55 protein-coding genes, 1 tRNA gene and 1 pseudogene (2 of these 57 cut by a window edge) are annotated in these 57,671 nt (G+C 40.0%); 44 read left to right on the forward strand and 13 right to left on the reverse strand.

Features of this window, described 5'->3' with window-relative positions; genetic code table 11:
• The 3 genes in view from motA to G6Q06_RS03195 are tightly spaced (at most 21 nt apart) and all read right to left on the reverse strand, a layout consistent with a single transcriptional unit that may run on beyond the window.
• On the reverse strand, window positions 1-202 hold the beginning of the coding sequence (gene motA / locus G6Q06_RS03185; protein ID WP_163498815.1) for a flagellar motor stator protein MotA. 569 nt of this gene lie to the left of the window's left edge; the window shows 202 of its 771 coding nt (coding positions 1-202); the start codon lies at window positions 200-202; its stop codon lies beyond the left edge, outside the window.
• Window positions 203-223: 21 nt separating this feature from the next.
• On the reverse strand, window positions 224-994 hold the full coding sequence (locus G6Q06_RS03190) for a HesA/MoeB/ThiF family protein (RefSeq protein WP_163565697.1): 771 nt from the start codon (window positions 992-994) through the stop codon (window positions 224-226).
• 8 nt (window positions 995-1,002) lie between these two features.
• Window positions 1,003-1,623 (reverse strand): MBL fold metallo-hydrolase, encoded by a 621-nt coding sequence (locus tag G6Q06_RS03195; RefSeq protein WP_205435820.1) that lies wholly within the window; start codon window positions 1,621-1,623, stop codon window positions 1,003-1,005.
• A 504-nt stretch (window positions 1,624-2,127) separates the two neighbouring features.
• On the opposite strand from G6Q06_RS03195, the gene G6Q06_RS08535 reads away from it, so the two are divergent.
• The 13 genes from G6Q06_RS08535 (at window position 2,128) to G6Q06_RS03260 (ending at window position 16,645) form a co-directional block, all read left to right on the forward strand.
• On the forward strand, window positions 2,128-3,702 hold the full coding sequence (locus tag G6Q06_RS08535; protein ID WP_275896945.1) for an FIST signal transduction protein: 1,575 nt from the start codon (window positions 2,128-2,130) through the stop codon (window positions 3,700-3,702).
• Window positions 3,618-4,100, forward strand: a complete 483-nt coding sequence (locus tag G6Q06_RS08730) for a methyl-accepting chemotaxis protein (RefSeq protein ID WP_275896946.1) — start codon at window positions 3,618-3,620, stop codon at window positions 4,098-4,100. The genes G6Q06_RS08535 and G6Q06_RS08730 overlap by 85 nt, the downstream gene beginning before the upstream one ends.
• Window positions 4,101-4,188: 88 nt before the next feature.
• The gene (locus tag G6Q06_RS03210) at window positions 4,189-5,493 is read left to right on the forward strand and encodes a tetratricopeptide repeat protein (RefSeq protein ID WP_163565698.1); all 1,305 of its coding nucleotides are present in this window, start codon (window positions 4,189-4,191) and stop codon (window positions 5,491-5,493) included.
• A 137-nt stretch (window positions 5,494-5,630) separates the two neighbouring features.
• Window positions 5,631-6,047: a 30S ribosomal protein S12 gene (gene rpsL / locus G6Q06_RS03215; RefSeq protein WP_163533764.1), complete on the forward strand. Its 417-nt coding sequence runs from the start codon at window positions 5,631-5,633 to the stop codon at window positions 6,045-6,047.
• Window positions 6,044-6,511: a 30S ribosomal protein S7 gene (rpsG, locus tag G6Q06_RS03220; protein WP_034376793.1), complete on the forward strand. Its 468-nt coding sequence runs from the start codon at window positions 6,044-6,046 to the stop codon at window positions 6,509-6,511. Before rpsL ends, rpsG begins: the two co-directional genes overlap by 4 nt.
• An 8-nt stretch (window positions 6,512-6,519) precedes the next feature.
• Window positions 6,520-8,598 carry an elongation factor G gene (gene fusA, locus G6Q06_RS03225; protein WP_163565699.1) on the forward strand — a complete coding sequence of 693 codons (2,079 nt, stop codon included), beginning with the start codon at window positions 6,520-6,522 and terminating at the stop codon, window positions 8,596-8,598.
• Window positions 8,599-8,619: 21 nt separating this feature from the next.
• Window positions 8,620-9,111, forward strand: coding sequence for an isochorismatase family protein (locus G6Q06_RS03230; protein ID WP_240328745.1), 492 nt, complete (start codon window positions 8,620-8,622; stop codon window positions 9,109-9,111).
• 189 nt (window positions 9,112-9,300) lie between these two features.
• Window positions 9,301-10,341: an alcohol dehydrogenase AdhP gene (gene adhP / locus G6Q06_RS03235; RefSeq protein ID WP_163565700.1), complete on the forward strand. Its 1,041-nt coding sequence runs from the start codon at window positions 9,301-9,303 to the stop codon at window positions 10,339-10,341.
• A gap of 8 nt (window positions 10,342-10,349) precedes the next feature.
• A complete protein-coding gene (locus G6Q06_RS03240) occupies window positions 10,350-11,855 on the forward strand; it encodes an aldehyde dehydrogenase family protein (RefSeq protein ID WP_163565701.1) in 1,506 nt (501 codons plus the stop codon).
• Entirely contained in the window at window positions 11,855-12,217 is a 363-nt protein-coding gene (locus G6Q06_RS03245) for a DUF779 domain-containing protein (protein ID WP_240329184.1), read from the forward strand. The genes G6Q06_RS03240 and G6Q06_RS03245 overlap by 1 nt, the downstream gene beginning before the upstream one ends.
• A 1,059-nt stretch (window positions 12,218-13,276) precedes the next feature.
• Window positions 13,277-14,740, forward strand: a complete 1,464-nt coding sequence (locus G6Q06_RS03250; RefSeq protein ID WP_163565702.1) for an outer membrane family protein — start codon at window positions 13,277-13,279, stop codon at window positions 14,738-14,740.
• Window positions 14,741-15,113: 373 nt separating this feature from the next.
• Complete coding sequence (locus tag G6Q06_RS03255) at window positions 15,114-15,866, forward strand: TSUP family transporter (protein WP_163565703.1); 753 nt, start codon at window positions 15,114-15,116, stop codon at window positions 15,864-15,866.
• A gap of 20 nt (window positions 15,867-15,886) precedes the next feature.
• The gene (locus tag G6Q06_RS03260; protein WP_163565704.1) at window positions 15,887-16,645 is read left to right on the forward strand and encodes a TSUP family transporter; all 759 of its coding nucleotides are present in this window, start codon (window positions 15,887-15,889) and stop codon (window positions 16,643-16,645) included.
• 468 nt (window positions 16,646-17,113) lie between these two features.
• Here G6Q06_RS03260 and G6Q06_RS03265 read toward each other — a convergent pair.
• Both G6Q06_RS03265 and G6Q06_RS03270 read right to left on the reverse strand, forming a co-directional pair.
• Window positions 17,114-18,001, reverse strand: a pseudogene (locus tag G6Q06_RS03265) (type I restriction-modification system subunit M); the annotation flags it as partial.
• A 135-nt stretch (window positions 18,002-18,136) separates the two neighbouring features.
• Complete coding sequence (locus tag G6Q06_RS03270; RefSeq protein WP_163565705.1) at window positions 18,137-19,123, reverse strand: outer membrane protein; 987 nt, start codon at window positions 19,121-19,123, stop codon at window positions 18,137-18,139.
• A 205-nt stretch (window positions 19,124-19,328) separates the two neighbouring features.
• Here G6Q06_RS03270 and G6Q06_RS03275 point away from each other — a divergent pair, with 205 nt between their 5' ends.
• The gene (locus G6Q06_RS03275; protein ID WP_205435846.1) at window positions 19,329-21,890 is read left to right on the forward strand and encodes a TonB-dependent receptor domain-containing protein; all 2,562 of its coding nucleotides are present in this window, start codon (window positions 19,329-19,331) and stop codon (window positions 21,888-21,890) included.
• Between the two features lie 39 nt (window positions 21,891-21,929).
• On the opposite strand, the gene G6Q06_RS03280 is transcribed toward G6Q06_RS03275, so the two are convergent.
• The gene (locus tag G6Q06_RS03280; protein ID WP_205435821.1) at window positions 21,930-22,922 is read right to left on the reverse strand and encodes a glycosyltransferase family 4 protein; all 993 of its coding nucleotides are present in this window, start codon (window positions 22,920-22,922) and stop codon (window positions 21,930-21,932) included.
• 494 nt (window positions 22,923-23,416) lie between these two features.
• Between G6Q06_RS03280 and wecB the strand changes: the two genes are divergently transcribed.
• The 7 genes from wecB to trpA are packed head-to-tail and all read left to right on the forward strand — an operon-like array spanning window position 23,417 to window position 29,520.
• Window positions 23,417-24,571, forward strand: coding sequence for a non-hydrolyzing UDP-N-acetylglucosamine 2-epimerase (wecB, locus tag G6Q06_RS03285; RefSeq protein WP_240329185.1), 1,155 nt, complete (start codon window positions 23,417-23,419; stop codon window positions 24,569-24,571).
• Window positions 24,535-25,476, forward strand: coding sequence for a Gfo/Idh/MocA family protein (locus G6Q06_RS03290; protein ID WP_163564354.1), 942 nt, complete (start codon window positions 24,535-24,537; stop codon window positions 25,474-25,476). The genes wecB and G6Q06_RS03290 overlap by 37 nt, the downstream gene beginning before the upstream one ends.
• Window positions 25,473-26,051 carry an acyltransferase gene (locus tag G6Q06_RS03295; RefSeq protein WP_346009249.1) on the forward strand — a complete coding sequence of 193 codons (579 nt, stop codon included), beginning with the start codon at window positions 25,473-25,475 and terminating at the stop codon, window positions 26,049-26,051. Before G6Q06_RS03290 ends, G6Q06_RS03295 begins: the two co-directional genes overlap by 4 nt.
• A complete protein-coding gene (locus tag G6Q06_RS03300; RefSeq protein ID WP_163565707.1) occupies window positions 26,051-27,151 on the forward strand; it encodes a DegT/DnrJ/EryC1/StrS family aminotransferase in 1,101 nt (366 codons plus the stop codon). The genes G6Q06_RS03295 and G6Q06_RS03300 overlap by 1 nt, the downstream gene beginning before the upstream one ends.
• Entirely contained in the window at window positions 27,126-28,409 is a 1,284-nt protein-coding gene (locus G6Q06_RS03305) for a nucleotide sugar dehydrogenase (RefSeq protein WP_240329186.1), read from the forward strand. The genes G6Q06_RS03300 and G6Q06_RS03305 overlap by 26 nt, the downstream gene beginning before the upstream one ends.
• Before the next feature lie 32 nt (window positions 28,410-28,441).
• On the forward strand, window positions 28,442-28,726 hold the full coding sequence (gene gatC / locus G6Q06_RS03310; protein ID WP_163565708.1) for an Asp-tRNA(Asn)/Glu-tRNA(Gln) amidotransferase subunit GatC: 285 nt from the start codon (window positions 28,442-28,444) through the stop codon (window positions 28,724-28,726).
• A gap of 11 nt (window positions 28,727-28,737) precedes the next feature.
• Window positions 28,738-29,520: a tryptophan synthase subunit alpha gene (trpA, locus tag G6Q06_RS03315; protein ID WP_163535160.1), complete on the forward strand. Its 783-nt coding sequence runs from the start codon at window positions 28,738-28,740 to the stop codon at window positions 29,518-29,520.
• Here trpA and G6Q06_RS03320 read toward each other — a convergent pair.
• The 4 genes from G6Q06_RS03320 to prfB form a co-directional block, all read right to left on the reverse strand.
• Window positions 29,504-30,571, reverse strand: a complete 1,068-nt coding sequence (locus G6Q06_RS03320; RefSeq protein ID WP_006564862.1) for an LptF/LptG family permease — start codon at window positions 30,569-30,571, stop codon at window positions 29,504-29,506. The two genes, trpA and G6Q06_RS03320, sit on opposite strands and share 17 nt — an antisense overlap.
• Window positions 30,568-31,122, reverse strand: coding sequence for an aminoacyl-tRNA hydrolase (gene pth / locus G6Q06_RS03325; RefSeq protein WP_163533778.1), 555 nt, complete (start codon window positions 31,120-31,122; stop codon window positions 30,568-30,570). The genes G6Q06_RS03320 and pth overlap by 4 nt, the downstream gene beginning before the upstream one ends.
• Entirely contained in the window at window positions 31,122-31,658 is a 537-nt protein-coding gene (locus tag G6Q06_RS03330) for a 50S ribosomal protein L25/general stress protein Ctc (RefSeq protein ID WP_205426732.1), read from the reverse strand. Before G6Q06_RS03330 ends, pth begins: the two co-directional genes overlap by 1 nt.
• Before the next feature lie 81 nt (window positions 31,659-31,739).
• The gene (prfB, locus tag G6Q06_RS03335; protein ID WP_163533780.1) at window positions 31,740-32,852 is read right to left on the reverse strand and encodes a peptide chain release factor 2; all 1,113 of its coding nucleotides are present in this window, start codon (window positions 32,850-32,852) and stop codon (window positions 31,740-31,742) included.
• An 81-nt stretch (window positions 32,853-32,933) separates the two neighbouring features.
• Here prfB and gdhA point away from each other — a divergent pair, with 81 nt between their 5' ends.
• Window positions 32,934-34,280 carry an NADP-specific glutamate dehydrogenase gene (gene gdhA, locus G6Q06_RS03340; protein ID WP_163565709.1) on the forward strand — a complete coding sequence of 449 codons (1,347 nt, stop codon included), beginning with the start codon at window positions 32,934-32,936 and terminating at the stop codon, window positions 34,278-34,280.
• Window positions 34,281-34,284: 4 nt separating this feature from the next.
• Here the strand turns inward: gdhA and G6Q06_RS03345 are convergent.
• A tRNA-Arg gene (locus tag G6Q06_RS03345) sits at window positions 34,285-34,361 on the reverse strand.
• Window positions 34,362-34,463: 102 nt separating this feature from the next.
• On the opposite strand from G6Q06_RS03345, the gene rpsU reads away from it, so the two are divergent.
• From rpsU to G6Q06_RS03375, 6 genes are all read left to right on the forward strand, one after another.
• Window positions 34,464-34,676, forward strand: a complete 213-nt coding sequence (gene rpsU / locus G6Q06_RS03350) for a 30S ribosomal protein S21 (protein WP_006564867.1) — start codon at window positions 34,464-34,466, stop codon at window positions 34,674-34,676.
• A 9-nt stretch (window positions 34,677-34,685) separates the two neighbouring features.
• Window positions 34,686-35,444: a 3-oxoacyl-ACP reductase FabG gene (fabG, locus tag G6Q06_RS03355; RefSeq protein WP_163565746.1), complete on the forward strand. Its 759-nt coding sequence runs from the start codon at window positions 34,686-34,688 to the stop codon at window positions 35,442-35,444.
• A 202-nt stretch (window positions 35,445-35,646) separates the two neighbouring features.
• Complete coding sequence (gene acpP / locus G6Q06_RS03360; RefSeq protein ID WP_006564869.1) at window positions 35,647-35,883, forward strand: acyl carrier protein; 237 nt, start codon at window positions 35,647-35,649, stop codon at window positions 35,881-35,883.
• Between the two features lie 45 nt (window positions 35,884-35,928).
• Complete coding sequence (locus G6Q06_RS03365) at window positions 35,929-37,173, forward strand: beta-ketoacyl-ACP synthase II (RefSeq protein WP_163533782.1); 1,245 nt, start codon at window positions 35,929-35,931, stop codon at window positions 37,171-37,173.
• A gap of 16 nt (window positions 37,174-37,189) precedes the next feature.
• The gene (gene accA / locus G6Q06_RS03370) at window positions 37,190-38,113 is read left to right on the forward strand and encodes an acetyl-CoA carboxylase carboxyl transferase subunit alpha (protein ID WP_163565710.1); all 924 of its coding nucleotides are present in this window, start codon (window positions 37,190-37,192) and stop codon (window positions 38,111-38,113) included.
• Between the two features lie 42 nt (window positions 38,114-38,155).
• Window positions 38,156-38,575 (forward strand): TOBE domain-containing protein, encoded by a 420-nt coding sequence (locus tag G6Q06_RS03375; RefSeq protein WP_205435824.1) that lies wholly within the window; start codon window positions 38,156-38,158, stop codon window positions 38,573-38,575.
• A gap of 396 nt (window positions 38,576-38,971) precedes the next feature.
• Here the strand turns inward: G6Q06_RS03375 and G6Q06_RS03380 are convergent, their stop codons facing one another.
• Entirely contained in the window at window positions 38,972-40,393 is a 1,422-nt protein-coding gene (locus tag G6Q06_RS03380; RefSeq protein WP_163565711.1) for a hypothetical protein, read from the reverse strand.
• 404 nt (window positions 40,394-40,797) lie between these two features.
• Here G6Q06_RS03380 and G6Q06_RS03385 point away from each other — a divergent pair, with 404 nt between their 5' ends.
• The 6 genes from G6Q06_RS03385 to G6Q06_RS03410 all read left to right on the forward strand — a co-directional run bounded on the left by G6Q06_RS03385 (window position 40,798) and on the right by G6Q06_RS03410 (window position 46,827).
• Window positions 40,798-41,634 (forward strand): outer membrane protein, encoded by an 837-nt coding sequence (locus G6Q06_RS03385; RefSeq protein ID WP_163565712.1) that lies wholly within the window; start codon window positions 40,798-40,800, stop codon window positions 41,632-41,634.
• Between the two features lie 118 nt (window positions 41,635-41,752).
• The gene (eno, locus tag G6Q06_RS03390; RefSeq protein WP_163565713.1) at window positions 41,753-43,015 is read left to right on the forward strand and encodes a phosphopyruvate hydratase; all 1,263 of its coding nucleotides are present in this window, start codon (window positions 41,753-41,755) and stop codon (window positions 43,013-43,015) included.
• Complete coding sequence (locus G6Q06_RS03395) at window positions 42,993-43,487, forward strand: shikimate kinase (RefSeq protein ID WP_163564374.1); 495 nt, start codon at window positions 42,993-42,995, stop codon at window positions 43,485-43,487. Before eno ends, G6Q06_RS03395 begins: the two co-directional genes overlap by 23 nt.
• A 52-nt stretch (window positions 43,488-43,539) precedes the next feature.
• A complete protein-coding gene (pta, locus tag G6Q06_RS03400) occupies window positions 43,540-45,036 on the forward strand; it encodes a phosphate acetyltransferase (protein ID WP_163565714.1) in 1,497 nt (498 codons plus the stop codon).
• A complete protein-coding gene (locus tag G6Q06_RS03405; protein WP_163565715.1) occupies window positions 45,036-46,241 on the forward strand; it encodes an acetate kinase in 1,206 nt (401 codons plus the stop codon). The genes pta and G6Q06_RS03405 overlap by 1 nt, the downstream gene beginning before the upstream one ends.
• Window positions 46,242-46,461: 220 nt before the next feature.
• Window positions 46,462-46,827, forward strand: coding sequence for a hypothetical protein (locus G6Q06_RS03410; protein ID WP_163533790.1), 366 nt, complete (start codon window positions 46,462-46,464; stop codon window positions 46,825-46,827).
• Window positions 46,828-47,068: 241 nt separating this feature from the next.
• Here the strand turns inward: G6Q06_RS03410 and G6Q06_RS03415 are convergent, their stop codons facing one another.
• Window positions 47,069-48,235: a class I SAM-dependent methyltransferase gene (locus G6Q06_RS03415; RefSeq protein ID WP_163565716.1), complete on the reverse strand. Its 1,167-nt coding sequence runs from the start codon at window positions 48,233-48,235 to the stop codon at window positions 47,069-47,071.
• A gap of 62 nt (window positions 48,236-48,297) precedes the next feature.
• Here G6Q06_RS03415 and metG point away from each other — a divergent pair, with 62 nt between their 5' ends.
• From metG to G6Q06_RS03465, 10 genes are all read left to right on the forward strand, one after another.
• On the forward strand, window positions 48,298-50,148 hold the full coding sequence (gene metG / locus G6Q06_RS03420) for a methionine--tRNA ligase (RefSeq protein WP_205435829.1): 1,851 nt from the start codon (window positions 48,298-48,300) through the stop codon (window positions 50,146-50,148).
• Entirely contained in the window at window positions 50,145-51,077 is a 933-nt protein-coding gene (locus G6Q06_RS03425; RefSeq protein ID WP_163565717.1) for a ligase, read from the forward strand. Before metG ends, G6Q06_RS03425 begins: the two co-directional genes overlap by 4 nt.
• Window positions 51,067-51,864 (forward strand): tRNA 5-methoxyuridine(34)/uridine 5-oxyacetic acid(34) synthase CmoB, encoded by a 798-nt coding sequence (cmoB, locus tag G6Q06_RS03430; protein WP_163565718.1) that lies wholly within the window; start codon window positions 51,067-51,069, stop codon window positions 51,862-51,864. Before G6Q06_RS03425 ends, cmoB begins: the two co-directional genes overlap by 11 nt.
• 8 nt (window positions 51,865-51,872) lie before the next feature.
• Window positions 51,873-52,298 carry a PaaI family thioesterase gene (locus G6Q06_RS03435; protein ID WP_176485278.1) on the forward strand — a complete coding sequence of 142 codons (426 nt, stop codon included), beginning with the start codon at window positions 51,873-51,875 and terminating at the stop codon, window positions 52,296-52,298.
• Entirely contained in the window at window positions 52,295-53,434 is a 1,140-nt protein-coding gene (locus G6Q06_RS03440; protein ID WP_163565719.1) for a glycosyltransferase, read from the forward strand. The genes G6Q06_RS03435 and G6Q06_RS03440 overlap by 4 nt, the downstream gene beginning before the upstream one ends.
• 144 nt (window positions 53,435-53,578) lie before the next feature.
• On the forward strand, window positions 53,579-55,114 hold the full coding sequence (locus G6Q06_RS03445; RefSeq protein WP_163565720.1) for an ABC transporter substrate-binding protein: 1,536 nt from the start codon (window positions 53,579-53,581) through the stop codon (window positions 55,112-55,114).
• On the forward strand, window positions 55,114-56,070 hold the full coding sequence (locus G6Q06_RS03450) for an ABC transporter permease (RefSeq protein ID WP_240329187.1): 957 nt from the start codon (window positions 55,114-55,116) through the stop codon (window positions 56,068-56,070). Before G6Q06_RS03445 ends, G6Q06_RS03450 begins: the two co-directional genes overlap by 1 nt.
• Complete coding sequence (locus tag G6Q06_RS03455; protein WP_163565721.1) at window positions 56,058-56,849, forward strand: ABC transporter permease; 792 nt, start codon at window positions 56,058-56,060, stop codon at window positions 56,847-56,849. The genes G6Q06_RS03450 and G6Q06_RS03455 overlap by 13 nt, the downstream gene beginning before the upstream one ends.
• Window positions 56,842-57,462, forward strand: a complete 621-nt coding sequence (locus G6Q06_RS03460; RefSeq protein WP_163564398.1) for an ATP-binding cassette domain-containing protein — start codon at window positions 56,842-56,844, stop codon at window positions 57,460-57,462. The genes G6Q06_RS03455 and G6Q06_RS03460 overlap by 8 nt, the downstream gene beginning before the upstream one ends.
• Window positions 57,453-57,671 carry the start of an ABC transporter ATP-binding protein gene (locus tag G6Q06_RS03465; RefSeq protein ID WP_163565722.1) on the forward strand. The gene runs 426 nt beyond the window's last position, so the window shows 219 of its 645 coding nt (coding positions 1-219); its start codon is at window positions 57,453-57,455; its stop codon lies beyond the right edge, outside the window. Before G6Q06_RS03460 ends, G6Q06_RS03465 begins: the two co-directional genes overlap by 10 nt.

Genomic DNA, 57,671 nt, shown 5'->3' on the forward strand with positions numbered 1-57,671 from the left:
AAAACACAATTTTAATTTCTTTAAAAGCAGCCTTAACATAGCGGGCATGGGTACTGACCATAGCCGCACATAGCGTAGTGGGTACAATGATGATAATAGAGCTTAAATGCACCACATGGATAGGGTTACCCCCCTCTAACAAATCCCCCACAGAAATAGCCGTAAGGGCTAAAATCACACCCAAGAGTGATGATAAATCCATAAAACTACTGCCCTTTCTTAATTATTGCGGGTAATCGCTCAGGGTTTTAATGCCATTTTCCCCGCACACACGGCATTTTACATTTCTTTGTACGCTAATTTTTCTAAATTCCATGTTTTTGGTATCCACATGCAAAACTTGGTTAGTCAAAAGCGGAAAACCTAAGAAATATTTAATCGCCTCTGAAGCTTGGATACAGCCTACAATACCGGGTACCACCCCAAAGAGTCCGGCTTTAAACATGCCCTGTGCTTTTAATTCAGGAGGCTCTTCAAAGACACAGGCAAAACAAGCCGTTCTTTTAGGTAAAACCGTTATCGTCTGTCCGCGGTGTTTGAAAATCCCGGCGTGGCTAAAGGGTTTGTTAGCTAGTACGCAAGCATCGTTGATTAAAAATTTACCCGCAAAATTATCTGTTGCGTCAATGACAAAATCGTAGTTTTGGATAATTTTAAGAGCGTTAGAGGCGTTGAGTTTATCAAAGTAAGTTTCCACTTGAGTCTCTGGATTAAGAGCAAGCATTTTACGCTCGGCTGATTGTACTTTTGAACTATTAATTTCGGCTGTGGTGTGGATAATTTGGCGCTGTAAGTTGCTTAATTCAATAATATCAAAATCTAATACCCCAATGCGCCCAATCCCGGCTGCGGTTAAATACATCGTATTAGGCGAGCCTAGCCCTCCTGCTCCAATGACAAGTACGCTAGCCTTTAATAATTTTTCTTGCCCCTCCTCCCCTACATCTTCAAGCATCAAATGCCGTTTATAACGCTCTTTTTGTTCCTCTGTCATTACAGTCCTTAAGGGTTGATATGTGCAATCCAAGCCCGCATGTGTGGTTGTTCGGCTTTTAAACTAGTGGGCTGTCCATGCCCGGGATAAAGGGGTTTGTCCTCGCTTTGTAAATCCTGAAAGCGTAGCAGAGAGGCGCGCATTTCCTTAGGATCAGAAAAGGGAAAGTCATAGCGACCAATGCTTCTATAAAAAATAAAATCCCCGCTGAAAAAAGCCCCACCCACTTCTATCATGCAACAGCCCGGGGTATGCCCCGGAAAATGCCAGTAAGTAATGGGGATAGTTGCTATTTCAAAGCTATAAGAACTTTTAGTGCACTCTATGCCTATTATATCCTCTTCTTTACACGGGGTAAGGCCTAAATTAAAACAATCAGAGGTGAGCATGAAAACATCAGCCTGAGGGGCATAAAGAGGTACAAGGGGCCAAGCTTTTTTAAGTGCATGGGCATCCCAGATATGATCATAATGCCCGTGTGTGATGAGAATGGCCAAAGGGTTTTTGCTTTTTTCAAGCACCCAAGAAGTAGCCCCCAGCCCCGGATCAATAACTAAATCTCCTTGCTCAAGGCGCAAAATATAACAATTTGTTTGCGTATCCCCAAAGGCTTGGACTTGAATTTGCATTAAAAATCCTTTGCTCCATTCTAACAAATTTTTAGCCAAAGTGCAATAGCCATTTTTACTCAATAAAGGGGCTATAGATACCATAAAATGCTTGGATATGTTTAACTTAATTTCTTTTTATAAACTAAAATAGACCTGTAAAATTGTAAATACCTAGAACTAGTGTTTATTTTTAAAACCTGTATTGCGTAAATGTTTTTTAATGTTGGCTAGCGCTCTAAGATCACTTGGTGAAACGGGGATAAAAATGCGTTGGAGTTTGTTAGGTGAAACTAGCATGGAATGCTTCGATCTCTTTTTAAATAGCCAACCATTTTTCACTAGATTTCGGATTAAATCATTGACATCTTTATTAGAGCTGTAATGTACGGACACTTTATTTGCCTGCTATAGTGTTTGTGGCTATTTTAACCAAAAAAGTAAATGCAAAAACTTGTGTTTAAAAACGATCTAAGTTAATGGATATAATAACAGCAGACTTTTATTAAAGTTTGGGGAGATTCTATGTTCTTTAAAAAATCTAATCCTAGAAATCATCCTGATTCTGCACCGCTTAGCACGCACTTAGCTATTTCCTACAATAATCTTAAAAATGCTCCAAAACCGGAAGGTTCTTTACTCATCGCTTTTATTCCGGCAACTCTTCTTTTTAAAGAGGTGGTCAATACACTTGAGAGTCAATTTAACCATATCCCCACCCGTCTTGTTTTGCAAACAGCCGGGCAAATTGGAGGCTCTAAGCAGGATTTTTACCACCTCAATTCTGAACCCATTCTGATTACTATTTTTGATTCAAGATTGTTTAAACAGGTAGAGTCGTTCATGGTAGATACTCTTTGTGAGGATATCCAAAAAGCACAAGTGCACATGGATTTAGAAACGCGCAAGAACAAGATCAAAACCATTATTGAGCAAAAAGTCCGCCCACGAATGTATGTTGGCTTGCTAGATACTTTTATTTTAACCTACTTCCCCGGACTTACCGCCTCTGAGAATTTCTTTTTAGAAGCACTCATAAAATCTAATATACCCTTGAGTAATTTAGTAGGCGGGAGTGCGGGAGGAAAGTTAGATTTTAAAGAATCTTATCTAGCATTAAATGGGCGTATTAGCGCACAAGAGGCGGTTTTAATCTACTGCAAGCTAAATCAAGGGTATCACTATGAGGTCTTCACTACCCATAATTTTGAAAAGACGCCCACCTCTTTTTTAATTGGGGAATATGTACCAGAACTCAGGCAGGTCAAGTCTTTTTTAATAGGTAATGAGTTGGTGAGCGCTGTAGATGCCCTTTGTGCCCATTTTGAATGTACTCCAGAAAATTTAGCCAATGCTTTAGTGGGTTATACTTTTGCGGTAGAGATTTTAGGGCAAATTTTTATCCGATCAATTGGGACTTTTAATGCTGATAAAAGCATCACTTTCTTTTGTGATTTATATTTTGGTGAAAGCCTAATTTTAGTGAAGGCTACTAATTTTATACAAAGCACTTTAAAGGCGTATCAAGAATTTGCTAAGGGTAGAGAGGCTGTGGCCATTTTAGCTAATGACTGTGCTTTGCGCCGGATTAATAACCAAAAGGATTTGCCCGGATTTTCTGTTTTTGATAATTGCCCCATTAGTGGATTTTCCTCCTTTGGGGAAATATCTAATAACTTGCACCAAAACCAAACCCTAGTCGCTCTTTGTATTTTTCAAGGCGAACCAAGCAAGGAAGGCAATAAAGAGTTTTTGATCCATTATAGAAACACGCTATCTTATTATGAGCAAATTAGGCATAACTATTTAGAAAGGGTTATTACTATTAAAAATACCTTGTTGGAACAATACGAGGGGTATAATCAAGTTGCCGGGATCAATCACGCCTATTTAAAAGAAATTGCAACAAAGGCTACGGCTAACCAGACTTATGTTAACGCGGTTAGAGAAGAGATGCTTAAATTACAAAACTCTATGTCTAGCTTAGAAAATTTATCCATACACTCTCTTCAACCGTGGGAACGATTAATGGTAACATTGCAGAGGTTTCTAATGCTTTACGAAAAATTGATCGCGTGTCTTATCAAACTAATTTATTAGCCCTTAATGCAGCTATTGAGGCAGCTAGAGCAGGTGAGCATGGAAGAGGCTTTGTAGTGGTGGCTGATGAGGTGGGTAATTTAGCTAGTAGTGTGCAACAACGATTAGAGGAAATCGGGGTTACTTTTTCCTCTATGAATGAGGCGGTTAAAAATATTGAGGGTTCATCTAAGGCAGTGCTAGATTCGGCTAATCAGAATAATGTAAGTTTAGATGAGCTTAGTCAAGCCGTACTATCCTTACAAACCCAATCAGAGCAGATGGAGCAAATCGCCCAAAAAAGTCTGCAAGATATTTCACGAATCCAAGAACAAGTTGAAGGGATTAGAGAGAGTATCCGCAAGAATAAAGAACTCATTAGTAGACTCTTGCCTGTTAGAGAAACTAAGACCTCTTAAAGATTTGTTATACTTAGCAAATGCCTACACGCGGGTTATGCCCGTGTTTATACCGCTACGCCTAAAAAACCTAATTTAAGGATTAAAAATGGGCATGTCGCAATTTTTAAGTATCTTTCTTTTTATAAGCTTATTGTATTCTCAAGATCAAGTGATTTTAAAAGAGGCAGAGATAGCCTACAAGTCTAAGGATTATCCAAAGGCCTTTAAACTTTATAAACAGATGGCTAAAATAGGGGATGCGCAGGCTTTTTATCATTTAGGGTTGATGTATGATTTGGGGCAGTATGTGGATTTAGACCGCGATAAGGCCATTGAATACTTTAAAAAAGCAGGAAAAATGGGCGTGGTGGATGCTTATCTTAAATTAACAGACAGGGCCATAGACTTTAGGGGAGTTTCTTGCAAAGAGGCCTTTATCTATTATCAAAAAGCTTTAGATTTAAATCAAAAAAGGGCAGATGTTTATAAGAGTTTAGGGAATTTTTACTTATCTGCAACATCAATGGCAGATTGCCCCGCAGATTATAATGCATATCCAGACAAAGACGACCGGTACTACCAAAAAGGCATGTTTTATCTTGAAAAGGCTGGGGAAATGGGTAACTTTACAGCCTACATACGTTTAGGAAACGGATATCGTCGTGGCGATCCTGGATTTGTGCGGAGTTATAAAAAAGCTAAGCAATATTTTCTAAAGGCCGCAGAAGTGTTAGAAAAGGCAGGAGAAAAAGGCGATTCTCAGGCCTATAACGAATTAGGTTTGCTTTATAAAGATTATGATGATGATCCGCAAGATATCCTAAGCGATGGGCATAAATCGGTTGCTTATTTCCAAAAGGCAATTGCTTTAGGAAATACTGAAGCCTATGTACACATGGGAGAGTATTATGAGTATGGGAGTTCAACGGTGTATAGAGATGATGATAAGGCCAAATGGTATTATCAAAAAGCAGGGGAACTTGGGAATGCACAGGGGTATGCAAAATTGGTATCAATGTATCAAGGAGGAGTGTATCAAGGAGGAGGAGTGGGGTTACTCAGAAAAGGCATGGAGTACTTAGAAAAAGCGGGGGCTTTAGGGGATGGGTATAGCTATGAAAAATTAGGGAATATCTATTATTATGGCCGTCCAACTATGTGGGCAGATGATCCTTATGCTCCCCATATCCCTAAAAACTACAAAAAAGCCGCGCAGTACTTTCAAAAATGTATCAATATGGGCGTTGCTCATTGTTATTATGATCTTGCCGGCATGTATAAAAAAGGCTTAGGTGTACCCAAAAATTTAAAAAAGGCTGAAGCCTTAGCAGAACATGCACGAGATATTTTTTGCGATAAAGGAATGGATGATCTTTGTGAGGGAGATACAGAGGGAGATACAGAAGAATAGTTGGTTTTTAGGTGTGATTGAAAGATCATTTTTTAAACAAGCCCACAAACAAGGGCGCTAACTTTTCCTAAGATCACTTAAAGATTTTTAGGCTATAATAGCCCTTTTTTTAGCGTAAATTTTTATAAAGGGAAAAAGTGCCAACTATCAACCAGTTGATCCGCAAAGAGCGAAAAAAAATCCTAAAAAAAACTAAATCTCCGGCTTTGGTAGAGTGCCCACAAAGGCGCGGGGTTTGTACCCGTGTTTATACCACCACACCTAAAAAACCTAACTCAGCCTTGCGCAAAGTTGCAAAGGTGCGTTTGACTAGTAAATTTGAAGTCATTAGCTATATTCCGGGTGAGGGGCATAATTTACAAGAACACTCCATTGTATTAGTGCGCGGAGGAAGGGTTAAAGATTTACCCGGGGTGAAATACCACATTGTGCGCGGGGCACTGGATACAGCTGGGGTGAATAAACGATCGGTTTCTCGTAGTAAGTACGGGGCTAAAAAAGCCAAAGCAGGGGCTGAGAAAACAGCTAAAGGAACAAGTAAAGGAAAAAAATGAGACGGAAAAGAGCACCGGTTCGAGAGGTTTTAGGGGATCCTGTTTACAACAATAAGGTTGTTACAAAATTTATCAACAAAATGATGTATGCGGGTAAAAGAAGCATTGCAGAAAAAATTATCTACGCTGCTTTAAATAAGATTGAGGAAAAGAGCGGGGAAAAGGGCATTGAAGTTTTTGAAAAGGCTTTAGAAAATGTCAAACCTCTAGTAGAAGTGCGATCTAGGCGCGTGGGTGGGGCGACTTATCAAGTGCCGGTAGAAGTGCGGCCTGTGCGCCAACAATCCCTCTCTATCCGCTGGATTTTAGAAGCCACTCGCAAACGAAACGAACGCGCGATGATAGACAAGCTAGCTAATGAATTAATGGATGCAGCTAGCGATAAAGGCGCAGCTTTTAGGAAAAAAGAGGAAGTGCATAAAATGGCTGAGGCCAATAAAGCCTTTGCCCACTACCGCTGGTAAGGATAAACATGCCACGCAGAACCCCTTTAGAAAAAATCAGAAATATCGGGATTGCCGCCCACATTGATGCGGGAAAAACCACCACCTCCGAGCGGATTTTGTTTTATACGGGCGTGAGCCATAAAATTGGTGAGGTGCATGACGGCGCGGCTACTATGGACTGGATGGAGCAAGAAAAAGAGCGCGGGATTACAATTACCTCAGCGGCTACAACTTGCTTTTGGAAAGAACATCAAATTAATTTGATAGATACCCCCGGGCATGTGGATTTTACCATTGAAGTGGAACGATCCATGCGTGTTTTAGATGGCGCTGTGGGTGTGTTTTGCTCAGTAGGTGGCGTACAACCCCAGAGTGAGACTGTATGGCGTCAGGCAAATAAATACGGCGTACCCCGCATTGTATTTGTCAATAAAATGGATCGCATCGGGGCTAATTTTTACAATGTAGAAAGCCAAATTAAAGAACGACTCAAGGCTAACCCTGTGCCTATTAATCTTCCAATTGGAGCAGAAGATACCTTTGAGGGTGTGATTGATTTAGTGGCAATGAAGGCCATTATCTGGAATGATGAAACTATGGGCGCTAAATATGAGATTCAAGAAATCCCCTCTGATTTGCAGGCTAAAGCAGAGGAGTACCGCGAAAAACTCTTGGAGGCAGTAGCCGAACAAGATGAGGCTTTAATGGAGAAGTATTTAGCGGGTGAGGCACTCAGTGTTGCAGAAATTAAACAAGGCATTAAAAAGGGCTGTTTGGGCATGAGTCTTATTCCTATGCTTTGTGGTTCTTCTTTTAAAAATAAGGGGGTGCAAACTCTCTTAGATGCTGTGATTGATTATTTGCCCGCACCCACAGAAGTAGCCGACATTAAAGGAGTCGATCCTAAAAACGAGGAAGAGGTGCATGTGCAAAGTAGCGATACAGGCGAATTTGCCGGGCTAGCCTTTAAAATCATGACCGATCCATTCGTGGGGCAATTAACCTTTGTGCGGGTGTATAGAGGTAATTTAGAATCAGGCAGTTATATTTACAACTCTACAAAGGATAAAAAAGAGCGTGTGGGGCGGCTTTTAAAAATGCACTCTAACAAGCGCGAGGATATTAAAGAGGTGTATGCGGGTGAAATCTGTGCCTTTGTAGGGCTTAAAGAGACTTTAACCGGTGATACACTTTGTAGCGAAAAAGATCCGGTAATTTTAGAGCGCATGGAATTTCCAGAGCCAGTAATTCATATCGCCGTAGAGCCTAAGACCAAAGCCGATCAAGAAAAAATGGGTGTGGCTTTGGGCAAATTAGCAGAGGAAGATCCTAGCTTTAGAGTGATGACACAGGAGGAGACCGGACAAACTCTAATTGGAGGCATGGGCGAGTTACACCTTGAAATTATTGTAGATCGCCTCAAGCGCGAATTTAAAGTGGAGGCAGAAGTAGGTGCCCCTCAAGTGGCCTTTAGAGAGACCATTAGAAGCGCGGTACAAAAAGAGCATAAATACGCCAAACAATCCGGTGGACGCGGGCAGTATGGGCATGTTTTTATCAAGTTAGAGCCTAAAGAACCCGGTACCGGCTATGAATTTGTCAATGAGATTAGCGGGGGAGTCATTCCTAAGGAATATATCCCCGCTGTGGATAAGGGCATACAAGAAGCGATGCAAAGCGGGGTTTTAGCGGGCTATCCGGTGGTAGATTTTAAAGTAACGCTTTATGATGGCAGTTATCACGAGGTGGATTCCTCTGAAATGGCGTTTAAAATTGCCGGTTCTATGGCGTTTAAAGAAGCTTGCCGGGCGGCTAACCCTGTGCTTTTAGAGCCCATGATGAAGGTGGAGGTAGAAGTACCTGAGGAGTATATGGGCGATGTGATTGGGGATTTAAACCGCCGCAGAGGCCAGATTAATGCCATGGATGATAGATTAGGGCTTAAAATTGTGGATGCTTTTGTGCCCTTAGTAGAAATGTTTGGTTATTCTACAGACTTGCGCTCAGCCACGCAAGGGCGAGGGACTTATTCTATGGAGTTTGATCATTACGGCGAAGTACCCGCCAATATCGCTAAGGAAATTGTTGAAAAAAGAAGTAGGTAGTACTTAGGCTAGGAGATTGGCATGGTTTTACTCATTGACATGCAAGAAAAGTTATTTTCTGTTATGACTGAGTCTGCTAGCCTACTAGAAAATTGTTTGCGCTTTTTAAAAATTGCCCAAGAACTTGGCGTTTCTATCCAAGCAAGCGAACAAAACCCGGCTAAGTTAGGCACTACTTTAGAACCACTCAGGCCTTTTATTAAAAATACCACCACTAAAGAAAGTTTTAGCGCCTATCCAGTTTTGTCTATCCCTAAAGACCCTTTATATATTCTAGGTATTGAAACCCATGTATGTGTCTATCAAACAGCAAAAGATTTTCTAAAACAAGGGTTTGAAGTTAGTTTGTTAGCAGATTGTACCAGCTCTAGGGATTTACAAAACAAGAACCTAGCCTTAGAAGATTTAAGGCATTTAGGTGCGCGGGTGGTTTCTGTTGAGATCGTAGCTTTTGAATGGCTACAAACCTACACCCATCCATGTTTTAAAGCCATCTCTAAAATCATTAAATAGTTTGAGAATTAAAAGAGCATAGAGAGTCTAGCTTAGTAATTTCTACGCCTAAGAAAATCTAGCCAAAATTTGTCATTAGCCAGTAACACAAAAAAAGAGGCAGAGGGATAAATAGGTTAATTTTTTGTGTGTAAAATCTTTTTGCGCTCATATTTGCAATATTTATCTTATGAGTAGAAAGGAGAACACATGGCTAAAAAAATGAAAGCTGCTATTGTAAAGAAATTTGGAGGCCCGCTTTTTGTAGAGGAAGTAGACATTCCTCAAGTACATGAAGGAGAGGTGCTGGTTAAGATTGAGGCGTGTGGGGTGTGCCATACTGATTTACACGCCGTAGATGGAGATTGGCCTGTTAAACCTAAACTTCCTTTAATCCCCGGACATGAAGGTGTGGGTTATGTGGTGGAAGTGGGCAAGGGGGTTAAACACATTAAAGAAGGCGATGCAGTAGGCATTCCTTGGCTTTATAGCGCATGTGGGCATTGTGATCACTGCATGGCTGGCTGGGAGACGCTGTGTGAGCACCAAGAAAATGGCGGGTATTCAGTTAGTGGCGGGTATGCAGAATATGCTCTAGCAGATGCTAATTATGTTGGCGTACTTAAAAAAGATACAAATTTTTTAAACATCGCGCCCATTCTTTGTGCAGGTGTTACGGTTTATAAGGGCCTTAAAATGACAGAGGCCAAACCCGGGCAATGGGTAACTATCTCTGGTATTGGCGGTCTAGGACACTTGGCCGTGCAGTATGCTAAGGCGATGGGCTTGAATGTAGCCGCTGTAGATGTTGCAGAGGACAAATTAGAGTTAGCTAAAAAATACGGCGCAAGTGTGGTGGCCAATGCCAAAGAATTAGGCGAGCAGGGCACTATTGATAAAATTATCCAAGAAACAAACGGGGGTACACATGGCGTACTAGTTACTGCTGTGCATCCGGTGGCTTTTAAACAGGCATTAGGATTTGTGCGTCGTGGCGGGACTGTGGCGATGAATGGGCTTCCTCCAGGGGAGTTTCCCGTTAATATTTTTGACATGGTTTTAAATGGGATTACTTTGCGTGGCTCTATTGTGGGTACGCGACTAGATCTGCAAGAGGCGATTAATTTTGCTGAAGATCAAAAGGTCAAAGCCCATGTTGCACCTGCCAAACTAGAAGACATCAACGCGATCTTTGAGCGCATGAAAAAAGGCGGCATTGATGGGCGTATGGTGCTTGATTTTAGAAACTAGGAGTTTGCATGAGTGCTTATAAAGACAGCAAACAAATTTTTAAATCCCGCTATGAAAATTACATTGGCGGGGAGTGGGTTAAACCTCTTAAGGGAGGGTATAAAGCCAATAAAAGCCCCATTGATGGGAGTGTTTTGTGTGAAGTGCCTCTATCTAGTCCAGAAGATGTAGATAAAGCCCTAGATGCTGCTCATAAGGCCAAAGATGCATGGGCAGCTACTTCTGTGGAGGCAAGATCTAATCTCTTACTTAAAATTGCTAATCGCATTGAAGCTAATCTTGAAAAGATCGCCTATGCTGAAACTTGGGATAATGGCAAACCTATCCGTGAAACCCTGAATGCAGACATTCCTTTAGCTATCGATCATTTCCGCTATTTTGCAGGTTGTATCCGTGCCCAAGAGGGGTGTATTAGTGATATTAGTAAGGATATGGTTGCCTACCATTTCCACGAACCTTTAGGGGTGGTAGGTCAGATCATCCCTTGGAATTTCCCTATTTTGATGGCTGCTTGGAAACTAGCTCCCGCTTTGGCTGCAGGCAATGCTGTTGTTATCAAGCCTGCCTCACCCACACCTGCTAGTATTTTGGTACTCTTTGAGATTATCGGGGATTTGTTGCCTGCAGGCGTGGTCAATATTGTTAATGGCAATGGCGGACAAATTGGCAAACACTTAGCCACAAGCCCTAAAATTGCTAAAGTGGCCTTTACCGGATCAACAGCGGTAGGAAGGCAAATCATGCAATTTGCAACAGAAAATATTATTCCCTGCACCCTAGAGCTAGGAGGCAAGAGCCCTAATATTTTCTTTCCTGATATTTGCGAACATGAAGACGCGTTTTTGGATAAAGCCATTGAGGGTTTGGTGCTTTTTGCGTTTAACCAAGGTGAGGTGTGTACTTGCCCCTCAAGAGCGCTTGTACATGAAAAAATCTATAATGATTTTATGCAAAAAGTTTTAGAACGAGTCAAGGCCATTAAAGTGGGCAATCCTTTAGACTTAGAAACCATGATGGGTGCACAAGTAGATGAAAACCAAGTCAACACCATTTTAAACTACATTAAGATCGCCCATGAAGAGGGCGCGGAGTGTCTGATTGGTGGGCAGAGAAACCACATTGCAGGGCTTGAAAAGGGGTGTTATATAGAGCCTACCATTTTTAAAGGGCATAATAAAATGCGCATTTTCCAAGAGGAAATTTTTGGCCCTGTTTTGGCACTGACTACTTTTAAAGATGATGATCAAGCCCTAGAGATTGCCAATGATACGCTATTTGGTTTAGGGGCTGGGGTGTGGACTAGAGATATTAATCGTGCTTATCACTTTGGTCGCTCCATCAAAGCCGGGCGGGTGTGGACTAACTGCTACCATGCCTATCCTGCCCATGCAGCCTTTGGAGGATACAAACAAAGCGGGATTGGGCGCGAGACACACAAGGTCATTTTAGAGCACTACCAACAGATTAAAAACCTTTTGGTAAGTTATAGCATCAACAAATTAGGATTCTTTTAATGGGTGTGCCAAAGGTTATCCTGACAGAGGAGGCTAGAGCCTTGATCCAAGAACTCAAGGCTTTGCATCCAGACTTTATTTTTTATCAGTCTTGTGGTTGCTGTGATGGGAGTGTTGTTTATGTCTATGATCGGGCTGATTTTAAGCTAGGCGATAATGATATTTGCTTAGGCTCTGTGGGAGGGGTGGAGTTTTACATGCACAAGAACCAATATGCATACCAAAAACACACCCAGCTTATTTTAAGCGTCAAGCCCATAGAAGCCAGCGAGTATTCTTTAGAGTATGGCATGGGTAAGAGTTTTGAGATCAAGAGCCGTTTATTCACTTCTGAGGAACTTAAGGCGATAGAACAAGAGTAACTAAAGCTATCACTTTAAGCGCCTGATCTTTATCTACAAACCGGGTACATCTTGCCTTCTTAAAGAAGTAGCCTTACTTTGAGTTGGGGAAACCAGCATGCTTACAAACTAAGAACAAATAAAATATAACAAGGGGGTTAATGAGGTTATTAAGAATTTCAAAAGGCTATTTATGCTAGAACGCAAGTTTCTTGTTAAATTTCACAAGGGAGTTTGTTTGCGTGGATTGCTTATTTTTAAATAAAAAAGTTAAATCTTTTGGAGTTTCAAACTCTTTCAAACTCTTTCAAAAACACCCCCTCTAGTCTAGGTTATAGATTTTTCCGCCTCTCTTTTACCCCATTTGGCTCTTTTAGTGCTGTTTTAAAATCAAGCAAAAGGGGGGTTGTTGAAAGACAAACCCAAAAAAGGAGGAGGCAATGCAACCTTTAGAGTTTTTGCGCTTAGACACTAGCTAGAAGTGGTTTAAAATTTAAAGAGGCTAGGCTATTTAGCTGTGGTGAGCAAAGGTAGAATTGAAAAAATCATTTCTTATTTTTGTAATATTCTAGTGCTAGCACCTCCCGCGCTAGTTTTTTAGACTACAACAAACTCCCCAAAATCCTTTTAACAACCGCTAAGTTAATAGTCCATAATCCTACCTAGTAAATCCTTAGAATGGATTAGAGAAGAATCCATGTCGCCTCAATGTATTAAATCTCTTGCTACACACGATTCAGACATTACTCCTCATGTGATTGAGTTATAAGTGCAATAACAACATTAAAAATTTGCTTTCTTATTAAATATCTTATTATTTTACATCTTACAAAGCACATTAATAAAAGAGTATTTATATTTTTTATGTTGGCTTAGGTTTTAATGATGTTTTAGTTTCCCTTAAGTTTTGTTGGTTAGTATTACGATATGTTATATTTTGATGATAAATATACGCAACACGCTACACATTTTGCTACCACAAACCAAAAAACTTACTTAACTCATTTTGTCCTTTATGCAACCGGATTTTTAGAAAACACCACTAGCTCCGGCGCAGGACCTTAAGCCTAAAGGAATTGGATGCAAAATTCTCCTTTCTCAAGTGTAGCAACTAAATTTGTTCTTCTAACCTTCATCTTTTTAGGGAGTTTCTGGTTTTTTGCCCCCTCTCTTAAAGCGTTTGATTATAAGATCGGGGCTAAGGCCGTACAAACTTCTCAAGTTGGCTTTAATCAAGCGCCTATGAATCGCAACAAAGGGATTTATCCCATGCAACAATATGGCACAGTTTCGGGCTTTTTAAATGTAGATTTTAATCTATTGCCTAAAAAATTAAACAGCCACAGCTTAAAAGTTGGGATTGGGGGCATGGCAGGTGGGGTCTTTTTTGATAGTACCCGTAAATTGCATGGAGGGAGTAAGATTTATGATTACTACGGGTTTTATGACGGGTATTTAGGCGGGGCTTCTAATATTTTTTCTGAAGATGACATCGTAACGGCAAATGGCAAGGAGCGCAGCCTAGCCAAAACCTATATCTTTAGCGATGCTTTCATTGAGTATAAATATAAAGATTTCTTTGGGATTAAAGGAGGGCGCTACACCTCTACTATGCCCTATAGGAGCGGAAAAACTCAGGGTTTTGAAGTTTTTGGAGAATACAAACACACCCGCCTTATCTGGTTTAGCTCTTTTGGGCGGGCTATTGCAGGTGGTGGGTTTTTGATTAACTGGTATGCACCCCGTACTTCTTATAGTGGCAACTGGAGCAGAAACGCACAAGGTGGCTGGACTCACCATGGTTATCAACTTTCTTATGGTACGCATGCGCTCCGCTTAATCTATAACAAACATAAGCTTTTAGCCGAATTTTTCTACTATTTTTCGCCCAAAATGTTTAACGCACCGGGTTTTAGTTTAGTGTGGGATAGCGATCCTAACTTTTCTGAAAAAGGCTTTCGTTCCCAAACCCGCCTCATTGCTTTCTTTCCGGTCTATGAGCCTTGGATGGTGGTTAATAGTAGCGGCGCACCCATTTATAAATACGATAGACCCGTTACTGCCAATGGCCAAAGCCTAATTATCCGCCAGCGTTTTGATTACAATAACTTTTATTTGGTCGGCACTTTTTATAAAAACTTTGGGAATACTAATGCTTATGTGGGCAACATGGGTAACCCGTCTGGGGTGTTAATGGGAGGTAGTAGCATGTATGCAGGTGGCTGGGGCAGTGCTATTACAGGCGATGCAGTAACAGGTTCTATTGCCTATGGTGGTACGCATTTTAAGAAAAAATTTACTTGGAAAATGCAGTGGCAGTGGACAAGCGCGCCAGTTTCTTATGAAGGGCGTTACATGCTCACCTTAGAATATGTCTTTAACCAGTGGATTCGCGCAGCTATTGATCTAGCCTATTATGGTGTCCACACTAATAAGGGTTATCAAGCCGGGCTTAATGGATTTTGTAACCCTGCAATAACTTATTGTGGTGGAGGTTATCAGGATAGAAGTGCCTTTTATAACAACCTTATCGTTTCCTTTTAAACTTTAAACCTTAATCTTTAATACTAGAGGGGGCTACCCCTCAAGGCATACTCCCGCATATTAAGCTAAAGGATTGATAGGATCATCATAGGCTAGGCTAGCGCTCTATATTCTCTACTCCAAGAGTTGAGCCCTTACTCTGATGATTGTAGAATCTAGCATGTGCCTTAATGCTTTGACTAAGCTTGCGGGCTTTAGTGCGCAATTGGTAAGCCAAACCCCTAGATTAAAAATGTGATAAAAACAATCGTGGCTAAGTTGGCATAAGATTTAGAGCTTTTCCTATCAATAAAAAACTTTTAGCATTTTTCTTATTAGTGATTTTAAAGTGTATGATTTCTGTTAAATAACCTAGCCTAGTCTGGAGTGTGTAATGCAATGGTATATCTTCCCCCTTTTCTTTATCATCGCCTTTTGTGCAGGCCTTGTTGATTCTATTGCTGGAGGCGGAGGGCTTATTACAGTGCCCTCACTTCTAGCTTTAGGAATCCCTCCACACATGGCTCTAGCTACCAATAAATTACAAAGCAGTTTTGGTAGTTTCATGGCTGCTTTTAATTTCTTTCTGAAAGGATTAGTCTCTTTTAAAGAGTTAGCTTTAGGGATACTCTTTATAGGTCTTGGGGCAGGTGCTGGGAGTGTTTCTATCTTGCATCTTAAAACAGATATTTTACGCGTACTCATCCCTATTTTTCTAAGCTGTATTTTTATCTATACTCTATTTGCTCCCAAAGTAGGCGAGGAAGATAGGCATGCTAGGCTTAAACCGCCTCTTTTTTATAGTGTCTTTGGCTTTGGGCTAGGATTTTACGATGGCTTTTTTGGCCCCGGCACAGGTTCTTTTCTTACTTTTTCTATAGTTGCGCTCTTAGGGCTTAACATGAAAAAGGCTACTGTGCACACTAAAGTTCTTAATTTTACGGCTAATTTGATGAGTTTGTTTGTTTTTCTAATTGCTGGGCATGTAATTTACTCTATCGGGCTTTTAATGGGTGCTGGGCAAATGTTAGGGGCGTGGGTGGGCTCTAATTTAGTGGTGCGCAAAGAGGTTAAATTTATCCGCAAAGTGTTTTTATGCGTTGTGGGGGCGACGATTTTAAAACTAATCTGGGATTTGTTACACTAGTTTATTTCAAGGAGCAAGCAATGGATTTTCCATGGTATGTTTTAGCCCTCTCTTTTATTATCGCCCTTTGTGCCGGGTGGGTAGATGCTATTGCTGGAGGCGGAGGGCTGATTACAGTGCCCTCACTCTTGGCTTTAGGAATCCCTCCGCATATGGTTTTAGCCACCCATAAGTTACAGATCTGTTTGGGTCGTTTGAGTGCTATGGTGAATTTCCTTACAAAGGGGTCGTTGCCTCTTAAAGAGGTGGCTTTAGGGGTGGTTTTTATGGCGCTTAGCACTGCTCTGGGCACGCTATTTACCCTGTATCTGACACCAGAAGTACTGCGTATTATCATCCCTATTTTAATGTGTGGCGTTTTTATCTACACCCTATTAGTTCCCAAAGTAGGCGATGAGGATACAAAACCTAAAATCAAACCCGCACTTTTTTATACCGTTGTGATTTTTATTTTGGGGTTTTACGATGGCTTTTTTGGTCCGGGAGCGGGCTCTTTTATCATTTTTGCCTTTGTCGCTTTGCTAGGTTTTAACATGAAAAAGGCGGTGGTGCGCGCAAAAATTATGAGTTTTACAAGCAATATTGTAAGCCTTGTAATTTTTATGGAAGGCGGGCATGTGTTGTGGTCTATTGGGCTTTTAATGAGTGCAGGGCAGATAATTGGGGGGTGGATAGGGTCTAATCTAGTCCTTACCAAAGAAGTTAAATTTATCCGTATAGTGTTTTTATGTGTGGTTGGAGCGACAATTTTAAAATTACTGGTAGCCCTTGGGCATTAGTGGCGCTTACTTCTTTTATCACACGGATTTGTATGTATTTTACTTTATCTTATAACTACATACCTCTTTATACAGTCTTCTAAGCCATTATAAGCTTTAGTCTCCTTTCTCTCCAGCCCTTTGGTAGCATTGCAAGGCTTTTTGAAAATATTGCTTAGCTCTTTGGTGATTCCCTTTTACACCATTTTCTGCTTTATACACCTGCCTAAGCTGATTAAGCATCAGCGCTTCCCATGTCTCCAGCTTTTTTATTATCATAGCAATTTTGCACAAATATTTTTGGAAAGAGAAAACATTTTGGATAGACGGGTTTTTTTGTTTGCTCTATAGGAGAGGCTAATCTGGAAACTATCAAAGATATGGTGAGCCCGCAAAATACCGCCCACTCAACTTAGATTGCTGCCAGAAGTTCTAAAGCATTGTAGTATTGATCAAAAGTGATCTACTTGAACATGGTGGAATTTGATAGTTTGTCAGCATAAAATCAAATTTTAAATCTTTAAACCCATCTTGACTCAAGGTTGAGCCAAATTTAATTCTCTCTGGGTCCTCTCCTTTAATGAGCATATCTGCCTTACAGATCGCATAAGTTTCTGGGTTAACCTCTTGTCCGTATAAACAAATCTCAGCTGTTGATTGCAAATTCTTAATAAAGGCTTTAGACTCAGTGAGCATCCCACCACTCCCACAAGCATTATCATAAATTGAAAAAACACCTTTTAAAATTTGTTCAGATACTGGTTTAAAGATGAGGGTAGCCATTAGAGAAATGATCTCTCTGGGGGTGAAGTGCTCCCCTGCTTCCTCATTATTTTCCTCATTAAACCTGCGGATCAACTCCTCAAACACATAACCCATTCCTAAATTACTCAAACCGGGTTTATCTGAAGTAGGGTTTATGGAAAAATTAACTTTGTTACTGCAAAACTCCTGTATCAGATTAAATAAAATCCCTGCTTGCTCAAGGGTATCTAATTCTGCTTCAAACTTGAATTTATCCAAGATGTCTTTTATAGTGGCGCTAAAGCCGGCTAAATAATTTTTAAAATTATCTTTGAGATTGTCTGGATCATCTAAAAGTGTTTTTAGGGTGAATTGAGATGCATTATAAAATTTTAAACCACTAGCCACGCATAAAAGCGGCGCTTTATCTTCTTCTGACATTTCCTGCTCTTCGCATTTTTTGTTCTTTTCTAGTACCTTTGCTTTTGTAGGTTCTAAGATTGCATCTAAACGCCTAATAACTGTCATTGGTAAAATCACATCTCTATACTTGCCCCTTTTGTAGTGATCTCTAAGCAAGTTAGCGATATTCCAAATAAAATTGATAATGGGCTGAAACTGCGCTTCGTCCATGTTCTCCCCCTTATGAAAAAATAAAAAACATCAAGTCTTGCGCATTTTAACATAAGTTCTAAGAGAGCATCGCAAAAGTCTAAGACTTTTGGTTTTATTTCTAATTTTAACTTGGGGTTGTTGGCTTGGTTAATCCTAAAAGCTATAAATATAGCGCAAATACATGGAATATTGCCGTCTAAAAGTTTCTTGTAGCGTGTAAAGATTATTCCCCTTCCAAGCGCTTCCCTTGTAGTATAGACTGGGCAAAGTGGGGATTTTTATCCCAAATTCTACCCCGTGGTGTTTGATAATATTGGTGCGCAAACCCACATTGACTAAAAATTGAAAATGCGTGCTGTTGATACTGTGTTTTAGGGGGCCTGTGGTTTTTAAAGAAGCGGGGTTGATATTTCCACTCGTGCCAATATCAGCAGTGGGAGTAGAACCATTACAAGGATTGTTGCTATCTGGGATATAGGCACATTCCCCAGAAACAGTGCCAATCACATAACCTTGATTAAAATAGCTGACTTTATTACTCGTCCAAGAATTGCCCGCAAATTGCGCCCCTACAAAAAGGCCAAAGGCAAACTTAGCTTTATTAATGATGTTAAAAAGCATGTCTATTCCAGCCCCATAGGTGTACATATCCACCTTAGCATCGTTAAGATAAAACACACTCACGCGATTAGAAGCTGTGGCATTAGAAAAATTACTATGCCCATAGTCAAAAAAGCCATAATAACGCAACCCAAACCACTTCTTTTTGCCAAAAAATTGTTTGTAGCCTGCTAAAACATTGAGCCCAAACATGGGTTGGTTGCGCCCGGGATTATTAGCATTACTGCTTAACATAGTTGCACTAGACCACACCGCCTTACAATTTCCTAGTACGCATTGATCTCCCCCAACTTGACTAGCATCTGGATTAGACGCACTCAGTACAACGCTGCCTTGTGGGACCTGGAATAATTGCCCATTTTTCTCCCCTACAACCTCTTTATTAGCCCGCCCCACTTCTAAGCCCACTCCAATAAAGGCCGCGCTATTTTCTGCCGGTAAACTAAGGGTACAAACACCCAAAGAAAACCCGATTAGTTTACAACTTCTCTTAAAAGTTAAATTTTTGCTATGAAACATCTCTACTTTCCTTGAATATTATTTATACCTGTTTTTGATGATAAATAATCAGTTTTATAATCTATTTAATATTAATTAGAGATAAATATTAGGCATATTATATTAATTTTGATAAATTTTTAATAAAATATAAGCTTTAAATTTATAAAATTATTACTATATAGCTCATTTCGTAGGATTTACCATGCATTCAAAAAATCATAAAATGTTATCTATCAAACAGAAATGGGGGCATACTATTTGTGCTTTAAGTGTGGCAGGGGCTGGGGCGCTTTTGGCTGAGGAGTCACGGGTGCTAGGTAAGGTAACCACTCTTGGCAAGCGCACCTTTGAGTATAATAATGAAATGAAAATTGGCCGTAAAGAATTACAACAACGACAAAGTAATCAGATCAATGATTTATTTAGAACAAGGGCTGATGTAAATGTTTCTGGGGGAGGGTTAATGGCGCAAAAAATCTATGTGAGGGGCATGGAGAGTCGTTTATTGCGCGTTACTATTGATGGAGCAGCTCAAAATGGGAATATGTTTCACCATGATAGCAACACCATTATTGATCCAGGAATGCTTAAACAAATTGATGTGATTAAAGGCGCGGCTAGTGCTTCAGCTGGACCGGGAGCTATTGCCGGGAAAATGGCGATGGAAACCATCGGGGCAAATGATTTTTTGCGCAAGGGACAAGATTATGGGAGCAGTGCTGCGGTGAGTTTTTACACTAACTTTGGCTACCGTGTTAACACTATCGCGGCTTACCGCGCTGCAAAGTGGGATATTTTAGGTTATTACACTAACCAAAATATTTATTACTACCGCGATGGCAATAACGCTATGAAAAATCTCTTCCACCCCACTTATGATATTAATAATCCGGCTGCAAGCGATAAAGTTATTGGGAGTCCTAGCCAGCAAAACAATATTTTATTTAAAATCAATGGTTATTTTAATGAAAAGGATAGTTTAGCCGTGAGTTATAACATGACGCGCTATGACTCTACTCGTTTATTGCGCCCTAATGCCACTAGTGCTTGGAGTAAGGCTAATGAGCCGGGTACCCAGCCAGCCCCCTTTTTAATTGATTTTGGTAAAGAACTGGCTTATTTGATCAATGTTAATCATAACCTTTCTTTTAAATACAACCATGAAGGAGGAAGTGATTTTAATAAACCCCGTATCAGCGCAACAACCTTTTTAAATGTGCGCAATGGCAATTATAAACCGGTGAATAATCCTTTTGGAGTTACTTCAAATGAGCCCACTAACCCTTATTATATCCAAGAGCTAAATCAATGGTGCGCACTTAATCCTAGTAGTTGTCAGAAAGGTACAATCACTCCCGCACCCGGTGGGGGTTATAATATTAGCGCGAATGCAAGCGGGCAACAAATGATTCCAAAATATAAAGCCTATGATATGACTCCTCCTAATGCACAAAATCCCCAAGCTAATGACTGGACTTTAGGCAATGCTGATGCTGAAGGGACTTTGCAACGCGATATTTTCCTCATTAACTCTGGGGTCAATGTTAAAGTCCAACACCCCATTAGCCCTGATTATGAAAATGTCTTTGAATACGGCGCGATTTATCAAAACCTCACCGCTTTCTCCGGTTTGCCCCAAAAAAATGGCTTGTATCCGGGCAATATTAACCCCAATGATCCAACCGGTCCAGGACTACCCTACCGCCACTACTATATGGATCCTGATGATGCATATAACCAAAACATGAGCGTGGCTAATCCGGCTTATCGTGATTTGCCCCAAAATTCCTATGGAGTGGGCAATATCATCGGGGGGTATGTGCAGGCTAATTACAACTTTTTAAAAAACCTCATCATAGGGGCGGGTACGCGTTATGATATTTATTTATTAAAAGATAAAGATGGGGATAATCATTTTACCTCCGGTTTTAGCCCTAGCGCGACTATTTTATATAACCCCGTTGAGAACTTGGGCTTAAAACTCTCTTATGCTTATGTTACTAAGGGCGCATTGCCCGGTGATGGGGTGTTAATGCGCGATCCAAGTGTGATCTATGAAAAAAATCTTAAACCAGCCATTGGGCAGAATGTAGAATTTAATTTAGACTATAGTAGCCCTTATTTTAATATCCGTGGCGCTAGCTTTTATCAGGTGATTAATAACTTTGTTAATTCCTACGGGCAAGATGTTTCTAAAAATGGAGGGGGCAATGCTACGGCTAAAAATCTTACCGGTAATCTCCCCCAAACCATTGCTATTTTTGGGTATGAAGTGAGTGGGAATGTGAAATACAAAGGCTTTACAGGTACTTTTTCTATCGCTAGATCTTGGCCTACAGCTAGTATCAAGGGTAAATACTATTTATTAGCCGATACCTATGCTTTAGCCGCCACCTATGGCAATGTCTTTATTCTTAAAGCCGACTATGTCTTTAAACGCGCCGGTTTAAGCCTGACATGGCTAAGCCGCTTTGTTACAAATATGTACTATAACGGCTATAGTATTTATTATCCGGGTTATGGATTAATCCCTATTCATAAACCCGGGTATGGTGTGCATAATATTTTTGTTAACTGGACACCGCCTTATAAACGCTTCAATGGTTTGCGTTTATCAGCCGTCTTTAATAATATTTTAAATAAGCAGTATGTCAGCCAAACCTCTGTTTGGCAAGCTAGTGCTGATGCCCCGCATGGAGATATGCTTGCTAGAAATGGCCAGATTCGCATGGCTTTACCAGAACCGGGTTTTAACGCGCGCTTTGAAATTGTCTACCAGTATTAAGCTATTTGAACGCGTGAGATTTGTGTTTGTAGTTTGTATTCAATGTGTTCTCTGATTTTTTAGAATATTTTCTATGATTTCTTGCATAGTGGCTAGCCACCTCTTAAGATTATGGACCTTTTTAACATACTCAAAGGCTTCTACTGAAAGTTTTTTGCGCACTTCTTCCTCTTGCATCAAAGAGCGTAGAGCGCTTACAAACTTGGGAACACTCTCAAAGCCATCCCCTAGTACAGGTCCTACAAAAGAACCAAATTTTTCGCTCAGTCCATCAGGATTTTGATTACTCACCAGTAAAACACCATAAGAGAGTGCTTCCAAAAAGGAAATGGGTAGGGCTTCGTGAATGGAAGTGTTGACAAGGATTTTGGCATCTTTTAAGTGTGTGGCTTTGATGTCCCAATCTACATGCCCTATAAAATGCAAATTGGCGACATTAAAATAGCCTCTATCTTTTAAGATTCTCATGGTTTGCCCTGGCGGTTCATTAGATTGTCCTAGCATAAAAAATTCATATTCGGGGCACTGCTTAGCGATTTCACAAAACAGCCACCCCCGTTTGATTACATCGATTCGCCCTAGAAAAATAATGTGATCTTTTTTGGGATAAATAGCAGGATCAAAAGTTTCTTCGATTTCAATAGGATTGGGCACATAGGTGATCTCCACTTCCTCATCGAGCTTATAAAGTTCCTTGGCCTTACCATTCAAACAAAAAGCCTGACTGATAAATTGAATACGCTTTTGTTTGTAGAGAGTGTGGATAAGGTTATTGAGCCCCTCATCAAAATAATTCGGCTCACTCATCAAGCTTACCCCCTCGATTTCCTTCCAGTCACCAAAAGGTCTAGGGTCTTGAATCCAAAAGAGAATGGGGGTTTTTAAATCATGCAGGAAAGGAAACGGAAAAGCCGCCTCTATACTTAGATACAAATCGTAGTTTTGTTTAGAGAGCCATCTTTTGGCACAATAGTCGTTTAAGGGTATCTCAAAAACGCGAGTACCATCAATAATTGTCTTGTGTGCAAACAATCCCCAATATTTTCTATTAATCCTAAAAAGAACATCTATTTGAATATTTGAATATTTGAATATTTGGAAGATATTTAGCCACTAAACGCCTGGCTAAAAAACCATAGCCCCCATAGCCCGTACCACATGCGCCAAAATACTCACCCACAAGTAAAGCTACCTTGATTTTTCTCATTTACTGACCTTTATTACAAAATAAAGCGCTCATTATACTCTAAACTCTTTGCAACGATTTTTAGGGCTGTGCTCTTAGAACATTGGGATAAAGAAACTGTTCTTTATTGGAACACCGGTTAGGCGTATTACAAAATACCTTCTATGGCAACATCCCCATCTCAGAGTCAGTTACTATCTAAAATATTTAATTTAGGCTAACCTAACTAAATCACTTCATTGCTAATTATGCACCGTTTTGTTAAACTATCCTTAAAATATTTTAATAAATAAACATGATGCAAATTGAATCAAAGTTAAACCCGGCTTTAACGCGCGTTTTGAAATTGTCTACCAGTATTAAGCCTGTAAAACTCTACACCATTTTAGGAGCGCGCCCGCAGTTTATCAAGGCTAGGGCTTTAAGCGCTACACTTAAACAAAATCCATATATCCATAGCCCACAAGCCACCTACCAACTCCAAGAGTTTTATATCCACACTAACCAGCACAGCCAAGCTAACATGAGCATGGATTTTTTCAAAGAATTACACCTAGATAGCCCCACACATACCCTACCAAAAGCCCCTAATCATTTAAGCCGTTTAGAGCATGTGGGCTTTATGTTTGCTAAACTCAAGATAATTTGTACTCAAGAACGCCCAGATTTGATTTTAGTTTATGGGGATACTAATTCTACTCTAGCTGGAAGCTTGATCGCACATTTTTTAAAGATTCCACTCATACACATTGAAGCGGGTTTAAGAAGTTTTAACTTTAACATGCCCGAAGAATATAATCGCATCGCTACAGATAAACTAAGTACACTGCTTTTTTGCCCTACTAAACAAGCCTACCATGCTTTTAAACCAAAGCCCCACCAAAAGCTCTATTTTAGTGGAGATGTGATGTTAGATAATGTGTTGTTTTATCAAAACCATGCCCACCCTCCACAAGGATTTAACGCTAAAAACTTTTTCTTTGCAACTTTGCATAGAGCGAGCAATATTGATAACCCACATTGTTTACGCGCCATTATTAGCGCCTTAGAAGAATTAGCCCAACAAATACCGGTATTTTTAGCTCTGCACCCTAGAACTGCTATGGCCTTAGAAAAATACAATCTCTTTTTAAAATACACCCACATTTTGCCACCTCTAAGTTATTTAGAAACCCTTTATATGCTTAAACACGCCCGTCTCGTACTCACAGATAGTGGAGGATTACAAAAAGAGGCGTATTTTTGTGGGACACCGGTTTTAATTTTACGCGAGGAGAGTGAGTATCAGGCATTAATAGAGGAGGGAGCGGGGGTATTAGTTGGGCATGACAAAGCGCGCATTATACAGATAGCCATGCAAAGTCTTAAAGAACAACCTAAACTTAGTTTTGCTAGTATGCATTCCTTTGGGGAGGGGCATAGCGCTTCACTTATTTTACAAGCTATCAAGGAGCATGTATGTTATTTGGAATCATTGGTGTTGGAGGATTTATAGCCCCTAGACATATCAAGGCTATTTATGAAACCGGGCATGTATTAGATTGTGCTGTAGATGTGCATGATAGCGTAGGGGTTTTAGATCAGTACTATTTAGACTGCGAATTTTTCACTTCTTTAGAGGATTTGCACCAATATATCCTAAGTTGTAAGGATCAGGAAAAATTTTTAGATTTCCTAGCCATTTGTACCCCTAATTATTTACACTTTGAGCATATTGAGTTTGCTCTAAGTCATGGAATTCATGCCATTTGTGAAAAACCATTAGTGCTTGATCCAAATGAACTAGATGAGATCAAAAATTTAGAGAAAAAATACGATCGCCGTGTGTTTAATATCATGCAATTGCGCCTCCACCCTAATATGCTAGATTTAAAGCAAAATATACAAGAAACTTTACTCAATGAACCTACAAAGGTTTATCACATCTCTCTTACCTACATCATTTTACGGGGAAAATGGTATTTTAATTCTTGGAAGGGCGATGCAGATCGCAGTGGAGGATTGGCGGCTAATATTGGGATTCATTTCTTTGATATGTTGTTGTATATTTTTGGCGCTGTAGTGGATAGTGTAGTGCATGTACACACAGCCCATTGTATGGGGGGGTTATTAACTTTAGAGCATGCTAAAGTATCTTGGTTTCTCTCTGTTAGCCCGGGCAATTTAGGGTTGCGCCAAGATCAAGCGCACCGCTATTTAGTGCTAGAGGGACAAGAAATTGATTTTAGCACAGGCTTTGAAGAATTACACACCAAAAATTACCAGCAAATCATCAATAACGAAGGTTTAACTTTAGACGATCTGCGCTCTGCAATTGAACTAGTAGATAGCATCCGTCATGCTAAACCCTCAGAACCAGATACAGATTGCCATCCGCTATGCCATAAAGTATTAGATTGATTCACCCTAGCGCTAGTATCCATCCTTCTACTTACATTGATGCGCGCGTTTGTATCCAAGAGGGGGTTAAAATCTGGCATTTTTGCCACTTACTAGAGGAAAGCTATTTGGGCAAAAATGTGAGTGTGGGGCAAAATTGTGTAATTGGGCCTAGAGTGCGTATCGGGCAGGGTTGTAAAATCCAAAACAATGTGAGTTTGCATGAGGGGGTGGAGTGTGAGGATTTTGTTTTTATTGGGCCTAGTGTGGTTTTTACCAATGTTTTAAGACCCAGAAGTTTTATCAAAACCAAACGCTCAGAGTTTTTACGCACACGCCTAAAAACAGGTTGTAGCATTGGGGCTAATGCGACGATTTTATGCGGGATTTGTATTGGGGCTTATGCCTTTGTAGCAGCAGGGAGTGTTGTAACTAGAGATGTACCGGATTTTGCAATGATTAAGGGTAACCCCGGGCGTTTTGTACGCTTCATAGATAAGGCACTCAAGCCTTTAGTTTTTAAAAATAACCGGGCGATAGATAGCTTAGATGGCTCTATTTATGTGTTAGAAAATAACCAAGTACGCTTACTCTAATGGATCTGTATAACCTAGCAGACTTGCACCAAGAACATGCAATAGAAATTGAGGACGCACTTTTGCAGTGTGCTAGAAGTGGGCGCTATATTTTAGGGGGTGTTGTAGAAGAGCTAGAACAAGAGTTAGCTAATAAAGCTGGGTTTACATTTGTCTTAGGTACTTCTAGTGGGAGTGCTAGTTTACTTTTGGCGTTTTTAGCCTGTGGCATTGGCCGTGAGGATGAGGTGATCACGCCTGCTTTTGGCTTTATAGCAGCCGCAGAAATGTTATTACTCATAGGGGCTAAACCGGTTTTAGTAGATATTGATTCGCAGACTTATCACTTAGATTTAAACGCCTTAGAAAGGGCAATTACTCCTAAAACAAAAGCCATTGTTCCTTTAAGTCTTTTTGGAATAGCTAGTGATCGTTATGCGTTAAAGGCGCTTGCAAAGGCTTATAATTTGGTAATAATTGAGGATTGCGCTCAGAGTTTTTTAGCCCCCTATGATAGTGCTACTAACGATATGCCTGATATTTTAACCACTAGTTTTTTCCCCACTAAGCCACTAGGGTGTTATGGCGATGGGGGGGCTGTATTTTGTAATGATGTTAACTTATACGCTAAACTTAAAGCCTTGCGCGTACATGGCCAAAGCCAAAAATATAGCCATATTTATTTAGGCCTTAATGCTAGATTAGATGCCCTGCAGGCTAGCATATTAAAAGTTAAGTTTAAGTATTACAAGACGCATTTAGAGCGCCTGCGCGCTTTAGCAAAAATCTACCACACTCTTTTAAGCCCCTTAAACTTGCAACTACCCCTAGATACAATCCAGACAAAACACTGCACCCGCCAAAATATTTATTCTCAATACCCCATTTTGCACCCTAAACGAGATAAGCTAGTAGCAAAGCTCAAACAAGCAGGGATTCAAACAGCTATCCACTACCCAAAACCTCTCCACCACCAAGAAGCGCTCAAACATTTAGGCTATCCTCCCTCAGCTTTTCCAAACGCCCTCAGTGTTTCAAAACACATTTTAAGCCTACCGCTAAACACAAGTTTAAGCATGCAGGATTTAGAAAAAGTTGCTCAGATCATCGCCTATGTTTAAAAATAACCCCACTTTGGCTATTTTGGGTTTGGGTTATGTTGGATTACCCTTAGCCTTAGCCTTTGGAGCGCATTTTAAAACAATTGGCTATGATATTTCTCAAAAGCGAATCTCTGAATTATCCAACCACCATGATTACAACCAAGAAATAGCCCCCATAGATTTTACAAAAGCCCCCCTTTTGCATTTTACAAATAACCTTTATGATTTAGAAGGGGTAGATGTTTTCATTATTGTAATGCCAACCCCCATAGATGCCAATAACCAACCGGATTTATCTAAACTCCAAAGCGCTTCTATTCTGGTAGGCTCTCTTTTGCGCCCATCTGGGCTTGTTATCTATGAATCCACAACCTACCCCACCTGCACACAAAAATTTTGCGCTCCCTTATTAGAACAAGCTAGTAAACTTGTGTATAACCAAGATTTTTTTATCGGCTATTCCCCTGAGCGAATCAATGTTGGAGAAAAGAGGCCTTTACACACAATTGTTAAACTCACCTCTGGGAGTACTCCAGAAAGCGCGCGCTATGTGGATTGGCTTTATAGCCACATTGCACCGACTTATCTGACTAGTTCCATAGAAATAGCTGAAAGTGCTAAGATTTTAGAAAACACGCAAAGAGATTTAAACATCGCTTTTGTAAATGACATGGCGATGTTATTAGCCCGTCTTGATATTCCTCTTTATGAAGTTTTAGATGCCTGCCAAACCAAATGGAATTTTTTACCCTTTAGCCCGGGCTTTGTAGGTGGGCATTGTATTGGTATTGATTCGTATTACTTAGCATTTTTAGCCAAACAACTAGATTATGATCCGGCTTTAATCCAAACAACTAGACAAATTAATAATGCCATGCCAAATTTTATCGCCTCTAAAATCACCCAATTACTCAATACCCACAAACTACCCATACAAGGGGCTTTGATTTTACTCTTAGGGGTGAGTTTTAAAGAAAATTGTAATGACTTGCGCAACACCCAAAGCCTGCTTTTAAAACAAGAATTAGAATCTTTTGGGTGTTGTGTAGCCCTTTTTGATCCTCTCATTGATTCTAAAACCCTTGAGGAGCTGTATCAAACTTCGCTTTTAGAGCAACTCCCCAAAACCCCCACCTACCATGCCATTATTTTGGTAATCGGGCATGGTGTTTTTAGAAATTTAGAAATATCCTCTCTTCTCTTGCCTCAAGGTTTTATCTATGATTTAAAACGCTTTTTTAACCCGCCTCCACCGGTTGTACTTTACACACCCTAGAATATGTTACAATCCTAATAAAAAGGAATTGAATGGAAATTAATAACACTCTCTTAGAAAAATTAGCTGAGCTCTCTATGTTAGAAATAGAAAACTCAGAACATGATAAATTAAAAGCGCATTTAGAAGAGGTACTAGATTTTGTAGAAAATCTTAACACAATGGATTTAAAAGAAGTGGGCAATTTAGAGCAAGAAAACACCCCTTTTAGAGAAGATTGTGCTGTGCATAACCCTAGTGTTTCACAAGCCATTTTAAAACAAGCCCCCCAATCTCAGGAGGGCTATTTTGATGTTCCTAAGATCATTGAAACCTAAAAGGCTACCCAATGAGATATGCAGAAATTTTTAATAAACGGGGTGTTTTTGTACCCTTCATGATGTCAGGCGATCCTAGTTATGCTCTTAGTTTTGAAATTGTCAAAGCGTTAATAGATGCGGGGGCGGATGCGTTAGAGTTAGGTTTTGCTTTTTCTGATCCAATGGCTGATGGAGTGGTGATTCAAGCTAGCCATTTGCGGGCATTAAAAGCGGGTGTGGATATGCGCTCTAATTTTAATTGGCTTTCTCAAATCCGTGATTATAACGCTAAAATCCCTATCGGGCTGTTGGTGTATGCTAATTTAATTTATCATTTTGGGATTGAAAACTTTTATCGCGCTTGTTTTGAGAGTGGGGTGGATAGTGTACTTGTTGCTGATGTGCCCTTAGTAGAAAGTCCAATTTTTTTAGAAGCAGCGTATAAATACCAGATTAGCCCGGTTTTTATCGCCGCCCCACACACTAAAAAAGCAGATTTAGAACGCATCGCCACGCTTAGCCAAGCCTATATTTATGTACTAGCCCGCGCGGGGGTTACGGGGGCTAAACAGGTTTTAGGAGGAGAGGCTAGAGGGGTCATATCTACTTTAAAACAATATAACGATGTGCCCTGTTTGCTAGGATTTGGAATTTCTAAGCCAGATCATATGCAAGAGGCGCTGGCTATGGGAGCAGATGGGGTGATCTGTGGCTCGGCTGTGGTGCAAATTATAGAAAAACATCTAAATTCCTCAAGCATGCTAACAGAACTACAACGCTTTAGCCAAACCATGCTTACAGCCGTTTGTTAAGTCTAGTGTAGTGATAAAAACTAACCCCTATTAAAATAATAAAGGGCGCTAGGACTCCTACTTCTGGTAAAAACACGCCTGAGATACTAAATTTCCCCATAGCAAAGAAAAGCCCCCAAAGAATAAGAGAGAGCAGGATAAATTTTAAGCTTAAAAGCGCGAGATTTTCATAGCGCGCTAGATTGGGTGTATAGTAAGCAATTAAAATAGCCGTGAGGGGTACAAAGAATGGCAAAAAAATAGAGACATATAAAAACCCCCGAATCTTTTTGGTATCTGCTTTTTGGCGATAAAGAACATGCAAAGAGCGGAAGGCATCTGTGATAGAAACAGCGGGTTTATTTTGATAAATTGTATCTAGCACCTTAGGGCGAAAACCTTTAAGAGTTTTAAGTAGGGGGAGTTTTTGAACAGATAGCCCTTTTTTACCTAAAAGTAAAGGAGTGGGTAAAGTAGAAAGAGTAACGCTGTGTAAAACCCAAAATTTCCCCTCAAAGGAAGCACTTGGAGCCTGAGCAAAGGTGTTAAGCTGGTTATCCTTTAGCATGAAAATTTTAACATTTTGTGCGTTTTGCAATAGGGGGTTGATCTTGCCAAAGTAAATATAATCGTTGTTGTATTTCACCAATAAATTTTCAGAAATGCTATTTGTATTGTCTTTATAAATAATAGATTGTGCTTTTTCTTGCATATAAACAAAGGGGGTGGCATTTAACCCTACATAAATGAGGATACATAAGCCATTGATCCAAAGCATGGGCTTTAAAATTTCTTTAATAGAATAGCCAATAGAGAGTAAGGCCGTGTACTGGTTAGAACGGATAAAAGCGGTGTAGAAAAGTACTAAGCCTAAGAGTAGAGAAATGGGCAGGGTATAATTGATTGCATAAAGCCCATCGTAGACAAAAAATAACAAGATAAGATTAGCTGCACTGGGAAATTTTTCGGCATACTGGAGGCTATCAATGCCTAAGAAGAAAAATTCTAGGGCGAGTAAGATAATTAGGCAGTATTTAGCATAATAAGACCCTACAAATACCCACAATCTCATGTGTTGCGGGTGAATTGGTTTTGCATGGCTGTAAAATCTTGGGTTTTGACATAAAATAAAAGGGCTTGTTTAGCGTGGGTAAAGATTTCTTGTTTGAGTGGCTCTTCTTGTGCTAAAAAGCGTTGCAAGACATAAGAGATAGTAGCATCGCGTGTATTCTCATGGGCGCGGCCAATCCCGATCTTCATTTTGTAAAAAGGTTGTGAGCAGTGTTGCATGATAGATTTTAACCCATTATGCCCCCCATGTCCTCCTTTGGCTTTAAAGCGCAAAGTCCCTAAAGGCAGGTCTAAATCATCATGGATAATTAAAATGGATCGGGGTTTGTGGTGGCGCAAAAATGCCTCTAAGGCCTGACCTGATAAATTCATATAAGTGGTGGGTTTGAGTAGATGGATTAAATCTATCCTAGCATAATCGCCGCAATACTGCGCCTTGTGTATGAAGTGTACCCCTAGATCTTGTGCTAGCAAATCTAAGATGTCAAACCCCACATTGTGGCGGGTATGGGCATAGGTAGGTGTGGGATTACCCAGTCCCACAAGCAACATTACTTAGCCTTAATAACCCCGACAACAGCGTTATTGGGATTTTCTAAAACTTTAACATGAGCAGGAATTTGCAAATCGCGCACCAAAATAGCATCCCCTACATCTAAATTGCTAACATCTAAATCAAAGTTAGAAAATAAATGCTCTGGAGTGCACTCTACATGGATACGGTGTTTAGAGAGCATTAAAATCCCCTTATTTTTAATGCCAACAGCAACCCCATGGATTTTAACAGGGATATAAAACTTAGATTTAACCCCCTTTTGTAAAACCATTAAATCTACATGCATAAGCGTATTGCTAATGGGATCTTTTTGATAGGATTGAATCACCACATTATAGGCATTCTCGCCGATTTTAACCATGAAATCTAAATTGGGTTTGTGTTTGACAAAGCGGATAAAATCATTAATCTTAAATGTTGCATATACATTGGGGGTTTCTCTACCATAAAGATTAGCTAGCAACATTCCCTGCTTTCTTACAGCCTTGCGCTCTGATTTACTAAGCTCACCCCTTATTTCACCTTCTAACATGTCCACTCTCCAAGCAAAATAAAATAAACGCGCATTTTAACATGTACTAACTTAAAAATATGGGCTAAGATCAGATGATAACTAAACCATAGGTACAAAGCCATTAGGCTTGGCTCTACTAACTAAAACATCTTCCATAAGAGTGTCTAAATCCCCATCTAAAATAGCCCCCACATTGCTATAAGCGATCTCACTACGGGCATCTTTAATTTGCTGATAGGGAGCTAAGACATAACTTCTAATCTGGTGTCCCCAACCAATATCGCTTTTTTCCTCCATATTGCTTTGTTCTCTTTGTTTACACAACTCCAATTCGTAAAGTTTGGATTTAAGCATTTTTAAGGCCATAGCTTTATTTTTATGTTGGCTTCGATCGTTTTGGCACTGCACCACAATGCCGGTAGCAAAATGCGTGATGCGAATGGCTGATTCAGTTTTGTTAACATGCTGCCCGCCTGCTCCGCTCGCACGGTAAGTATCAACGCGAATATCCTTCTCCTCAATCACAATATTAATATCATCATCAACTTCTGGGCTCACCTGTACACTAGCAAAGCTAGTATGCCGCTTGCCACTAGCATTAAAGGGCGACATGCGCACTAGGCGGTGAATCCCATTTTCATTTTTCATGTAGCCATAGACATTCACCCCACGAATCACAAAAGCCACACCCTTAATCCCTGCTTCCTCGCCCTCTTGATAGTCTAACAGTTCTACTTTAAAGCCCTTGCGTTCTGCCCAGCGTAAATACATTCTATAAAGCATGCTCGCCCAATCCTGACTCTCTGTCCCCCCTACTCCGGGCTGGATACTTACAATGGCATCCATGCTATCTTGATCGTTGGCTAACATCACACTCACTTCCATGCTTTGCACACGGGCAGCAAGTTTAGGCGCTTCTTCAAAGAGTTGTGTAAGTGCTTGGGTATCTTCTTGGATTAACTCAAATAATTCTAAGGCTTCTTCTAGCGTGTGTTTGGTGTGCTCATAAGTTTGTAAAAGTCTCTCTATGCGCATTTTCTCTTGATTTTTTTGCGCGGCTAGTGTTTTATCTTGCCAAAAGGCTGGATCAACTTGTTCTTGAGTGATTTGCTCTAATTGGACTTTTAGCCCTTCTGGTTTGATGATTTGTGCGATATTATGGCATTTATTTTGCAATCCCTTAAGTAACTCGCTGTACTGGTAAATGTCCATTGTATTTCCGTATCGTTGGTGTTCTGGTTTTATTATACGCTGAAGTTGCCTATTTTGTAAAGACCAAATAAAAGGAGTTGCATGTACATTGAAAAAATTTTAAAACGAGTAAAAAGCACATATCCACACCAGCCAGAGTTTAACCAAGCTGTAGCAGAAATTCTCCACTCTTTAGCCCCTTTGCTTAATAAAAACCCAAAATATGAAAAACACGCCATTTTAGAACGCTTGATTGAGCCTGATCGCGAGGTTTTTTTCCGTGTAACTTGGGTTGATGATGCGGGCAAAGTGCGCGTTAATAGAGGGTGTCGTATCCAGTTTAACGCAACCATTGGACCTTACAAAGGAGGTTTGAGGTTTCACCCTAGCGTTAATGAGAGCATTATTAAGTTTTTAGGTTTTGAACAAATTTTTAAAAATGCCCTCACAACCTTAAACATGGGCGGTGCTAAGGGGGGGAGTGATTTTGATCCAAAAGGTAAGAGTGAAGCAGAAATCATGCGCTTTTGCCAAGCCTTTATGGATGAATTATACCGCCACATCGGCGCACTAGTAGATGTACCAGCTGGAGATATTGGAGTTGGGGGGCGTGAGATTGGCTATATGTTTGGCCGCTATAAAAAGATCATGAATTGTTTTGATGGCGTGCTTACAGGTAAGGGTTTAAGTTGGGGTGGGAGTTTAGTACGCAAAGAGGCCACCGGCTATGGGTGTGTGTATTTTGCCCAAGAGATGTTAAAAGAGCGTAAAGAAGACTTAGAGGGTAAGATATGTAGTGTCTCTGGAAGTGGCAATGTGGCTATTTACACTATTGAAAAACTCTACCAAGTGGGGGCAATTCCTGTTACAGCTAGCGACTCTAATGGCATGGTCTATGATAAAGAGGGAATTGATCTTGAATTACTCAAAGAGATTAAAGAAGTAAAAGCGGGGCGTGTTTCTGAATATGCCAAGCACAAAAAAAGCGCAGTATACACCGATGCTAAAGATTATAAAAAAGGCACAAATGGGGTATGGAGTGTACCTTGTTTTGCGGCCTTTCCCAGCGCTACTCAAAATGAATTAAGCGAGTTAGATGCTAAAACTCTTTTACAAAATGGGTGTAAATGTGTGATTGAAGGGGCTAACATGCCCTCTAGCATTAAAGCAACACAGGCATTTTTAGAGGCTAAAATTTGCTATGGTCCGGGTAAGGCTGCTAATGCAGGCGGGGTGGCTGTAAGCGGGTTAGAAATGGCACAAAATGCCAGCATGCACCCTTGGAGTTTTGAGGTAGTGGATCAAAAGTTACACACGATCATGAAAGATATTTTCCAAAATACGGCACACACAGCTAAAGAGTTTAACGATCCAACAAACTTGGTTTTGGGGGCTAATATTGCGGGCTTTAGAAAAGTAGCCGATGCGATGATTGAACAAGGATATTAAAAAATGGTGTGCTCAGAGGGATTCAAACCCCCGACCTACAGGACCGCAACCTGTTGCTCTATTCAGCTGAGCTATGAGCACTCAAAAAAGATCATTATAGCCAAATTCTTGTAAATTTTAGGTTAAATTTACAAAGATTTTGCTAGTATCGCGGATATTTGAGTAGAGAAAGTAGGTGATAGCATGCCCGGGATTAAAGTCAGGGAGACAGATAGTTTTGATGAAGCCTACCGGCGTTTTAAAAAACAAACTGATCGCAACTTGGTAGTAACCGAGTGTCGCGCGAGGCGTTTCTTTGAATCTAAAACTGAAAAACGCAAAAGACAAAAAATCAATGCAAAAAAGAAAATCTTGAGACGCTTGTATATGCTTAGGCGTTATGAGTCAAAGCTGTAGTTGGTAGTTATGGAATTTAGCGGGCATAATGTGTTAGTTACAGGAGCAACTAGGGGGATTGGGCGCGCAATCGCCCTTCTACTCTCTAGTTATACAAATAAAAATAAACAACCCCTGAAGGTGTGGATCAATTACCGCAACAATCCCGAGAGTGCGGATAATCTGAAAAAAGAGATTGAGCAGCAAGGGGGCAGGGCTGGCGTGATTAAATTTGATGTCAGCCAAGAAGAGGCTTTTATAGAGGGAATTAAAACTATCGTAGAATCTGATGGGGGTTTGAGTTATTTAGTCAATAACGCAGGAATTGTACTAGATAAATTAGCCGTGCGCATGAAAACGGAGGAGTTCATGCAAGTGCTAGAAACTAACCTAAAATCTGTTTTTGTGGGGTGTCGTGAAGCTTTAAAGGTAATGGGGAAGCAAAGATTTGGGGGTGTGGTTAATATTTCCTCAGTAGTTGCAGAGCGAGGCAACATGGGGCAGGTGAACTATGCAGCCAGTAAGGGGGGGGTTATTTCCATGACTAAATCTTTTGCTTACGAGGGGGCTTTGCGCAATATCCGCTTTAATTGCGTTACTCCCGGTTTTATTGATACAGACATGACTAACCTTAAAGACGAAGTGAAGGAAAGTTATTTAAAAACTATCCCTCTAGCACGGCTAGGACAACCACAAGAAGTAGCGGGGGCTGTGGCATTTTTGCTTAGTGATTTATCTAGCTACATCACAGGAGAGGTGTTAAAGGTAAATGGGGGTTTATATATGTGATTAAGAAAGCTTATATAAGAAAAAACTAGAGAAGGAGAAGTGATGTCGTATTTAGTTGTAATTTTGCTGTTGGTGATCATCTACTTTTTATATCGCATTGCAGATATTTTAGAGCACAAGTAGGCATGGTTTGGGATTTTGAAGGATTTTTAAGCTAGAATTTTTGCTTGTTAAGAGTTTTTACACTAATTTAGGAGGTTTTATGGCTTTGTTTGAAGATGTTCAGGCGGTGATTGTAGAGCAGTTAAATGTGAGCGCGTCGCAGGTTACTGAAGAGGCGGATTTTATTAAGGATTTGAATGCAGACTCTTTAGATGTGGTGGAGCTGATTATGGCACTAGAGGAAAAGTTTGGGATTGAGATTCCTGATGAGCAAGCCGAAAAAATTAAAACGGTTGGCGATGCGCTCCGCTTCATTGAAGAGAACAAATTAGCATAAAGAAAATTTTTAGGAAATGTTCACGCGTGGCTAGAAGGAGTTCTTTTGCGTAGAGTTGTGGTAACGGGTATGGGAATGGTGAATGCCCTGGGACTAGATAAGGAAAGCGCTTTTGGAGCCATTGCGCGCGGGGAGTGTGGCGTAAAAAAGATCACCAGTTTTGATGCTACTGGTTTTCCCGTACAAATTGCAGCTGAGATCACAAATTTTGATCCTGCCTCTGTTATGAATTTGAAGGATATTAAAAAAGCAGGGCGCTTTATCCAGCTAGCTTTATTAGCCAGTAAAGAGGCCATGTTTGAAAGCCAGATTCTACAAGAGGGCAAATGCCCAGAGGAATGGGCTGAGAGAATGGGCGTGAGTTCTGCATCAGGGATTGGAGGCCTAGGCAATATAGAGGCAAACTCTATTTACTGCTATGACAAAGGTCCTAGAAAAGTCAATCCTTTTTTCATCACTTCAGCCCTTGTGAATATGATTGGTGGGTTTACTTCTATAGAGTATGGCATTAAGGGACCCAATCTCTCCAGTGTTACTGCCTGCGCGGCTGGTACCCATGCCATTATAGAGGCCTATAAGACGATCATATTAGAAGGGGCTGATCGCATGCTAGTGGTGGGAGCAGAATCAACAATTTGTCCTGTAGGTATTGGGGGCTTTGCTTCTATCCGTGCTCTATCTAATCGCAATGAGGAACCTTTAAAAGCTTCTAGACCTTTTGATAAAGGGCGCAATGGTTTTGTGATGGGAGAGGGTGCGGGGGCTTTGATCTTAGAAGAGTATGAGCATGCCAAACAAAGAGGAGCACACATTGTAGCAGAGTTAGTAGGGTATGGTGAAAGTGGAGATGCTAGCCATATCACCGCTCCAGCGCCTGAGGGTGAGGGGGCTTATAGAGCCATGAAACAAGCTTTACATATGGCGGCTAAAGTGGGGGCTAAGGTAGGTTATATCAATGCCCACGGCACTAGCACAAGCTATAATGATTTATACGAAACCATTGCTTTAAAAAATGTCTTTGGTGGTAGAGATCATGTGCCTCCTGTGAGCTCAACTAAAGGACAAATAGGGCATTGCTTAGGAGCAGCAGGGGCGATTGAGGCTATTATATCTATTATGGCCATGCAAAAAGGGATATTGCCCCCTACCATTAACCAAGAGGTTCGCGATCCGGGTTGTGATTTAGACTATATCCCCAATGAAGCAAGAGAGGCTAAATTAGAGGCTGTTATGAGTAATTCCTTTGGATTTGGTGGCACTAATGGGGTGGTTATATTCAAAACTATTTAAGGATTGAGATAGCAAAGTGGCGATCTATTTAGATTTTGAGAATCGAATCAAGGGACTTCAAGAAGATGTTGAAATGGCCACTATTAGGGGGGATGTGGATGCTAAGGAGATTTTAGAAAAGCGTTTGGCTAAAGAAACCGAATCTGTTTATTCCAATCTCACAGACTACCAAAGACTCCAGCTAGCCAGACACCCAGATAGACCCTATGCGATGGATTATATTGAGCTAATTCTCAAAGATAGGTATGAAATTTTTGGAGACCGGCATTTTAGCGATGATAAAGCCATTGTAAGTTTTATTGGTAAAATTGAAGATGTCAGCGTTGTTGTCATTGCTGAGGAAAAGGGGCGGGGCACGAAAAATAAATTAAGGCGTAATTTTGGCATGCCCCACCCAGAGGGTTATCGTAAGGCTTTAAAGAGCGCTAAATTTGCAGAAAAATTCAACTTGCCTATTTTGATGTTAGTAGATACAGCGGGGGCTTATCCGGGTATTGGAGCAGAGGAGAGAGGCCAAAGTGAGGCCATTGCTAAAAATTTGCAAGAATTTGCAGCCCTTAAAGTACCCACAATTTCTATTATCATTGGAGAGGGAGGGAGTGGAGGGGCTTTAGCCATTGCTATAGCCGATCGTTTGGCTATGATGGAATATGCTATTTTTAGCGTGATTTCCCCTGAGGGGTGTGCGGCCATTTTATGGAATGATCCAAGTAAAATTGAAGTGGCTGTCAAAGCTATGAAGATCACCCCTACTGATCTAAAAAAAGCTAATTTAATTGATGATATTATTTTAGAGCCACAGCGCGGGGCCCACCGCGATAAAATCCAAGCTAGCCAGTCTATCAAAAACTACTTCTTAGAGCAATTAGCTATCATTAAAAACACGGACTTTTTAGAATTGCGTTACCAAAAACTTATGGCCTGTGGGGCTTTTGCCTAAAAACACTATTAACTAAAATTAGACTTTATAAAGGAAAGTACAATGTTTAGTGCAAGAAACCAACTAGAAGCTAAGATTATTGAGATTAAAGAAGGTGTAGTCAATTCGCTAATCGTGGGGGAATTACAAAGTAAAGAGATTATCAAAGCTATTATAACAGCAGATAGCCAAAAAGCTTTAGAACTAGTGGTGGGTCAAAAAGTGCTCTATTTATTTAAAGCTTCCTCTATCATTATTGCTAAGGGTGAGAATCAATTAAAACTAAGTGCTGCTAACCAGTTTAAAGGGGAAGTTATAGGGATAAAAGAGGGCATGACAAATACGGAGGTGATGATAAAAACTATAGGGGGCGATAAACTAAGCGCAGTGGTTACTAATGAGTCTATTAAAAATCTAGCCCTCCAAATTGGAGATAAGATAACAGCCATGATCAAAGCCAGTCAAATAATCATTGGCGCTTAATCTTTTTTCTAAGTAAATAGCTGTAGAAAAGTTGGAAATGGGTTTGTATTCTTTATTTACAAGCTTGGCCCTCATTTAACCTTATGGCTTAAACTTTAAACCCTCTTGTAGCATTTACATTTAACTTCACACAAAAATAGAAGGCGTGCAAAACGCGCAGTATCCAGATTGTTTACTAGCAATCTTAGATTTTATGCTCTCGTGCTAAAGGGCAATGGGGGAAAATAATAACGGCTTTTGGCTTTGTACGCGTGCTTATCCTTTTTTTAATTGCGGGCTTTAGAAGTGCGGCAGAGTTGTTATATCCCAGCAAAGTTCTATAAGAATATATGCCCCTCTAAGAGAGAGGTTTATCCTCTCTCCCTATTTTAGAGTGCAAGAAAAACGCCCTTTTAACTAGTACAAAGAGAGAACTTTAACATTAAGTGAGGAGGGGAGACTTCTAACAAAAATAATATTGTTAGTATTAATACACACTTGGTGATCTTTAGCTCCATGCGCTAAACTAGCTCCATGCTCAGCATCGCAGGCAATCATATGAAAAGTAGCGTGCAAGCTAGGGCTATTATCTACATTGAGCGCAAAATTATTCGCCTCGCTGTTTTTAATCCGCCCTATATAAACGATATTGGGGAAAATATTGCTACTTCTGGTATCTGCTGCTGTACTAGCTTTGTTAGCCGCGTGCATGACCGTTCCTCCTATACTTGCAGCAAGACCTCCATAACCCCCCGCGTATTGGCCTGCTGCTTCTAATCCTTTCTCTGTTCCAGTCTTTAAGATAGCAGAAGTGATCGCGCGGGCTTTGATAGCAGGGAGGGTTGTTTGGTATTCCTTACCCACAATCGCGCCAAAATTAGAGAGTACGGATAAATTTTCTGCTTTGTTTTCTACCACAAGCTGGAAACTTTTATGAAAATCTTGTCCGGGTACTAAAAGAGGTAGGGCAAGATTGATCGCATCTATTTTGTATTCTTTAAGTATGGGCTGTTTGCCATCCTCTACAATCACCCAAGTAAATTTTTCTTTAGAACCGTATACAAAATTTTTAATATCTTGTGCCACAACAGGGTTCTTGCTCACCCCATAAGCCTCTTTGAGATCATCTAGCCCTTTTGCATCTTTATTGCTACAGAAAAATAGCCCACTCACATAACTCACCATAGGGTTAATAAAGCCATCGTAGGCCTTAAATTTTTCCAGATTAGAGTAAGTTTGTTTTAACTCCGCATCCATTTGGTTAGTCCCAGCTAGTAGCTTTGCAAATTTATTACCATTTTTACTTTTAGCTTTTTCTGCTTGTTCTTGAGCTTTAGCGATCTCTTTTCTATAAGCATCTTTAATGCGTCTTTGCCGCTCAATGGTGCGGTTAAATTCCACTCTAGCATCTTGCTTCTTGTTTAAAAACATATAGTCAAGTGCCATGTAGTAGTTGGTTAATGTCCATTCATACATATGCCCCTCATAGGGTATATTAGCCGCTGAACCATAAGTAGCCGCCCCTGCTTTGGCTATCCCTTTTTCCATATTTTGATAATTAGTATCAAAGGTTTTATTAGCCAGATCTAGGGTGTTTACAGAGGCCTGATAATTACCCATCATGAAAGCATTCACCCCATTTTCTAGATTCCATAAAGGCGTATCTCTGTTTTTCTTATCCTTACTGATAAAATCTTTAGACATTTTATCAGCCTGTGCATGTTGCGTGGCATAGTAAGCAGTTGAAAACTGTGCTAACTGCGCGCGATTTTCCACATGCGCACAACCAAAAAACACAAACCCTGCTACAAGAGCGCCATAAAACTTCCCATTTCTCATTACTTTTCCTTTCTAGGTTTTAAAGGTTTTAAAGGTTTTAAAGGTTTTAAAGGTTTTAAAGGTTTTAAAGGTTTTAAAGGTTTTAAAGGTTTTAAAGGTTTTAAAGGTTTTAAAACAAGCGACTATTATACAGAATTTTTTCTTTTTATAACCTTAAATACAGACCCAAAGGCGCTATTTCAGTGTAGCACTGATTAATAAACTTATAAGGCGGTATTTTTCCTCATTTGAACACCACACGGGTTATGCGAGGGGTACCGCGTAGAGTTTTGCACCTATTCTACAACATAAAAGTAGTTTAATTGAATATGGTAGAACTTGCAAGTTGACCGTCCCTGTAGTCTTATTGAGAAATTCCTTATTTTTTGCTATAACCTGTTTTACCTTGCTCTCAAGGAATATTGATGACAATCTCTATAAAAAAGAGCGTTTATAAATCCTTTCTTGTTTTATCTAATACTCTTCTGTTTACTCCCTTAAATGCCGAAAAAAACGGTGTTTTCTTAGAAGGGGGGTTTATTTATTCTAATTTTGAAAGTATAGAAAAAGAAAGCAGAGGACCAGAGACTCTTAAAAACATCGGTTTAGTCCCTATCCTTGTTCCGGGCACAGCCACCATGCAAAAATCTAATGGCGATCTTTATGGTGCAGATATTATGCTAGGTTATAAACATTTTTTTGGGGCTAAAAAGCATTGGGGGTTACGCTATTACGCTATTTTTAGCGGACAGGGAGGTAGTATTTGGCAAAACCAAAACAGTACCCTTGGATACACACAACCTGCAGCTAATCTCTTTTATGGGGTGGGTATGGACATTTTATTTAATCTTTATCAAAAAAACGAGCATAGTTTTGGAGTCTTTATAGGCGCGATGGTGGGAGGGAGTAGCTGGTTAATGGGCAAAAGTGGGCAGTTTGGACAGTGTAGATTTAGCTATTTAGGTACATGTGCTACGATGAATGCGCATTATAGCCAACTGGCCCAACAACAAATAAAAGGCACTACAGCCAATTTCTCACCCACCTTTGTACAATTTATTTTTAATCTAGGCTTTAGGGCTCAGCTATCCCGACACAATGGTATCGAATTAGGTGTACGAATCCCTACAATTGATAATCCTTACTACACCTATTCTAGTCCTAAAGAGAATGCTGCTTGGGGGGTTGCTGGAGCTTCTAAAACAACTATTCGTTTTAGGCGCAATGTAACAGCCTACTTAAATTATGTGTATCATTTTTAAAATTTTCTTAAATTCTTTTGTACTTGTTTGAGTACAGCTAATAATTAAGGTTTTTACTCAAGCCATGTTAAAAGCTATTGATCTTTTGCTAATATGCCCCTTTTAAATAAGGAGATGCATGCAAATTCAAAAAATTTTAGCAAGTGAGGTATTAGACAGTCGGGGTAATCCTACTCTAAAGGCTAAGGTTATGCTTAGCGATGGTTCTGTAGGTGTGGCCATTGTGCCCAGTGGAGCTAGCACAGGCAAGAGAGAGGCGCTAGAGTTAAGAGATGGCAATCAACGCTTTTTAGGCAAAGGGGTTTTAAAAGCCTGTGGCTTTGTAGAAGGGGTGATTCAAGAGGCATTAGTGGGTTTAGATCCTTATAATCAAAGCCATGTTGATTCTTTATTGCAAAAAATAGATGGCACAGAAAATTATGCGCATTTAGGGGCTAATGCTAGCTTGGGGGTGTCTTTGGCTTTAGCACGCGCCTCTGCTTGCTCTTTACATTTAGCTCTCCATAGTTATTTAGGAGGCATTAATGGCCTGATACTGCCTACTCCTATGCTAAATATCATCAACGGGGGCGCACATGCTAACAATAATTTAGACTTCCAAGAGTACATGATTATGCCCCTTAAGTTTGGAAGTTTTAAAGAGGCTTTACGCGCTAGTGTGGAGGTTTATCACACACTAAAGGGCATGTTAGTAGAATCTAAACAATCCATTAGTGTAGGAGATGAGGGCGGGTTTGCTCCCAATTTTAAAAACAATAGCGAACCTTTGGATTGGATTTTAAAAGCCATTGAAAAGGCAGGTTATCAGCCCGGTGAACAGATCGCTTTGGCTTTAGATATAGCCAGTAGTGAATTAATTAATCCTGCGGGGCGTTATGTGCTTAGTAGCGAAAATAAAGAACTTGAAGCAAGCGCGCTAATTGAATATTATGACAAACTGCTAGAAAAATACCCCATTGTCTCTATTGAAGATGCACTAGGTGAGGAGGATTATAGTGGCTGGGCAGCATTAAGCGCTAAACTGGGGCAAAAAGTCCAATTAGTGGGCGATGATCTTTTTGTAACCAATAGCAAGCTTTTACAAAAAGGCATTGAGGCTAAACTAGCCAACGCAATTTTAATCAAACCTAACCAAATAGGCACGCTCTCACAAACTATTCAAACCATGCACCTAGCGCAAAAGTCAGGTTATGCTTGCGTAATGAGTCATCGTAGTGGGGAGAGTGAGGACAGTTTTATCGCTGATTTTGCAGTCGCGCTTAATACCGGGCAGATTAAAACAGGCGCGCCCACTCGTGGCGAGCGCACGGCTAAATACAACCGCCTTTTAGAGATTGAGGAAAGTATAGAAGGCATTTATGCAGGCCCCTCACTCTTTTAAAATCTGGCTTATTGGTTTTATGGGTAGTGGCAAGAGTACAGTAGGCGCGCTTTTAGCACAAAATCTAGGCTGTAGCTTTTTAGATACAGATTTACAAATCAGTGCCCAAGAAGGCTTAGAGATTACACAAATCTTTAACAAACATTCAGAAAGGCATTTTAGAAAACTAGAAAAAGAATTAGTCAGCCAAATTAGCCAATTACAAACCCCCCTAGTGATTGCCACAGGGGGAGGGTTACCCATTTTTACCCCTATAGAAGTGGGCGTTTTAATCTATCTGTGCCTAGATTTTAAAATTCTGCATGCACGCCTTTTAAACGATCCCACTCCCCGCCCTCTTTTTCAAACAACAGAGCAACTACACGCCCTTTATAACAAGCGTTGTGGCCGCTATGAGTCTATGGCACACCACCAAATCAATGCTAATCAAAGCCCAGAAAGGGTGATTGCAGATATTTTAAAGCGCTTATAAATCCTTATTTAATTCTGCGGGCTATAATAGTACTTATTGTAAAAGGAAATGCATGGGTCAAGGAATTTTAGTATATGCACCTTTGGATTTAGAAGAAAAGGCGGTTAGTTTTTTAGAGGCTTTCTTAAAACAACACCATAAAACCGTAGCGCTATTTACTCCCCCTATCAATGGGAGTATACAGGTGGTTTTAGAAAGACTTGCTAATGAAGATGATGGAGTTTTTACCCAAATATTAGAGACATACACCCCCTTAGCTAAGCAACATGACTATGTTTTAGTGCTAGGGAGTTGTTTTAATTTTCTAATCCATCTAGATAGCCAGATTTATATTAACTTAGCTAGACATTTAAACTTAGCTATTGTGCATGTTTTTGGTGATGTGAGTGCTTCTGAAATTAAACTAGCCAATACTAGTTGGAAGCGCGCCGGGTTATGCAACCCTTTAACTCTGATACAAAAGCCTTTAGATACACCTATCACAGAACCCTATGTGATTGATCTTAACAACCCTCAAGAACCATTAATTCTTAAAAGTTTAGAAACCATCCATACAACCTGTTTAAGTCCCTTAGCCTTCCAACACCAAATTTTAAAGCGCGCTAAAGAAAACTTAAAAACAATTGTACTCCCTGAAAGTGGTGATATGCGCATTCTTAAAGCTGCTCATGCCATTTTAGAGATGCAAGCAGCCAAGCTAATTTTATTAGGGGAAAAAAAACGCGTTGATAAGGAGGCTCAAAAACTAAACCTTGATCTCAAAGAAACCCCCATTATTGATCCGAACAACTCAGAGTATTTAGAGGAATTTGCCCAAACCCTCTTTGCCCTGCGCCGTGCTAAAGGTCTTAGCCTAGAGCAGGCAAAAGATTTAGTTAAAACCCCTACTTACTTTGGAACACTTCTTGTACACATGGGTCATGCCGATGGCATGGTTTCTGGGGCCACCCACACCACAGCTGATACCGTGCGTCCAGCCTTGCAGATTATCAAATTAGCCCCGGGTAATAGCCTTGTTTCTAGTGTGTTTTTCATGTGTTTACAGACAAAAGTTTATATCTTTGGGGATTGTGCGATCAATCCTAACCCTAATAGTGAGGAGTTAGCCCAAATTGCCATAACCTCAGCTAAAACGGCTAAAAATTTTGGCTTTGAACCTAAGGTGGCTTTGCTTTCTTATTCTAGTGGCACTTCTGGCAAAGGTGCAGATGTGGATAAAGTAGCCCAAGCCCTGCAAATAGCTAAAAAAAGCGATTCACATTTAGCCATTGATGGGCCCTTGCAATTTGATGCTAGCGTTGATCCTGCTGTGGGCGCTAGAAAAATGCCGGGGAGTTTAGTCGCTGGACAAGCCAATACGCTTATTTTCCCAGATTTAGATGCGGGCAATATCGCCTATAAAGCCGTACAAAGGTGTGCGCAAACTTTAGCCATTGGACCGGTCTTACAGGGTCTTAAAAAACCGGTTAATGATTTGAGTCGCGGTTGTTTAGTTGAAGATGTGATCAACACAATTATCATGACAGCCATTCAGGCACAGGGGAATTAATGCGTATTCTTGTACTTAATGTTGGGAGTTCCTCTATCAAGTTCCAACTTCTTAATATGGAAAAACACATGGTACTTGCTAAGGGCATTGTGGAGCAAATTGGAGAAAAGCAAAGCCATATTAGCATTAGTACTAGCGGGCATACACATAAAACAGAGGGCTTACACATCAGTAACCACGCTGAGGGCTTATTGCAAATGCAAGATAGATTGCAAAGCATGGGGGTTTTGCGTAGTTTAGCCTATGTAGATGGGGTGGGGCATCGAGTCGTGCAAGGGGGGGATTTATTTGTAGAACCCACGCTAATCACCCCTGATGTCATGGAGCATTTAGAAAAGCTTTGTCCCCTAGCCCCTCTGCATAATCCAGCCCATATAGCCGGGATTAAAGCCTTACAAGAACAAGTACCTAATTTGCCTCAAGTGGCTGTATTTGATACGGCTTTTCACCAAAGCATGCCTAAGCACGCTTATTTATATGCTTTGCCCTACTCTCTTTATGAGGAGCATCGCATACGGCGCTATGGTTTCCATGGGACTTCCCATCATTTTGTGACTAAAGAGGCGGCTAGGTTTTTACACATCCCCTATTTAGAATTTAACACGATCTCTTTACACTTAGGCAATGGCGCGAGTGTGTGCGCGATTAAAGAGGGAAAAAGTGTGGATACTTCTATGGGATTAACCCCACTAGAGGGCTTAGTGATGGGCACGCGCTCAGGGGATTTAGATCCAGCTTTAGTAGAATATATCGCACAGGTGAGCCAAAAAAGCCTTCAGGAAGTAATTAGCATGTTAAATAAACAAAGTGGGCTTAGAGGGCTTTGTGGGGATAATGACATGCGATCGATTGATGCGCGCATTGAGGCCGGAGATGAGCGGGCTAAACTAGCCTTTGAAATTTATGCTTACCGCATTAAAAAATATATCGGGGCTTATGCTTTTGCTTTGGGGCGACTTGATGCGTTGATTTTTACCGGAGGGGTGGGGGAAAACTGCGCGAGATTACGGGCTTTAGTGTGCACAGGATTAGAAAACTTTGGGTTTTATTTAGATCAGAAAATCAATGCTAATCCTAGACCGGGCATTGCGCTTTTAAGTGAGGCGCATAAACTACCCATTTTGCGCGTACCCACCAATGAGGAATTAGCCATTGCTCAGGATACAGTGCAAGTGGTTTCTAAGTATAAGTATCATTGTCTATAGTTTAAAGTTAAATTAGCTTTAAAAGATTAAAGTCTTTAGCATTTGGTACTTCACTACTTAAAAAATGGCAAAAGCGCCATGTTTTAGGTCTCATCGTTGTCTTATCAATTAAAGAACTATAACATTGTTATTAATTATTACATTGAGTATTTATATTAAATTATTTATACTAAGGCGTGGTTGTCATGAGTTGCAATGAATCTTTGTGTAGGAGGTGTTGATGAATTGGGAAAAGATAGGGTGGTCGATTCTTGAGAATATAGTTGGTGGGGCTTCTAAGAAAGCTGGCGAATATCTTGGTGAGCGCGTATTTGGCGGTAAAGCTAATAATACATTTAATAGAGTTAGTAAATACAGCAAACATAGAAAACTTGGTAAATTGATTAATCAATATGGTAGAGAACTTGCTAAACCTGCTTTTGAGTATGAGCGACAACAACAGATTAAACGGATTAATAGAATTGAGAATAAATTAAAAAAAAGGCGAGGAGTTATTAACGCTATTAGGAATAATCAGCAACAAGCTCGATCAGGTTATTTTATTAGAATAGGTTTAAATAAAAGGAGAAGGAGAAGGAGAAAATAAAGAAGTGAATTGTGGTGTAATCAAAAAGCCTAAAAAGACGATAGCCTTTGAAAGTTAAAAGATCTGATTGTTAAGAAGAAATCACACCCCTAAGAAATGTTTGCATTGCTTAATGGGAGTCTGTGTACATTGATGTGTTAAAGATTTGCAAGGCGCAATTATTGTTGGGCAATTTAGCGAATTTGTCTAATTGTGCACAAAGATAGCGGTAATTTTTTTCATACCTCCGGCTTTAAAATATTTAACTATAAATATAGGCATGGGTTAATGAAATGGTGTTATCCACGCTATTAGTTAATAAAAGTTGATACAAATCCACACTACCCACCCTAAAGGCAGAGGCACAACTTCTTAAATAAAGCGACCACATGCGCACAAAACGGGCATCATACATTTTAGTGATCTTCTCTTGTTGGTTTAAAAAGTTTTGATACCAAATATCTAGGGTCTTAGCATAGTGCAGGCGCAAACTTTCGGCTAAAACTAAGTGAAAATCGCTTTCACTCACAACAGAGATCACTTCCCGTAAAGAAGGCAAATACCCGCCCGGGAAAATGTACTTATCAATCCAGCTATTTGTCGTGCCCTCAAAACAACATAAAATGGAGTGTAATAAAAACATCCCCCCTACTTTTAAAACTTCCTTGATTTTCTTAAAATAGAAAGGCAAATTATCCTTGCCCACATGCTCAAACATGCCCACACTCACAACTTTATCAAAACGGTAGCGCATGCCATCTAAATCTTGGTAGTTTAAAAGTTTAATGGTAACTCGATCCTCTAATCCCATGTCCTTAACCCGCTTACTAGCAGCCTTAAATTGTTCATTAGAGATTGTAATGCCCATGACCTCTACATTGTATTCTTGAGCGGCTCTAATAGAAAGATAACCCCAGCCACAACCCACATCTAAAAGCTTTTCGCCCTGTTTGAGGTCTAATTTTTTAAGGGTGTGATCAAGTTTTTGGAGTTGGGCTTGTTGCAGGCTATCTTCTTCTTTTTTGAAATAAGCGCAAGAATAACTCAAGGTTTCATCTAACCATAAAGCATAAAAATCATTGCCTAGATCATAATGGCTTTTAATATTAGAGCTCTCTTTACTTGCTTGTTGTACGGGCATGGCGTTATCGTGCTTGTGCAGGTGTGTATAATTGGTTTGTAGATATAAAATCCGCATCAGCTCATCCATTGACCCTTCAATTTCAATTAGGCCGTCCATATAAGCCTCTGCGACGGTTAAAGACATGTCCTTTTTAATATCACTCATCTTAAATGGCCGTTTGATATTGATAGTAACTTGTGGTGTCTTTGTGCCGTTTTGATACACCTCTTTATCCCAAAAAACTACCCGATAATCCCCATTTTTCCATTTTTTAAACATGGACTTTAGAAACATCTTAGATAGCATGCATGCCCTAGTTTATGGTTTTGTGCTATTATAGGCGCTTTAGGCTTAAAAAGGTGTTGTCTATGCAAAATTTTAAATTGATCTCTACTCCTATTTATTATGTCAATGATAAGCCTCATTTAGGGCATGCTTACACAACTTTTATTGCCGACATGCTTAAAAAATACTATGCCCTGCAAGGAAAAGAAGTTTTTCTACTCACCGGCACAGATGAGCATGGCCAAAAGATCGCACAAAGCGCTTTAAAACATCATTTAAGCCCCCTTGAATACGCCTCTAATGTTAGCCGTCTTTTTAAAGATCAGTGGGATTATTTTAAGATTGATTATAACCACTTTGTACGCACTACAGATAGCCAGCATAAAGAGGCCGTAAAAAAAGCCTTTGAGCAAATGTATCAAAAAGGAGACATCTATAAGGGAGTTTATCAGGGCTCTTATTGTGTGAGTTGTGAGAGTTTTGTAACCACCACGCATTGCCCTGATTGCAACCGCGAGAGTACTTTAGTTGAGGAGGAGAGTTATTTTTTTAGACTCAGTAACTATCAGGATCGCTTACTAGATTTTTATCACACCCACCCTAAGGCTATTTATCCTCTCTTTAGACGCAATGAGGTGTTGCGCTTTATTGAACAGGGGCTTTATGATCTCTCTATTACCCGTACGAGTTTTGAGTGGGGCATTGCTCTGCCTAGTAGTTTAAAAGAAAGTAAGCATGTTATTTATGTATGGCTAGATGCGTTGCTTAATTATGTGAGTGCTTTAGGCTATGGCAAGGGAGCTAATTTAGAGTGTTTTAAATACACCATCCATGTTGTGGGTAAGGATATTTTGCGCTTCCATGCAATTTATTGGGTGGCGTTTTTAATGAGTTTAGAACTCCCCTTATTTGAAAAGCTCTGTGTACATGGCTGGTGGACAATTGATGGGGTGAAGATGAGCAAGAGTATTGGCAATGTGCTAGATGCGCAGGATCTAGCAAAAACTTATGGAACAGAAACGCTGCGCTATTTTTTATTGCGCGAAGTGCCCTTAGGCCAAGATGGGGATTTTAGCTTGCAGGCTTTAATACGGCGATCTAATGCAGATTTGAGCAATACTTTAGGCAATTTAGTACAAAGATTACTAGGCATGGCTAGCCAGTATTTTGGTGGCAAGCTAGAGAGTGGGGGCGTTTTAACCCACTATGCTTTTTTGTACCAACAACTCCAAGATTTGCTTAACTCTTTAGATCAAAGCATGCAAGAGATGCAACCCCACCGCTATTTAGAAGATTTATGGAAAGTTTTTGAAGTGTGTAATGCTACTATTGCGCAAGAGCAGCCATGGAATATGGTTAAAACACAACCTAAAAAAACTATGGCTTTACTCTCTCTTGTGGCCACTATTCTAGCTAAGAGTGCGTTTTATCTTTACCCAGTGATGCCAGAGAGTGCAACAAAATTAGCGGCTATCTTTGGAGTTAACCTAGATTCACAGAGTTTTTTAACCTTTAAACAAAGCCATTATGTATTGCCCCCCCTAACCCTACACAAAACAGAAGCGCTTTTCCCCAAACTAGAGTTAGAAACTTCTATTAAACAGGAACAAAAGCGCCTTAAGATAGAGGATTTTTCTAAATTAGAGATTAGAGTGGGCACGGTTATTAAAGCTGAAAAAGTACCTAAAAGCTCTAAATTGCTGTGTTTACAGGTTGATTTTGGTCTAAAAACACGCCAAATTCTCTCAGGTATTGCTAAATACTACAAACCCGAGGAACTAATAGGCAAACAAGTATGTGCTTTACTAAATTTAGAACCTAGAAAAATGCTAGGCTTAGAATCTGAGGGCATGATCTTAACAGCTAGTGGTGCCAATCATCTTAAACTCATCGCGCCTACTGAATATGTAAGCAATGGAGCTAAGATTGAGTGAATGTAGATGAGGTTTTATCCATCACAAGAGGAACATTACAAAGTAACCCGGTGGTGCATACATTTAGCCATATCACCCATGCCATTGAGCGGGTTAAAAAAGGCGCGCTTTTTATTGCTTTAGAGCCTAGCTATCTTGATTTAGCCATTAAACTAGGGGCTTATGGGGTACTAACTAATCAGAAAAACCCCAGTGATTTAGAAATTGCTTGGATTTATGTACAAAACTTACAAGATGCGCTAAATAGATTGCTTTATTATAAATTCATGGATAGCCAAATCCCAATTATTACTCTTTCCAGAATTGAGTGTCTATTACTCTCTAGGCTAGTGCCCAGTGGTCTTTATTTTTTTAAAGGAGAAATTGTAGATTTATTAGATTTAGATTTAACCGCTATAAGTGCGCTAATCATGCAAGAATCTTTCTTGCCCAATAGCCTAAAGATTGTAGATACCCTCCCCTACCAAATTCTACAAGAACAGCTATTAACTAGCACGATTTTATATAAAAATAGGCGCTATCATCTTAAACTTGCAGGGCTTTACTTACCTGAGCTTGCCAAAGTTTTACAGGTATCTCAGGCATTAAATATACCAGTAGATTTAAATCGCTTGGGGGTATTTCCTAAACCTTTTTATACTAATAAGCGCTTAGAACCTTGTGCACAGTATTCACAGATTCTCTTCTTAGAAAAACATAAAGAGATGATCAATTTGGCAATCTATGCGCAAAGAAAAGCCCCTTGGCTTAAACAAATTATTTTCACACAAGAAGAACTAGACATGCCCCATATTCTCTATAAAACCCTTCATGAGCTTAAAACTCTACTCACCTCACAAATCTATCATCTAGCCTTCATTATAGGAGAGGTAGAAATAACAGATTTACTCTACAAGCCCTATAAGAAAAGTCTATTTGATGGGCTATAGCATTGATCAAGGGATTAGTATAAAATTAGATCCCCATTTTAGCCTTGATCAACTCCAAGCAAAAGCTTGGCAATTAAGACCTTGGCGCAAAGGTCCTTTTTATTTTAAGCAAGGTAAAAAAGAGTTTTGTATTGATAGCGAATGGCAAAGTTATATCAAGTGGGATTTAATTAAAAATGTTAGTTTGTGTGGTTTAGATGTAGCTGATGTGGGCTGTAATAATGGCTATTATCTGTTTTGTATGCACAAACAAAACCCACAAAGCCTAACAGGTTTTGATCCAAGTTTACTTTACAAGCAACAATTTAATTTTCTAAATCATTTCTTACAACTGCCTATCACCTATGAAAGCTTAGGGGTGGAGGATCTGCGCACTTACCCTAAACGCTTTGATGTGATCTTTTGTTTGGGTGTGCTTTATCATAGAAAAGACCCCCACAGCGCCTTAAAATCTCTTTACATGGGTTTAAAAAAAGGCGGTATTTTAGTGCTTGATACCCTCATTTTTGAAAGCCCGCTAGAAATTGCCCTCTGCCCAAAGACTTATGCCAAGATGAGTAATGTCTATTTTATTCCTAGCATTAAGGCCTTGCAAAATTGGGCTTTTAAAGCAGGCTTTCAAGAATGTAAACTTCTAGCAATTAAACCCACCACTTTATTAGAGCAACGCAAAACCCCATGGATTGAAGGCCTAAGTTTAGAATCTTTTTTAGACCCTAAAGATGCTAGCAAGAGCATAGAGGGCTACCCTGCTCCCTGTAGGGGGTATTTTATTTTACACAAATAAGGATAGTGATGACAGAAACACCTATGTTAGAGGAAGGATTATTTGTTTGTTCTAAATTAGATCAAACTCTTTGTGCGGATTTGGTTTCTTTTAGCCCTAATAAAGCCACAGTTTGTTTCACCCCTAAGGAGTTTATGCTCTGTGAGGAAGATGTTGTACATGCGGGCTTTATTGTGAGTGCGGCTAGTTTTGCGGCTTTGTGCGCGCTTAATAAGAAAAACAGCTTAATTTCTTCTATGAAAATTAATTTACTTGCCCCCATTGAGCTTAAACAAGAAGTCTATTTTAACGCCATAGTGGTACACGCAAGTTCTAAAAAATGCTCAATTCGCGTGGAGGGTGAGTTTATGGAAATTAAAGTTTTTGAGGGAGATTTTGAGATTTTGGTCTTTGAAAAACGCCCCTTCAAGTTTAATTTTAAGGAAGAGTCGTGATCATTGCCTTAGTGGTGGATAGTTTTGAGGATAAAAGCAACGGGACTTCTATGACCTGCTATCGCTTTTATAAGGCGCTTAAGGAGCGCGGGCATGAAGTACGGGTAGTAGCACCCTTTATACAAGGTGAGGGTTTTTTTACTCTTAAAGAGCGCTATATTCCACTGGTTACAGAAATTGCACGCAAACAACACATGATCTTTGGCAAACCTGATGAAAGGATTTTAAAAAAAGCCTTTAGAGGGGTAGACATCGTGCATGTGTTTTTACCCTTTGATTTAGAAAAAACAGCAATCAAGGTAGCAAGAGAGCTTAAAATCCCCTATGTGGGGGCGTTTCATTTACAACCCGAACACATCACATACAACATTAAACTACAAAATTTAGATTGGCTTAATCGCTTAATCTTTTGGTGGTTTAAAAAGAATTATTACCAATATCTCTATCATATCCACTGCCCCTCCCCTTTGATTAAAAATGAACTAGAGAGGCATGGCTATGGGGGTAAAAAATATGTAATTAGCAATGGCTTTGATCCACTCTATACCAAACGCTCCCATAACACCAAAACCGATAACCTATTTCACATCATCATGGTGGGGCGCTACTCTAATGAAAAAAACCAACAGGTACTCATAGAAGCGGTGCGTTTGAGTCGCTTTAGCCAACAGATTCAATTGCATTTAAAAGGCATTGGGCCTAATTTAGCCAAACTACAAAAATGCGCACAAGGCTTAACTTATCCGGTAGATTTTGGCTTTTTAGAACCACAAGATTTAATAACTCTGCTGTATCAATGCGATTTATATGTGCATGCTGCAGATGTGGAGGGGGAGGCAATTGCTTGTTTAGAGGCGATGAGTTGCGGGGTGGTGCCCGTGATTTCTGATAGCAAAATCAGCGCGACTAACCAATTTGCCCTAGATGCGCGATCGCTGTTTAAATCTAACGACGCCAAAGATCTAGCCCAAAAAATAGACTACTGGCTAGAACACCCAGAGGAACGCGCATTAGCAGAAAAAGAATACGCTCAGGCCACGCAAAACTACCGCTTAGATGATTCTATTAAGCAAGCTTTAGACATGTACACAGAGGCTATTGCTGATTTTAGAGAGATTTATAAGGAGAAAAGATAAACCTCACAACTAGAAAAAGCCATAAAAGCAGAATTTTATAAACTCCACTAAGCGGTTAATATTCTTACAAAAATATTTTCCCTTGTTAACTAATTTTTAAGAAAATAACACTAAAAATATAAACATAGCACCCAAAGGAGAGTGATGATCAAACAGTTTTTCTTGGCCACTCTTTTGATTGCTCAAGTTTTTGCTAGCACCCCTAAAGATACCCTTGTTATTGGCATTGAAAACGAAACAACCCGCATCAATCCGCTTTTTGACACCGATCATGATAGCGCCCTAGATTTTGTCTTTAGCGGACTCACACGCTTTTCACCTGACATGAAAATTGAGCCGGATTTGGCTAAGAGCTGGGAAGTAAGCCCTGATGGACTCACTTGGATTTTTCACTTAAGAGAAGATGTTTTATGGCATGACGGGTATAAATTTAGCGCTGCAGATGTTAAATTTACACTAGAGCAGGCTATGGATAAAAAACTCAATGCACCCGCACGCGCTAATTTTGAAGAGATCAAACGGATAGAAGTGCTAAACCCCTATACTTTAAAAATTACACTTAAAACCCCTTTTCCTGCGCTTTTAGACGCATTAAGCATGGGAATATTGCCCAAACACCTTTTAGAGGGTAAGGATTTAAGCACCAATGCTTTTAACCAACACCCCATTGGCACAGGCCCTTTTGAATTTGTGAGGTGGCAAAAAGGGAGTTATATTAGCTTTAAAGCCAACCCTAACTTTTATCGTGGACGGCCAAAGTCTGCTAAGGTCATCTTAAAAATCGTGCCTAATTACAATGTGCGCACTTATGAAATTAAAAACGGCTCTTTAGATGTGGCTTTAGTAGAGCCCAATCTAGTAAAGGGTTTAGAGCATGATAAAAATATTAAGATTATGGATATGAAGAGCGCGGATTATCGCGCTTTGATGTTTAATTTTCATAACCCTCTTTTCGAGTCTCTAGCAGTGAGGCAGGCAATTAACTACGCTATTGATAGAAATTTAATTGCTGCTAAGATTTTACACGGCTATGGCTTTGTGGCTAATAACCCTATCCAAGCTAGTTGGGCTAATGATGCAAATGCACAAACCTACACCTACAACCCTCAAAAGGCCCAAGAAATCTTAGTTAAAGATGGGTGGAAGTTACAGGGAAAGTTTTACTATAAAAATAACAAAGCCTTAGAGTTTGATATTTATGCCTTTAATAGCGATCCGCTTAGGATAGCCCTAGCCAGCATTTTACAAAGCGAATTAGCCAAAATTGGGATTAAAACCAATGTGATTGCCAAAAACCACGGCGCCTTTGATATAGACAAGGTAGATAGCTTTATTATTGGCTGGGGAAGCCCGCTTGATCCAGATATGCAGACTTATCGCGTTTTTAGTTCTAAAATGGATATCAGCACTAATAAAAATGGCTGGAATTACAACCATTACAGCGATTTAAAAGTTGATGAGGCTCTACTTAAAGCCCGCATCACAAACAAACTAGATCAACGCAAGTTTTGGTATGCTAAATTTATTAATGCGCTATATGTTGACCCTCCCTTTGCCTTCTTAGTGTATTTGCGCTATCCTTTAGCCTACCGCGCTAATGTCCATGGCATTAAACCTACTATCTTAGGGCATCACGGGGCGCGTTTTACCTATGATGTTGCTGAGTGGAGTAAGGATTAGTGTGGCGCTTTGCCACTAGGCGTTTTATAGGGGCTTTTTTACTCTTACTTGTTTTTAGTTTTGTGATCTTTGTGATGTTAGATTTTTCTAGCGGGAGTGTGATCTCTGGTGTTTATGGGGATAGTATCCAAGCGGCTAATCCGGCTATAAAACAGCAAATGATGGCTAATTTAGGTTTGAATCGCCCGCTTTTGGTGCGTTATGTAGAATGGTTGGGGCGGGTTTTATGCGGAGATTTAGGGGTGAGTTTTGCTAGTGGAGAAAGCGTAATAAAGATTATTAAAGAGCGCTTGCCCTACACTTTGATCTTAGGCCTAACAAGTTTTATTTTAAGTTTTATTCTAGCCCTTATTTTGGGAGTTTTTAGCGCACTATTTAAAAACTCACTATGGGATAAGGCGATTATGATTATCACCTTAGGTTTTTTTAGTGTCCCTAGTTTTTGGCTAGGCTTGCTCTTTATCATGATCTTTAGCGTATCTTTAGGACTCTTTCCTAGTTCTGGAATCTATGATTTAGGAGAAGAGCCTAGTTTAAAAGGATTGATTCACCACCTAGTACTCCCCATAGCAGTACTAACCCTTTCGCATTTAGCCATTTATACCCGTCTAGTTCGTAGTGTGATATTAGATACTCTCAAAGAACCCTTTATCATGAGTTATCGCGCATGGGGGGTTAGTGAAAAAATCATTCAATTTAAATTAGTGTTGCGCTATAGCCTTTTGCCTATCCTAAGTTATTTTGGGGCTAATGCAGCCGGGATTTTAGGAGGGACTTATATTGTAGAAAGCGTGTTTTCTATCGGAGGACTAGGCAGTACAACCATTAATGCCCTACTTAATAAAGATTACCCTCTAGCCTTAGGCATTATTTTACTTAGCACCCTTGTAGTGGTTTTATTTAACCTCATCGTAGAGATTAGCGCCAAACTTTTAAACCCAAGATGGCGTTCTTGAAAAAGACTTTTCTTTTTGGCGCGCTTTTGATCGTGGGTCTAACACTATTGCCCCTATGCGCTCCCTTTGCACCCACTCAAATCAATTTAACCCAACTCAAACTCCCCCCTAGTTTCACCCACCTTTTAGGCACAGACTTTTTAGGGCGCGATGAATTTTCTAGGCTACTCTTTGCTCTTAGAAATTCTATTTATATCGGGCTTTTAAGTGCACTAGGTGCTATGTGTCTTGCTTTAGGCTTTGCCTTTGTTAGTCTTAATGCTCCTAAATGGCTAGCCTCTTTGTTATTGCGCTTTTTAGATGGGTTTTTAGCCCTACCTAATCTTTTACTCATCTTGCTTTTTAGCGCCTTTAACCAACGCGGGTTTAATTTGTTAGGGCTAAGTCTATTGGTGGCATTTTTTGCTTGGGGGAGTGCTGGTAAGCTTATCCATGATAGCTTTAGCAATATCAGCACCCAAGAATTTATCTTAAATGAAAAAGCTTTAGGGGCGACTCGTTTAGCGCTTATGTTTATACAAATTCTACCTGTAGCTAAAAATAGCGTGTTTGTACTTTTTATTAATATCTGTGCCCATGCCATTAGCACAGAAGCCCTACTTAGTTTTTTTGGTTTGGGGCTTAGAGTGGGGGAGGCAAGTTTGGGCAATATGCTTAATGAAGCCTCTGAGGCAATTTTTACGGGTACTTGGTGGTTGCTACTCACCCCCGGGCTAGCCGTTTTTGTTATGGTGTTTGGCTTAATGTTATTAGGAGAAAAAATACAAGAAGATGGTTAAAGTGGCGCATTTAAATATCTACACCCCAACTAGCCAAATCTTGCGCGATATTAGTTTTGAAACGGGGGCTAATTTGGCTATTTTGGGGAGTAGTGGGAGTGGGAAAAGTACGCTTTGTAAAGCCCTTTGTGGGCTTTTAAGCCCTAATCTTAAAATTAGCTATAGCGCGCTTGAAGTACAGGGGCGTGCGGGCTATGTCTTTCAAGATTGTATTAGTTGCTTTTTCCCTTATTTAAAAATACGAGACACCTTTAAAATGGTTCTTAAAGACAAATTAGACAAAGCTTTACCTATTTTTGAGAGTCTAAATATTCCTTCTAAAGTATGGGGGCTTTATCCTTACGAATTGAGTCGTGGCATGGCTAGTCGCGTACAAATCGCGCTTAATCTCACTTTAGAATCTCAAATTCTCTTGCTAGATGAGGTAACTAGTTCTTTAGATCGTCTTAATACCCAAAGTGTGGTGCAATTACTCCTAGAATTAAAGATTCAAAAGATCACCATTACCCATGATGAAGAGGTGGCCTATCGTTTGTGTGAACAGGTACTTGTTTTAGAAAATGGCGCGATCACTTATTTTGGGGATAAAAAGGGGTATTTTACATGGGATTAGAAGTCATGGGTTTATATAAATCCTATGGGGAGTATTGTATTTTAAAAGATATTCATTTGTACCTAGAAAGTGAGGAGAGTGTTGCACTTTTAGGCTCAAGTGGGAGCGGGAAAAGTACGCTGGCTAAATGCATCGCGCGCTTAGAAAGTTTTGATCAAGGCCAAATCACCTACCAGCAAGAAGATATTTTACAGATGCCTGAAAAATAT

Origin of the sequence: Helicobacter suis (assembly GCF_902196135.1) — a bacterium.
GTDB lineage: Bacteria > Campylobacterota > Campylobacteria > Campylobacterales > Helicobacteraceae > Helicobacter > Helicobacter suis_A.

Excerpts from the sequence above, each read along its gene's own strand:
- G6Q06_RS03190 (WP_163565697.1), bottom strand. The coding sequence starts at position 994 with ATGACAGAGGAACAAAAAGAGCGTTATAAACGGCATTTGATGCTTGAA.
- G6Q06_RS03195 (WP_205435820.1), bottom strand. The coding sequence starts at position 1,623 with ATGCAAATTCAAGTCCAAGCCTTTGGGGATACGCAAACAAATTGTTAT.
- G6Q06_RS08535 (WP_275896945.1), top strand. The coding sequence starts at position 2,128 with ATGTTCTTTAAAAAATCTAATCCTAGAAATCATCCTGATTCTGCACCG.
- G6Q06_RS03210 (WP_163565698.1), top strand. The coding sequence starts at position 4,189 with ATGGGCATGTCGCAATTTTTAAGTATCTTTCTTTTTATAAGCTTATTG.
- rpsG (WP_034376793.1), top strand. The coding sequence starts at position 6,044 with ATGAGACGGAAAAGAGCACCGGTTCGAGAGGTTTTAGGGGATCCTGTT.
- fusA (WP_163565699.1), top strand. The coding sequence starts at position 6,520 with ATGCCACGCAGAACCCCTTTAGAAAAAATCAGAAATATCGGGATTGCC.
- G6Q06_RS03230 (WP_240328745.1), top strand. The coding sequence starts at position 8,620 with ATGGTTTTACTCATTGACATGCAAGAAAAGTTATTTTCTGTTATGACT.
- adhP (WP_163565700.1), top strand. The coding sequence starts at position 9,301 with ATGGCTAAAAAAATGAAAGCTGCTATTGTAAAGAAATTTGGAGGCCCG.
- G6Q06_RS03240 (WP_163565701.1), top strand. The coding sequence starts at position 10,350 with ATGAGTGCTTATAAAGACAGCAAACAAATTTTTAAATCCCGCTATGAA.
- G6Q06_RS03245 (WP_240329184.1), top strand. The coding sequence starts at position 11,855 with ATGGGTGTGCCAAAGGTTATCCTGACAGAGGAGGCTAGAGCCTTGATC.
- G6Q06_RS03250 (WP_163565702.1), top strand. The coding sequence starts at position 13,277 with ATGCAAAATTCTCCTTTCTCAAGTGTAGCAACTAAATTTGTTCTTCTA.
- G6Q06_RS03255 (WP_163565703.1), top strand. The coding sequence starts at position 15,114 with ATGCAATGGTATATCTTCCCCCTTTTCTTTATCATCGCCTTTTGTGCA.
- G6Q06_RS03260 (WP_163565704.1), top strand. The coding sequence starts at position 15,887 with ATGGATTTTCCATGGTATGTTTTAGCCCTCTCTTTTATTATCGCCCTT.
- G6Q06_RS03270 (WP_163565705.1), bottom strand. The coding sequence starts at position 19,123 with ATGTTTCATAGCAAAAATTTAACTTTTAAGAGAAGTTGTAAACTAATC.
- G6Q06_RS03275 (WP_205435846.1), top strand. The coding sequence starts at position 19,329 with ATGTTATCTATCAAACAGAAATGGGGGCATACTATTTGTGCTTTAAGT.
- G6Q06_RS03290 (WP_163564354.1), top strand. The coding sequence starts at position 24,535 with ATGTTATTTGGAATCATTGGTGTTGGAGGATTTATAGCCCCTAGACAT.
- G6Q06_RS03300 (WP_163565707.1), top strand. The coding sequence starts at position 26,051 with ATGGATCTGTATAACCTAGCAGACTTGCACCAAGAACATGCAATAGAA.
- gatC (WP_163565708.1), top strand. The coding sequence starts at position 28,442 with ATGGAAATTAATAACACTCTCTTAGAAAAATTAGCTGAGCTCTCTATG.
- trpA (WP_163535160.1), top strand. The coding sequence starts at position 28,738 with ATGAGATATGCAGAAATTTTTAATAAACGGGGTGTTTTTGTACCCTTC.
- G6Q06_RS03320 (WP_006564862.1), bottom strand. The coding sequence starts at position 30,571 with ATGAGATTGTGGGTATTTGTAGGGTCTTATTATGCTAAATACTGCCTA.
- pth (WP_163533778.1), bottom strand. The coding sequence starts at position 31,122 with ATGTTGCTTGTGGGACTGGGTAATCCCACACCTACCTATGCCCATACC.
- G6Q06_RS03330 (WP_205426732.1), bottom strand. The coding sequence starts at position 31,658 with ATGTTAGAAGGTGAAATAAGGGGTGAGCTTAGTAAATCAGAGCGCAAG.
- prfB (WP_163533780.1), bottom strand. The coding sequence starts at position 32,852 with ATGGACATTTACCAGTACAGCGAGTTACTTAAGGGATTGCAAAATAAA.
- gdhA (WP_163565709.1), top strand. The coding sequence starts at position 32,934 with ATGTACATTGAAAAAATTTTAAAACGAGTAAAAAGCACATATCCACAC.
- rpsU (WP_006564867.1), top strand. The coding sequence starts at position 34,464 with ATGCCCGGGATTAAAGTCAGGGAGACAGATAGTTTTGATGAAGCCTAC.
- fabG (WP_163565746.1), top strand. The coding sequence starts at position 34,686 with ATGGAATTTAGCGGGCATAATGTGTTAGTTACAGGAGCAACTAGGGGG.
- acpP (WP_006564869.1), top strand. The coding sequence starts at position 35,647 with ATGGCTTTGTTTGAAGATGTTCAGGCGGTGATTGTAGAGCAGTTAAAT.
- G6Q06_RS03375 (WP_205435824.1), top strand. The coding sequence starts at position 38,156 with ATGTTTAGTGCAAGAAACCAACTAGAAGCTAAGATTATTGAGATTAAA.
- G6Q06_RS03380 (WP_163565711.1), bottom strand. The coding sequence starts at position 40,393 with ATGAGAAATGGGAAGTTTTATGGCGCTCTTGTAGCAGGGTTTGTGTTT.
- G6Q06_RS03385 (WP_163565712.1), top strand. The coding sequence starts at position 40,798 with ATGACAATCTCTATAAAAAAGAGCGTTTATAAATCCTTTCTTGTTTTA.
- eno (WP_163565713.1), top strand. The coding sequence starts at position 41,753 with ATGCAAATTCAAAAAATTTTAGCAAGTGAGGTATTAGACAGTCGGGGT.
- G6Q06_RS03395 (WP_163564374.1), top strand. The coding sequence starts at position 42,993 with ATGCAGGCCCCTCACTCTTTTAAAATCTGGCTTATTGGTTTTATGGGT.
- pta (WP_163565714.1), top strand. The coding sequence starts at position 43,540 with ATGGGTCAAGGAATTTTAGTATATGCACCTTTGGATTTAGAAGAAAAG.
- G6Q06_RS03405 (WP_163565715.1), top strand. The coding sequence starts at position 45,036 with ATGCGTATTCTTGTACTTAATGTTGGGAGTTCCTCTATCAAGTTCCAA.
- G6Q06_RS03410 (WP_163533790.1), top strand. The coding sequence starts at position 46,462 with ATGAATTGGGAAAAGATAGGGTGGTCGATTCTTGAGAATATAGTTGGT.
- G6Q06_RS03415 (WP_163565716.1), bottom strand. The coding sequence starts at position 48,235 with ATGCTATCTAAGATGTTTCTAAAGTCCATGTTTAAAAAATGGAAAAAT.
- metG (WP_205435829.1), top strand. The coding sequence starts at position 48,298 with ATGCAAAATTTTAAATTGATCTCTACTCCTATTTATTATGTCAATGAT.
- cmoB (WP_163565718.1), top strand. The coding sequence starts at position 51,067 with ATGGGCTATAGCATTGATCAAGGGATTAGTATAAAATTAGATCCCCAT.
- G6Q06_RS03435 (WP_176485278.1), top strand. The coding sequence starts at position 51,873 with ATGACAGAAACACCTATGTTAGAGGAAGGATTATTTGTTTGTTCTAAA.
- G6Q06_RS03445 (WP_163565720.1), top strand. The coding sequence starts at position 53,579 with ATGATCAAACAGTTTTTCTTGGCCACTCTTTTGATTGCTCAAGTTTTT.
- G6Q06_RS03455 (WP_163565721.1), top strand. The coding sequence starts at position 56,058 with ATGGCGTTCTTGAAAAAGACTTTTCTTTTTGGCGCGCTTTTGATCGTG.
- G6Q06_RS03460 (WP_163564398.1), top strand. The coding sequence starts at position 56,842 with ATGGTTAAAGTGGCGCATTTAAATATCTACACCCCAACTAGCCAAATC.